Below are 57,671 nucleotides of genomic sequence, written 5' to 3' on the forward strand. Positions count from 1 at the left end.
ATGACTGAAAATGAACAAATTTTTTGGAATCGGGTCTTGGAATTAGCTCAGAGCCAATTAAAACAGGCAACGTATGAATTTTTTGTGCATGATGCACGCTTATTAAAAGTTGAGAATCATGTGGCAACGATTTACTTAGATCAAATGAAAGAACTCTTTTGGGAAAAAAACCTTAAAGATGTTATTCTGACAGCTGGTTTTGAAGTTTATAATGCTCAAATTGCCGTTGACTATGTTTTTGAAGAAGATCTGATAATTGACCAAAATCAAATCCCAAATAGCCAAAGCTACAATCAGCAAGTAATAACTCCTTTACCTGCTGTTACCTCAGACCTAAATCCCAAATATAGTTTTGAAAACTTTATTCAGGGTGATGAAAATCGTTGGGCTGTAGCTGCTTCTATAGCAGTAGCTAATACACCAGGAACAACCTATAACCCTTTGTTTATCTGGGGAGGGCCTGGACTAGGAAAAACCCATTTGTTAAATGCCATTGGAAACTCTGTGCTATTAGAAAATCCCAATGCCCGTATAAAGTACATCACCGCTGAAAATTTCATTAATGAATTTGTGATTCATATTCGTTTAGACACTATGGACGAATTAAAAGAAAAGTTCCGTAATCTCGATTTACTGCTTATTGATGATATCCAATCGCTGGCGAAGAAAACATTATCTGGAACACAAGAAGAGTTCTTTAATACTTTTAATGCTCTTCATAACAATAATAAACAAATCGTTCTAACCAGTGACCGCACACCAGATCACCTTAATGATTTAGAAGATCGATTGGTAACCCGTTTCAAATGGGGCTTAACCGTTAATATTACGCCTCCAGATTTTGAAACTCGAGTGGCTATCTTAACGAATAAAATTCAGGAATATAATTTTATTTTCCCTCAAGATACTATTGAATATCTAGCTGGCCAATTCGATTCCAATGTGAGAGATTTGGAAGGCGCCTTAAAAGACATTAGTTTGGTTGCTAATTTTAAGCAAATTGATACCATTACGGTTGACGTTGCTGCAGAAGCTATTCGTGCCAGAAAACAAGATGGACCTAAAATGACGGTCATTCCAATTGAAGAAATTCAAACGCAGGTTGGAAAATTCTATGACGTCACTGTCAAAGAAATTAAGGCAACTAAACGTACGCAAGATATTGTGTTAGCAAGACAAGTCGCTATGTTTTTAGCACGTGAAATGACAGATAATAGCCTTCCCAAAATTGGTAAGGAATTTGGTGGTAGGGATCATTCCACTGTACTTCATGCCTACAATAAAATCAAAAACATGATTAGCCAGGATGAAAGCCTCCGTATTGAAATTGAAACCATCAAAAATAAAATTAAGTAGCTTGTGGACAAGTTCTATTTTTAGTGACGAGTTATCCACAAGTTGTGAACAGTCTTCTTTCCTTATCCCTACTAGATAAATCAGACTTATCCACGTCATACACAAGACCTACTACTACTACTAATTATTATACTTATCAATAAAGGAGTCCTCATGATTCAATTTTCCATAAATCGTACCCTTTTCATTCAAGCTTTAAATGCCACTAAACGTGGTATTAGCAGTAAAAATGCCATTCCTGTTCTTTCTACCATTAAGATTGACGTTAGTTCATCTGATATCACTTTAACTGGTTCAAATGGACAAATTTCAATTGAAAATACCATTCCTGTAAGCAATGAAAATGCTGGACTATTAATCACATCTCCAGGGTCTATTCTTCTGGAAGCAAATTTCTTTATCAATATTATTTCTAGTTTGCCAGATGTTAGTTTGGATTTTAAAGAAATTGAACAACATCAAGTTGTTTTAACCAGTGGTAAATCAGAAATTACCTTAAAAGGAAAAGATGTTGATCAATACCCTCGGTTACAAGAAGTATCAACAGAAAATCCTTTGATCTTAAAAACAAAATTATTAAAGTCTATTATTGCTGAAACAGCTTTTGCAGCCAGTTTACAAGAAAGTCGTCCTATCTTAACAGGAGTTCATATTGTATTAAGTAACCATAAAGATTTTAAAGCCGTAGCAACTGACTCTCATCGTATGAGCCAACGTTTAATCACTTTGGATAATACTTCAGCAGATTTTGATGTGGTTATTCCAAGTAAATCTTTGAGAGAATTTTCAGCAGTATTTACAGATGATATTGAGACTGTTGAGGTATTTTTCTCACCAAGCCAAATCTTGTTCAGAAGTGAACATATTTCTTTCTATACACGTCTCTTAGAAGGAAATTATCCCGATACAGACCGTTTGTTAATGACACAATTTGAGACAGAGGTTGTTTTCAATACCCAATCTCTTCGCCACGCTATGGAACGTGCTTTCTTGATTTCGAACGCTACTCAAAATGGTACCGTTAAACTTGAAATTGCTCAAAATCATATTTCAGCTCATGTTAACTCACCGGAAGTTGGTAAAGTAAACGAAGATTTGGATATTGTTAGTCAATCTGGTAGTGATTTAACTATTAGTTTCAACCCAACTTACCTTATTGAATCTCTCAAGGCTATCAAGAGTGAAACAGTTAAAATTCATTTCTTGTCACCAGTACGACCATTTACCTTGACACCAGGTGATGATGAAGAAAGCTTTATCCAGTTAATCACACCAGTCCGTACCAACTAAAAAGAAAAGGCTCCCTTTTAGGAGCTTTTTTTGTTATCATAAATGATGAAGATAATAAGAGTGAGGAAAAAAGATGTATCAAATTGGATCACTTGTTGAAATGAAAAAACCGCACGCCTGTGTGATTAAAGAGACTGGTAAAAAATCTAATCAATGGAAAGTGCTTAGAGTAGGAGCTGATATTAAAATTCAATGCACTAACTGTCAGCATATCATTATGATGAGCCGTTACGACTTTGACCGAAAACTAAAAAAAGTCCTGCAACTTTAGAAATATTGATTTAGTAGGCTTTCTTATACATCTTGCAACCAATACTTGCCTAAATAATTGCTAGTATGCCTTTGGAAAATCAGGTATTCTAATGTTATCGAAAGAAGAAAGGTGGTCATAGAAAATGACAAAAGTTGCAGAACAATTAAAGCAATTATGAGTGAAACATCAATTATCTCAAGATGCTCTGGCAGAACAGTTATTTATTTCTCGGCAAGCCATATCAAAATGGGAAAATGGAGATACAATACCAGATTTGGATAATTTGGTCAGGTTAACTGAAATTTTTGACGTGAGCTTAGATGAGCTTGTTTTAGCTAAACCACATGAAGTTAAAGTTGAACGCATTTATGAAAACAAACCGCTTGATCTACAAAAATACAATAAGCTCTATTGGTTTATTTTTCGAAATATTATTCTGTCTCTACTAATTATTTTAGCTATATTAACTATCTTAGAAGTTTTAGGGATACCTTTTGTTTCTAATTGGTTAATTTAAAGAAAAGTTGAAGAGTGATATGATGCTAAGCGAACCTGAAATTTTCTTATCATCATACCGCTTTTTTCGTTTATTTTCTGTTATAATAGTTGTGATTGAAATTTTGAATGGAGACTTATTAAAATGGCTTTAACAGCAGGTATTGTGGGCTTACCTAATGTTGGTAAATCAACTTTATTTAATGCAATTACAAAAGCAGGGGCAGAAGCTGCTAATTATCCTTTTGCAACGATTGATCCTAATGTTGGGATGGTAGAGGTACCAGATGAACGTCTGCAAAAATTGACAGAGTTGATTACGCCTAAAAAAACCGTTCCAACAACCTTTGAGTTTACTGATATTGCGGGTATTGTTAAAGGAGCTTCTAAAGGAGAAGGGTTAGGTAATAAATTCTTGGCCAATATCCGTGAAGTAGATGCTATCGTACATGTCGTTCGTGCTTTTGATGATGAAAATGTTATGCGTGAACAAGGTCGTGAGGATGCTTTCGTGGATCCAATGGCTGATATTGATACTATCAACCTTGAATTGATTTTGGCTGATTTAGAGTCTATTAATAAGCGTTATGCGCGTGTGGAAAAAATGGCTCGTACCCAAAAAGATAAGGATTCCGTGGCAGAATTTGCCGTTCTTGAAAAAATCAAACCTGTCTTAGAAGATGGTAAATCTGCTCGGACAATTGAGTTTACTGAAGAAGAGCAACGTGTTGTCAAACAGTTATTCTTATTGACAACAAAACCTGTTCTTTATGTGGCGAATGTTGATGAAGATAAAGTTGCTGATCCAGATGATATTGACTATGTGAAACAAATTCGTGAGTTTGCAGCTACTGAAAATGCAGAAGTAGTGGTGATTTCAGCGCGTGCAGAGGAAGAAATTTCAGAGCTTGAGGATGAAGATAAAGCAGAATTCTTAGAAGCTATTGGTTTGACAGAGTCTGGTATTGATAAATTAACACGTGCTGCCTACCACTTACTTGGGCTAGGCACCTATTTTACAGCAGGTGAAAAAGAAGTTAGGGCGTGGACATTTAAACGTGGTATTAAAGCGCCGCAGGCTGCTGGTATTATTCATTCTGACTTCGAAAGAGGATTTATCCGTGCAGTAACCATGTCTTATGACGATTTAATGACCTACGGTTCAGAAAAAGCTGTCAAAGAAGCTGGGCGCTTGCGTGAAGAAGGAAAAGAGTACATCGTCCAAGATGGTGATATCATGGAGTTTCGATTTAACGTTTAAAAATAATAAGATAATGTCAGAAGGTTGGAATAACATTCCAGCCCTTTTGGCATTTTAGGAAAGAGAAAAGATGGTTAAAATGATTGTTGGTCTGGGAAATCCAGGCTCAAAATACGAAAAAACAAAGCATAATATTGGATTTATGGCAGTTGACAAACTTGTCAATAAACTTGACGTCACCTTTACAGAAGACAAAAATTTTAAAGCACAAATAGGCAGTGCATTTATTAATCATGAAAAAATTTATTTTGTGAAGCCAACAACCTTTATGAATAATAGTGGTGTTGCCGTAAAGGCGTTATTAACTTATTATAATATTGCCATAGAAGATTTGATTGTTATCTATGACGACTTGGATATGGAAGTTGGGAAATTGCGTTTACGTGCTAAAGGTTCGGCTGGTGGGCACAATGGCATTAAATCAATTATTGCTCAGCTTGGGACGCAGGAGTTTGACCGAATTAAAGTTGGTATTGGACGACCATTAAAAGGGATGACAGTGATTAACCATGTTATGGGACATTTTAGTACAGAAGATAATATTGCCATTGCGTTAACTCTTGACAAAGTTGTCAATGCTGTAAACTTCTATTTACAAGAAAATAACTTTGAAAAAACAATGCAGAAATTTAACGGGTAATCATGAATATTTTAGAATTATTTAGTCAGAATAAGAAAATCCAGGCCTGGCACTCCGGATTAGCGTCCTTAGACAGGCAGCTAGTTATGGGATTATCTGGGTCAAGTAAAGCATTAGCAATGGCTTCTGCTTTTTTGGACTCCCAAGAAAAAATAGTTGTGATGACATCAACTCAAAATGAAGTTGAAAAATTAGCCAGCGATTTATCAAGCCTACTTGGAGAAGAATTAGTCTATCAATTTTTTGCAGACGATGTGGCTGCAGCGGAATTTATCTTTGCGTCAATGGATAAAGCTCTATCAAGAATAGAAACCCTGCAATTTTTAAGGAATCCTAAATCTCAGGGCGTTTTAATTGTTAGTTTATCAGGCTTAAGAACTTTATTGCCAAACCCAGATGTTTTTACAAAGAGTCAGATTCAACTAACAGTTGGAGAAGATTATGATAGTGATACTCTTACTAAACAACTGATGACAATTGGCTATCAGAAGGTCTCACAGGTTATTAGTCCGGGAGAATTTAGCCGTCGAGGGGATATTTTAGATATCTATGAGATTACACAAGAATTGCCTTATCGATTGGAATTTTTTGGCGATGATATTGATAGTATTAGGCAATTTCATCCAGAAACTCAAAAATCTTTTGAACAACTAGAAGGTATTTTTATTAATCCAGCAAGTGATCTTATTTTTGAGGCTAGTGATTTTCAACGTGGCATTGAGCAATTAGAAAAGGCTCTACAAACAGCACAAGATGATAAAAAATCTTATTTAGAAGATGTAGTAGCTGTTTCAAAAAACGGTTTTAAACATAAGGATATCCGTAAATTTCAATCATTATTTTATGAAAAAGAGTGGTCATTATTAGATTATATTCCTAAGGGAACGCCAATCTTTTTTGATGATTTTCAAAAACTAGTTGATAAAAATGCAAGATTTGATTTAGAGATTGCTAATCTCTTGACAGAAGATTTACAGCAAGGAAAGGCTCTTTCCAATCTTAACTACTTTGCAGATAATTATCGAGAGCTTAGGCACTATAAGCCAGCGACATTCTTTTCAAATTTTCATAAGGGACTTGGAAATATCAAATTTGATCAGATGCATCAGCTAACTCAGTATGCCATGCAGGAATTTTTTAATCAATTTCCTTTGTTGATTGATGAGATTAAACGGTATCAAAAAAATCAAACAACGGTTATTGTACAGGTAGAGTCTCAGTATGCTTACGAACGACTTGAAAAATCTTTTCAAGATTACCAATTTCGCCTTCCTTTAGTGAGTGCTAATCAAATTGTTTCACGTGAATCACAAATTGTAATTGGAGCTATCTCCAGTGGTTTTTATTTTGCTGATGAAAAGTTAGCGTTAATCACAGAGCATGAAATTTATCATAAAAAGATCAAACGACGCGCTAGACGATCTAATATTAGCAATGCTGAGCGTTTGAAAGATTACAATGAGTTAGCAGTAGGTGATTACGTGGTTCATAATGTCCATGGTATCGGTCGCTTTCTTGGAATTGAAACGATTCAGATTCAGGGAATCCATCGAGATTACGTTACTATTCAATATCAAAATTCAGACCGTATTTCTCTTCCAATTGACCAAATTGGTAGCTTATCAAAGTACGTTTCTGCTGATGGAAAAGAACCTAAAATTAATAAACTCAATGATGGTCGTTTTCAAAAGACAAAGCAAAAGGTCGCTAGACAAGTAGAGGATATTGCTGATGACCTTCTAAAATTATATGCTGAAAGAAGTCAGCAAAAAGGATTTTCATTTTCACCAGATGATGACTTGCAGCGCGCTTTTGATGATGATTTTACTTTTGTAGAAACAGAAGATCAACTTAGGTCTATAAAGGAAATTAAAGCTGATATGGAGAGCATGCAACCTATGGATCGTCTTTTAGTAGGCGATGTAGGATTTGGTAAGACAGAAGTAGCTATGAGGGCAGCCTTTAAAGCGGTGAATGATCACAAACAAGTAGCTGTCTTAGTTCCAACCACAGTCTTGGCCCAGCAGCATTATGAAAACTTCAAAGCACGCTTTGAAAATTACCCTGTTGAGGTTGACGTCTTAAGTCGTTTCCGTAGTAAAAAAGAGCAAGCTGAAACACTAGAACGTGTACGAAAAGGTCAAATTGACATTATTATCGGAACCCATCGACTCCTATCAAAAGATGTGGTCTTTTCTGATTTAGGATTGATTGTGATTGATGAGGAACAACGGTTTGGTGTTAAGCATAAAGAAACTTTAAAGGAATTAAAAACTAAGGTTGACGTCTTAACCTTAACAGCTACTCCGATTCCTAGAACCTTACACATGTCTATGTTAGGTATCCGAGATTTATCGGTTATTGAGACCCCACCAACCAATCGTTATCCTGTTCAAACGTATGTTTTGGAAAATAATCCAGGTCTCGTTAGAGAAGCTATTATCCGAGAAATGGATCGTGGAGGACAAGTTTTTTATGTTTACAACAAAGTTGACACCATTGACAAGAAGGTGGCAGAACTACAAGAATTAGTTCCAGAAGCTTCTATTGGGTTTGTCCATGGGCAAATGAGTGAAATTCAACTTGAAAATACCTTGATTGACTTTATAAATGGTGATTATGATGTCCTTGTGGCTACAACAATCATCGAAACAGGAGTTGACATTTCTAATGTAAACACTTTGTTTATTGAGAATGCTGATCATATGGGATTGTCAACTTTATATCAACTGAGGGGGCGCGTCGGAAGAAGTAATCGTATTGCCTATGCTTACCTGATGTATCGTCCTGATAAGGTCCTAACAGAAGTCTCTGAAAAACGTTTAGAGGCTATTAAAGGCTTTACTGAATTAGGTTCAGGCTTCAAGATTGCTATGCGAGATTTGTCTATACGAGGAGCAGGTAATATTTTAGGGGCTTCTCAAAGTGGCTTTATTGATTCGGTCGGTTTTGAAATGTATTCTCAGTTATTGGAACAGGCTATTGCTAGCAAGCAGGGAAAAACGACTGTTCGTCAAAAAGGCAATACTGAAATCAATCTTCAGATTGACGCCTATTTGCCAGATGATTACATATCAGATGAGCGTCAAAAAATTGACATTTACAAGCGTATTCGAGAAATTCAATCAAGAGAAGATTATCTCAATTTGCAGGATGAGCTGATAGATCGTTTTGGAGAGTATCCTGATCAAGTTGCCTATTTGTTAGAGATAGCTCTGCTAAAACATTATATGGACAATGCCTTTGCGGAATTAGTTGAACGCAAAAATAATCAGGTCATTGTTCGATTTGAAGTAACTTCTTTAAGTTATTTCTTGACTCAGGATTATTTCGAAGCCTTATCGAAAACCCATCTTAAAGCTAAAATTAGTGAACATCAGGGGAAAATCGATATCGTCTTCGATGTTCGCCACCAAAAAGACTATACCATCTTAGAAGAATTGATGTTATTTGGAGAAAGCCTTAGTGAGATTAAATTCAGAAAAACAGCCTCAACCTCTTAAGCAAGCAAGTCTTTTGATAGTGGTTAGTGGCTTAGTATCAAAAATTTTAGCTGCTACCTACCGTATCCCATACCAAAATCTGGTAGGAGACAGAGGTTTTTATGCTTATCAGCAAATATATCCTTTTTTGGCCATTATTTCGGCCCTTAGCTTGAGTGCTTTGCCTAATCTTATCGCCAGTATGGCACAAAAGAAAGATGAAGATCAACTCACGGTTTTTATGACTTTGCAGTTTATGATGAGTTTTGGGTGTTTCCTCATTCTTTTTCTGGGGCATCAGCAACTTGCTGAATGGATGGGAGCACCCAAATTAGGAACAGCTATTTCTTTGACGAGTATTGCTCTATTAATGACTCCTTTTATCTCTTTTTATCGAGGGTTAGCACAAGCAGATCTAAATATGACACCAACTGCTATTAGTCAAATGCTTGAGCAAATTATTAGGGTAATTATTATTGTGGCATCGGCTGTTTGCTATCTCGTTTTTGATTGGACTATTTATACAACTGCTAACGTTGCTGCGAGTGGAAATGTGATTGCTAGCTTTACTGTTCTAGGGTATTTAGCAAAAAAGAGTTCTTTTTCAATTAAACCATACGTGAGAAAGTTTTCCTTGCCTTTAAGAGCATATCGTCAGCTAGGTTTATCTAGTTTGGTCTTTATTCTCTTTTCCATCTACTTATTGCTATTTCAATTAGTGGATGCTCTTTTTATTAAAAATAGTCTCGTTTCTGCGGGGTATTCTAACCAATTAGCTGAAATTACTAAGGGTATTTTTGATAGAGGGCAGCCACTTGTTCAATTTGGATTGATTTTTTCAACGGCTTTTTTCACAAGTTATTTGCCCAAATTAACTCATCTCCATCAACAAAAACAGCAGATGTATGATCAACTAAGTCAAGATTTTCTAGCTTTTATCTTTTACTTTAACGTAACATTAACGGCTGGCTTTATAAGCATTTTACATCTCATGAATCGTGTTTTATTTGAAGATAATAAGGGTTGGGAGGCACTAGTTTACTATATTATTACGATTAATCTTATAAGTTTGATTCAATTTTTTTATCAAAAATGTTTTATTGAAAATCGTGTGCGCCACTCCCTGATGATGTTATTAATTGGCTTGTCTTGCAAATTAGGATTAACGCCTGTATTAACTTATCATTATGGAATTTTAGGAAGTTCTCTGTCCACGGTAATTCCTTTAGGATTGGTGTTTATTTGTTATGCCTATACAATACCAATGAGTTGGAATTGTGCTAAAAATGGTAAATTTTGGCTCACATTAACATTAATGATTGGTTTCGTGTTGACATGTCAGGTCATGCTTCCTATAGAGGGAAGATTAGGTGGTTTTATCAGTATTGTTCTGTCATCAGCTGTTGGTGTCATCAGTTTTATAATGATTTGCTGGCGATACAAAGTATTCGATGAGAAAATATGGTCTTTTCTACCATTTAAGAAATAAAAATGATAGAATGGAAGAGATTGTGGGGTAAATAATGAGATTAGATAAATTTTTAAAAGTATCACGTATTATTAAACGTCGTCCTGTTGCTAAAGAAGTTGCTGATAAAGGACGGATTAAAGTTAATGGAGTTCTTGCTAAAAGTTCAACTGATTTAAAACTCAATGATCACATTGAAATCCGATTTGGAAATAAACTCTTAACCGTAAGAGTACTTGAGATGAAAGACAGCACCAAAAAAGAAGACGCTCTCAGTATGTATGAGATCATCAGTGAAACAAGGATAGAAGCTAATGAAGAAGCCTAGCATTGTTCAACTAAATAATCACTATATTAACGAGGAAAACCTAAAAAAACGGTTCGAAGAAGAAGAAATTCAAAAGCGCAATCGTTTTATGGGGTGGATTCTTGTAAGTATGATGTTTTTATTTATTTTGCCAACTTATAATCTTGTCAAAAGCTATGTAGATTTTGAAAAACAAAATCAGCAAGTGATTAAATTACAAAAAGAATATGAAGCATTGGAAAAGAACACAAAGAGTGAAAAAAAGTTAGCTGAGCAACTTAAAAATGACGATTTTGTTAAAAAGTATGCTAGAGCTAAGTATTACCTATCACGAGAAGGGGAAGTTATTTACCCCGTGCCAGGGTTATTACCGAAATAATGATGAATGATATTATTACCAAAATAGAAACATTTCTTGCTTACTCTGATGAGAAATTAGCAGAATTGGAAAAAGAAAATCAACGTCTTAAAGAAGACAACCAATATACAGAAACAGATTAGAAAGGAGCCAACATGAAAAAATTATTAGCAGCTATGTTAATGACCTTTTTCTTGACTCCTTTGACCGTTATTAGCACAGAAAAAACAGGACAATTTTCTAAAGCAACTATTTACCAATTGCGTCAAGATATTGTTCAATCAACCAGCTACTATAATCAGCTTCCTGTTAATCCTAACCTTTATCAAGAAACACAAACTTATAAAGACGCTGAACTAACTTTACCAGCGACAACCCTAGGACCTAATCATAAGTTAGATATCAAGTCACTTGTGATAAATGAACAAGCAAAACCAATTTTTGAACTTGCAGATGGTACTTACCTTGAAGCAAATCGCGAAGTAGTTTATGAGGATATAGTTCTGAGTCAAGTAGACGCCGATCTCTTTTTTTGGACACAAAAACAAGTGACTCTCTACTCTGAACCCTATGTGTTAGGCACTAAGGCAATTCCATCTCCATTTACCTTTGCCCAAAAAGTTCATGCTAGTCAAATGGCACAAACCGAACATGGGATTTATTATCTAATTGATCAGAAAGGTTGGGTATCACAAGAGGATCTATCTCGTTTTGATAATCGCATGCAAAAGGTCCAAGAGATGCTGTTACAAAAATACAATAGTGCAAATTATTCTATCTTTGTTAAACAACTTGATACGCAGGCAAGTGCTGGAATTAATGCAGATAAAGAAATGTATGCAGCTAGTATTGCAAAGTTAGCCCCTCTTTACAGTGTTCAAAAACAACTTCAAGAAAAGAAAGTGACAGAAAACAAACTTCTCAGATATATCGATGATGTGAATCATTTTTATGGGGATTACGATCCATCTGGAAGTGGTAAAATTAGTAAAAAAGCTGATAAAGAAGACTATAAAGTTAGTACCTTATTGAAAGCTGTTGCTCAAAATTCAGATAATGTTGCCACCAATATTTTAGGATATTATTTATGCCATCAGTATGACCAAACTTTTCAAACAGAAATAAAAGCCTTGTCAGGAAGTAACTGGGATATGGAAAAACGATTCTTATCTTCTCGTGCAGCAGCTAATGTGATGGAAGCTATTTACTATCAAAAGGGACACATTATTTCTTATCTTTCCAATACTGATTTTGATCAACAACGCATTTCAAAAAATATTGCTGTTCCTGTGGCCCATAAAATTGGTGATGCCTATGATTACAAGCATGATGTTGCTATCATTTATGGTGATACTCCTTTTGTCTTATCTATCTTTACAGATAAAGCAACCTATGATGACATCACAGCTATTGCAGATGATGTTTATGCTATTTTAAAATGACAACATATCAAGAAATTTATAACGAGATAAAAAAACAAGCCTATTTCGACAATCATCGGCGTGTTTTAATAGCTGTATCTGGTGGAGTAGATTCAATGAATTTGCTGCACTTTTTGCATTTATTTCAAGAAGATTTACAAATCAGTATTGGGATTGCTCACATTAATCATAAGCAGAGAATTGAGTCGGAAATAGAAGAGGATTATTTACGGCAGTGGGCAAACAATCATAGCGTTCCTATTTATATTTCCCATTTTGAAGGAATTTTTTCTGAAAAAGCTGCTCGTGATTGGCGTTATCATTTTTGTCGAAAAATCATGCAAAATGAACAATATTCTGCTCTAGTGACAGCACACCATCTAGATGATCAGGCAGAAACAATTCTAATGCGACTTATAAGAGGAAGTAGATTAAGGCACTTATCAGGTATAAAACCTGTTCAACCATTTGGAAATGGGCAACTGATACGACCATTTTTATCTTTTTCAAAAGGTGACTTGCCTAATATTTTTCATTTCGAAGATACTTCAAATGAAGAAACAACTGTTTTTAGGAACCGAGTGAGAAATCAGTACTTACCTTTACTGGAGAAAGAAAACCCGCAACTTGTACAAAGCCTTAGTCAATTAGCGATAGAAAATCAACTACTTTTTCAAGCGTTTACAGAGTTGACAACAAAAATAACGATCACTCATTTAGCAGAGTTTAGAGCACAAACTGCTTCGGTGCAGTATTTTTTATTACAAGATTATTTGGAAAACTTTCCAGATTTACAGTTGAAAAAATCTCAATTTAACCAACTATTACACTTACTTCAAAAAGCAAATCAAGGAAATTATCCCTTAAAAAACGGCTACTATCTTTTGATAAATCGGTCATCATTCAACATCACGAAAATCATTCCTGAGACTGAGTTTCTCAACGATCAAAAAGTGATAAAATACGGTAACGCTATCTGGTACCGTAACCATCATTTTTTATTCACGACAGAAGATTTGGCACATAAAGACCAAAAAAGTATTCCCATATATAGTTTGTCACCCATTATCCTACGACATCGTCAAGCCGGTGACCGTCTTTCTTTTGGTAATTTCTCAAAAAAACTAAGACGACTTTTTATAGATGATAAACTGAGCATAGCTGAACGGCAAAATGCTATTGTAGGAGAACAAGATGGAGAGATTATTTTTGTATTAGTCGGTGATAAAACTTATTTGAGAAAAGCTTGTAAACATGATATAATGTTGGCTAAACTGTATATTGATAAATTAGAAAAAAGGTGACAGCATGCTTGAGCAAGATATTCAAAAAATTCTTTACTCTGAAGAACAAATTATCCAAAAAACAAAAGAACTTGGCGAACAACTTACAAAAGATTACCAAGGTAAAAATCCTTTGATGGTCGGTGTCTTAAAAGGGTCCGTTCCTTTTATGGCTGAATTAATGAAACATATTGATACTCATGTCGAAATTGATTTTATGGTAGTTTCAAGTTACCATGGTGGCACCTCTAGTAGTGGGGAAGTGAAAATCTTAAAAGATGTGGATACCAATATTGAAGGAAGAGACATTATCTTTATCGAAGATATTATCGATACTGGGCGTACTCTAAAATATTTACGCGATATGTTTAAATATCGTAAAGCCAATACGATTAAAATTGCAACGCTCTTTGATAAACCTGAAGGACGTGTTGTTGACATTGAAGCAGACTATATTTGTTATAATGTCCCAAATGAATTTATTGTTGGTTTTGGCTTAGACTATGCTGAAAATTATCGTAACCTTCCTTATGTAGGTGTGTTAAAAGAAGAAGTCTATTCAAAATAGAAAAAGGTCAATGATTACTATATGAAAAATAATAAAAATAATGGTTTTGTCAAAAACTCCTTTATCTATATTTTAATGATTATTGTTGTTATCACAGGATTTCAATTTTATCTTAAAGGAACAAGCACACAAAGCCAACAGATTAGTTATTCAAAATTAATCAAACATCTTAAAGCTGGTGATATCAAATCTTTAAGTTACCAACCTAGTGGCAGCATTATCGAAGTAAAAGGAAAATATGAGAAAGCTCAAAAAGTTTCTGTTGACCCAGGTCTCTCTTTTTTAGGGGGCAATGCGTCAGCCCAAGTGACAGAGTTTTCGTCTTTGGTTCTCCCAAGTGATTCCATTTTAAAAGAAATGACTTCGGCTGCTGATAAAAACGGAACAGAAATCACAGTCAAACAAGAAAGTTCAAGCGGGACTTGGATTACCTTTTTGATGAGTTTTCTCCCAATTGTTATCTTTGCGGCTTTCATGATGATGATGATGAACCAAGGTGGTGGCGGAGCTCGAGGAGCCATGAGTTTTGGTAAAAACAAAGCTAAATCTCAATCAAAAGGTGATGTCAAAGTAAGATTTACAGACGTTGCAGGTGCTGAAGAGGAAAAACAAGAGTTAGTGGAAGTTGTTGACTTCTTGAAAAATCCTAAGAAATATAAAGCATTGGGAGCGCGTATTCCGGCAGGTGTCCTCTTAGAGGGCCCTCCAGGGACAGGTAAGACTTTACTCGCTAAAGCAGTTGCTGGTGAAGCGGGAGTTCCGTTCTTTAGCATTTCAGGTTCAGACTTTGTTGAAATGTTCGTCGGTGTCGGAGCTAGTCGTGTGCGTTCTTTGTTTGAAGATGCCAAAAAAGCTGAACGTGCTATTATCTTTATCGATGAAATTGATGCTGTCGGTCGTCGCCGTGGCGCTGGTATGGGCGGTGGTAACGATGAGAGAGAACAAACCCTCAACCAATTACTAATTGAAATGGACGGTTTTGAGGGCAATGAAAACATTATTGTTATTGCCGCAACTAACCGTAGTGATGTTTTAGATCCTGCTTTGTTAAGGCCAGGACGCTTTGATCGTAAAGTATTAGTTGGTAGACCTGATGTAAAAGGACGTGAAGCTATTTTACGCGTTCATGCTAAAAATAAACCTCTTGCAGATGATGTTAATTTAAAAGTGGTTGCTCAGCAAACACCAGGATTCGTTGGTGCTGATCTTGAAAATGTATTGAATGAGGCTGCTCTTGTAGCTGCTCGTCGAAACAAAGTGAAGATTGATGCCAGTGATATTGATGAAGCAGAAGACCGCGTTATTGCTGGACCTTCTAAGAAAGACCGCACGATTTCACAAAGAGAAAGAGAAATGGTGGCTTACCATGAAGCTGGGCACACTATCGTTGGTTTAGTACTATCTAATGCGCGTGTAGTCCATAAAGTAACCATTGTTCCTCGTGGACGAGCTGGTGGTTACATGATTGCCCTTCCTAAAGAAGATCAAATGCTCTTATCAAAAGATGATTTAAAAGAGCAATTAGCTGGTCTTATGGGTGGTCGTGTCGCTGAAGAAATTATTTTTAATGCGCAGACAACAGGTGCTTCAAATGACTTTGAACAAGCTACTCAAATGGCAAGAGCGATGGTTACAGAGTATGGAATGAGTGACAAACTTGGCCCGGTTCAATATGAGGGTAACCATGCTATGATGCCAGGCCAGTTGTCTCCTGAAAAATCTTACTCTGCTCAAACAGCACAAATGATTGATGATGAAGTACGTGAACTCTTAAATCAAGCGCGTAATCAAGCAGCAGACATCATTAAAGAAAATCGTGAAACTCACAAATTAATTGCAGAAGCACTCCTTAAATATGAAACTTTGGATGCTGCACAAATTAAATCCATTTATGAAACTGGTAAAATGCCAAATAATCCAGAAGATGATGATAAAGAAGTTCATGCTTTGTCTTATGATGAAATCAAAGATAAGATGACAGAGTCAGAAACAGAATCTGCCGATTAATAGGGTGAACTATCATAAAAAACTAAGTTCTAGATTTTCTAGACTTAGTTTTTTATTTAAGTGTGAGAGATTACCAGAAGTAAAATTTACAATCATTAGTAACTGTGATAAACTTAGTAGATAACTGTGTACTATATAGGAAGTGACAAGATGACTATTTTTCGAAAAAAACAGAAACATGCTAATAGAAACGAAATGCATAGACACCTTAAAGTAACTGATTTAGTCTTTTTAGGTCTAGGATCAATGGTTGGTACAGGGATTTTTACCATTACAGGTATTGGTGCTGCTAATTATGCAGGACCAGCTTTGACAATTTCGATTGTTATTTCAGCAATTGCAATCGGCATTCTAGCCTTATTTTATGCAGAATTTGCATCACGAATTCCGTCAAATGGCGGAGCTTATAGTTATGTTTATGCAACTTTAGGGGAATTTCCGGCTTGGATTGTAGGCTGGTACATTATTATGGAATTCCTAACGGCAGTATCCAGCGTTGCAGTTGGATGGGGAAGTTATTTAAAAGGCTTACTAGCTAACTATGGAATAGCTTTACCAACTCCTCTAAATGGAACATTTGATCCTAAAAATGGGACATATATAGACCTTCTTCCTGTATTAGTAATGATTTTTGTGACAGGCATCGTTTTAATGAACTCCAAAGCAGCGTTAAGATTCAATAGCTTTTTAGTGCTCTTGAAATTTTCAGCTCTTGCTTTATTTATTGTTGTAGGCCTCTTCTTTATAAATGGCGAAAATTGGAACAACTTTGCTCCATATGGCTTAGGTCAAATTTACGGAGGTCAATCAGGTATATTTGCAGGAGCTTCTGTCATGTTCTTTGCTTTCCTGGGGTTTGAATCTATTTCAATGACAGTTGATGAAGTGAAAGAACCACAAAAAACAATCCCAAAAGGAATTGTTTTATCCTTGACTATTGTTACAATATTGTATATTATTGTCACAATGATTCTGACTGGTATTGTCCATTATACCCGATTAAATGTACCAGATGCTGTCGCTTTTGCTTTACGTAGTATAGGCCTTTATTGGGCGGCAGATTATGTCTCTATCGTTGCCATTTTAACGCTTATTACGGTATGTATTTCGATGACCTATGCCTTAGCTAGAACGGTTTATAGTATAAGTAGAGATGGATTGTTACCAAAATATCTTTATTCCCTTACTGAAAAAAGTAAGGTTCCTAAAAATGCGACTATCTTAGTGGGAGTACTTGCGATGATTTGTGCTGGTTTATTTCCATTAGCGAGTCTCGCAGAATTTGTTAACATTTGTACCCTAGCATATTTGGTAATAATGTCGATAGCAATCATTAGACTTAGGAAAATTGAAGGAAAACCCAAAGCTGGGGAATTTAAAACGCCATTAATGCCATTTTTACCTCTCCTAGCCATTGTCATTTGTGTTTCTTTTATGAGTCAATATATGGCTTTTACTTGGATTGCTTTTACGTTAATGACTGTAGTAGGGACGCTTGTTTATATTTTTTATGGCTATAAACATTCCAAAGAAAATAGTTAAGTGTTAAAAAATAATCATTTAGACATATAGAATTCTAGAAGCATTCTATGAGAAAGGATGAATTGTCCCAACTTATAGGGTGCTTTTACCTTTTATTATTATTGTTGTACGATGTAATACCCAGAATAAAAAAACTTTCATGAGAAAATTACCTGTGTTATGTAACTTCAATAAAAATGTGCCAAATTTCAAGTTGAAGTTAGCCAGTTTTAACATTTCTACTGGCAACTTGTAGTTGAAGAGTCGTTTAGGATAATGATTGATCCAATGTTCAATAGCAGCGACTTTTTTAGGGGTCGTTGTTTTGGTACCTTTAGGGACATATTCTCTGAGGAGGCCATTGAAGTTCTCGTTTGTTCCTCTCTCATGTGAAGAATAGGGATGTGCAAAGTAAACGTCAACAGCTTCTAAGGTTGAGAGTAAACTAAACTCAGAACCATTATCCGCTGTGATGGATGCAATAGGATACTGACTGATGAGATGCGTGACAGCGCGGTTAATGGTTTGGGACTGCTTGTCTTCTAGCTTAACTCCTAGTGCATAGCGTGTCTGGCGCTCTACCAAAGTCAACATAACAGCTTCACCTTTGGTTTTCTTGCCGAGAATCAAATCAATCTCCCAATGCCCAAATTCAGAACGATCATTAATATATTCTGGACGTTCTTCGATAGATTTACCTAAAGTCTTCTTATTCGTCTTCATGACTTTCTTAGAACGTTTTCTGATACTAACCATCTTAGGCAAATCGATTGGTTTAATAGCTAACAACCCCTCTTTGATATAACGATAAATCGTTTTGGTATAGGGGACGACTTCTTCAGGATGGTTTACTTTGTAAGTCTGAACAAAACTATCCACACTATGGAGACGAATGTTAGCCGTCAAGGCAGATTCTAATTGTGCAATGAACCTAGTGGAGCAGCCATTCAATTTGAGGTAAGAACTCTTTTGACGATTGGTTTCATAGACACGTTATCCACTATCAGCAAAATAGGCGTTGAAGAAGGTTTGTTTTCCATTCTTATCCTTTACCTGTTCTACTGAACAACGTTTTATTTCTCGGCAGATTGTAGAACAGTGACAACCCAGGAGTCGAGCAATATCAACGGGTTGCTCTCTCATTTTAAGATAAGCAGCAATTTCACCCCGTTCTGTGGCTGAAAGATGAGAATAGGAGGATTTTCTGGTAGAATTAATATTAGACATGTTCATCTGCTTTCCATACTGAATTGGGGAATTCTAGTATATCAGACAAACATGTCTTTTTTGTTGCACTTCATTTTACAACGCGGGAGGTAAAAAAACGACATAAAAGTGCAAAAAAGAGTTGACATCAGGAGGTTAAATATCGTATACTAATAAAGCTGTCAGCTGAGCAGACGTTGGCGACTGAAGTATTCGAAAAAAAAGAGTAAAAAAGTTGTTGACAAAGTTAGTAAAAGTTGATAGAATAAAATAGTTGTCTCGAAAGAGGACAAGACCTTTGAGAACTGAATAAGACGAACCAAACGTGAGGGTGATATGGAGACATATTACCCGTCAAAAACGAGAAATAAATCTGTCAGCGACAGAAAGAACGAGTAAGTTCAAACACATCTTAATGAGAGTTTGATCCTGGCTCAGGACGAACGCTGGCGGCGTGCCTAATACATGCAAGTAGAACGCTGAGGACTGGTGCTTGCACCGGTCCAAGGAGTTGCGAACGGGTGAGTAACGCGTAGGTAACCTACCTCATAGCGGGGGATAACTATTGGAAACGATAGCTAATACCGCATAAAAGTGTTTAACCCATGTTAAACATTTAAAAGGTGCAACTGCATCACTATGAGATGGACCTGCGTTGTATTAGCTAGTTGGTGAGGTAACGGCTCACCAAGGCGACGATACATAGCCGACCTGAGAGGGTGATCGGCCACACTGGGACTGAGACACGGCCCAGACTCCTACGGGAGGCAGCAGTAGGGAATCTTCGGCAATGGACGGAAGTCTGACCGAGCAACGCCGCGTGAGTGAAGAAGGTTTTCGGATCGTAAAGCTCTGTTGTTAGAGAAGAATGATGGTGGGAGTGGAAAATCCACCATGTGACGGTAACTAACCAGAAAGGGACGGCTAACTACGTGCCAGCAGCCGCGGTAATACGTAGGTCCCGAGCGTTGTCCGGATTTATTGGGCGTAAAGCGAGCGCAGGCGGTTCTTTAAGTCTGAAGTTAAAGGCAGTGGCTCAACCATTGTACGCTTTGGAAACTGGAGAACTTGAGTGCAGAAGGGGAGAGTGGAATTCCATGTGTAGCGGTGAAATGCGTAGATATATGGAGGAACACCGGTGGCGAAAGCGGCTCTCTGGTCTGTAACTGACGCTGAGGCTCGAAAGCGTGGGGAGCAAACAGGATTAGATACCCTGGTAGTCCACGCCGTAAACGATGAGTGCTAGGTGTTAGGCCCTTTCCGGGGCTTAGTGCCGGAGCTAACGCATTAAGCACTCCGCCTGGGGAGTACGACCGCAAGGTTGAAACTCAAAGGAATTGACGGGGGCCCGCACAAGCGGTGGAGCATGTGGTTTAATTCGAAGCAACGCGAAGAACCTTACCAGGTCTTGACATCCTCCTGACCGGTCTAGAGATAGGCTTTCCCTTCGGGGCAGGAGTGACAGGTGGTGCATGGTTGTCGTCAGCTCGTGTCGTGAGATGTTGGGTTAAGTCCCGCAACGAGCGCAACCCCTATTGTTAGTTGCCATCATTAAGTTGGGCACTCTAGCGAGACTGCCGGTAATAAACCGGAGGAAGGTGGGGATGACGTCAAATCATCATGCCCCTTATGACCTGGGCTACACACGTGCTACAATGGTTGGTACAACGAGTCGCAAGCCGGTGACGGCAAGCTAATCTCTTAAAGCCAATCTCAGTTCGGATTGTAGGCTGCAACTCGCCTACATGAAGTCGGAATCGCTAGTAATCGCGGATCAGCACGCCGCGGTGAATACGTTCCCGGGCCTTGTACACACCGCCCGTCACACCACGAGAGTTTGTAACACCCGAAGTCGGTGAGGTAACCTATTAGGAGCCAGCCGCCTAAGGTGGGATAGATGATTGGGGTGAAGTCGTAACAAGGTAGCCGTATCGGAAGGTGCGGCTGGATCACCTCCTTTCTAAGGAAATGGAACACGTTAGGGTCGTCTTATTTAGTTTTGAGAGGTCTTGTGGGGCCTTAGCTCAGCTGGGAGAGCGCCTGCTTTGCACGCAGGAGGTCAGCGGTTCGATCCCGCTAGGCTCCATTAGGATAGAGATATCCTAGAAACTGTCCATTGAAAATTGAATATCTATATCAAATTCCACGATCAAGAAATTGATTGTACGAATAGTAACAAGAAAATAAACCGAAAACGCTGTGAATAATCAAGAGTTTTTCTAGTTAAGATATACTAGTAAAAGATAAGGTTAAGTTAATAAGGGCGCACGGTGGATGCCTTGGCACTAGAAGCCGAAGAAGGACGTGACTAACGACGAAATGCTTTGGGGAGCTGTAAGTAAGCGCTGATCCAGAGATGTCCGAATGGGGGAACCCACTAGCTACTGGCTAGTATCCATAACTGTTAAGGTTATGAGAAGGAAGACGCAGTGAACTGAAACATCTAAGTAGCTGCAGGAAGAGAAAGCAAACGCGATTGCCTTAGTAGCGGCGAGCGAAACGGCAGGAGGGCAAACCGAGAAGTTTACTTCTCGGGGTTGTAGGACTGCGACGTGGGACTTTAAAAGGATAGAAGAATTACCTGGGAAGGTAAGCCAAAGAGAGTAATAGCCTCGTATTTAAAATTCTTTTGAGCCCTAGCAGTATCCTGAGTACGGCGAGACACGCGAAATCTCGTTGGAATCTGGGAGGACCATCTCCCAACCCTAAATACTCTCTAGTGACCGATAGTGAACCAGTACCGTGAGGGAAAGGTGAAAAGCACCCCGTGAGGGGAGTGAAATAGAACCTGAAACCGTGTGCCTACAACAAGTTCGAGCCCGTTAATGGGTGAGAGCGTGCCTTTTGTAGAATGAACCGGCGAGTTACGATATGATGCGAGGTTAAGTTGAAGAGACGGAGCCGCAGGGAAACCGAGTCTTAATAGGGCGACTTAGTATCATGTTGTAGACCCGAAACCATGTGACCTACCCATGAGCAGGTTGAAGGTGCGGTAAGACGCACTGGAGGACCGAACCAGGGCACGTTGAAAAGTGCTTGGATGACTTGTGGGTAGCGGAGAAATTCCAAACGAACTTGGAGATAGCTGGTTCTCTCCGAAATAGCTTTAGGGCTAGCGTCGATGTTAAGTCTCTTGGAGGTAGAGCACTGTTTGGGTGAGGGGTCCATCTCGGATTACCAATCTCAGATAAACTCCGAATGCCAACGAGATATAATCGGCAGTCAGACTGCGAGTGCTAAGATCCGTAGTCGAAAGGGAAACAGCCCAGACCACCAGCTAAGGTCCCAAAATATATGTTAAGTGGAAAAGGATGTGGGGTTGCACAGACAACTAGGATGTTAGCTTAGAAGCAGCTATTCATTCAAAGAGTGCGTAATAGCTCACTAGTCGAGTGACCCTGCGCCGAAAATGTACCGGGGCTAAAACATATTACCGAAGCTGTGGATGACACGTTAGTGTCATGGTAGGAGAGCGTTCTATGTGTGAAGAAGGTGTACCGTGAGGAGCGCTGGAACGCATAGAAGTGAGAATGCCGGTATGAGTAGCGAAAGACAGGTGAGAATCCTGTCCACCGTAAGACTAAGGTTTCCAGGGGAAGGCTCGTCCGCCCTGGGTTAGTCGGGACCTAAGGAGAGACCGAAAGGTGTATCCGATGGCCAACAGGTTGATATTCCTGTACTAGAGTATAAAGTGATGGAGGGACGCAGTAGGCTAACTAAAGCAGGCGATTGGAAGAGCCTGTCTAAGCAGTGAGGTGTAAGATGAGTCAAATGCTTATCTTTATAACATTGAGCTGTGATGGGGAGCGAAGTTAAGTAGCGAAGTTAGTGACGTCACACTGCCAAGAAAAGCTTCTAGCGTTTAATTATACTCTACCCGTACCGCAAACCGACACAGGTAGTCGAGGCGAGTAGCCTCAGGTGATCGAGAGAACTCTCGTTAAGGAACTCGGCAAAATGACCCCGTAACTTCGGGAGAAGGGGTGCTGACTTAGGTCAGCCGCAGTGAATAGGCCCAAGCAACTGTTTATCAAAAACACAGCTCTCTGCTAAATCGTAAGATGATGTATAGGGGGTGACGCCTGCCCGGTGCTGGAAGGTTAAGAGGAGGGTTTAGCGTAAGCGAAGATCTGAATTGAAGCCCCAGTAAACGGCGGCCGTAACTATAACGGTCCTAAGGTAGCGAAATTCCTTGTCGGGTAAGTTCCGACCCGCACGAAAGGCGTAATGATTTGGGCACTGTCTCAACGAGAGACTCGGTGAAATTTTAGTACCTGTGAAGATGCAGGTTACCCGCGACAGGACGGAAAGACCCCATGGAGCTTTACTGCAGTTTGATATTGAGTATCTGTACCACATGTACAGGATAGGTAGGAGCCATTGAAGTCGGGACGCCAGTTTCGACGGAGGCGTTGTTGGGATACTACCCTTGTGTTATGGCTACTCTAACCCGGATAGGTTATCCCTATCGGAGACAGTGTCTGACGGGCAGTTTGACTGGGGCGGTCGCCTCCTAAAAGGTAACGGAGGCGCCCAAAGGTTCCCTCAGATTGGTTGGAAATCAATCGCAGAGTGTAAAGGTATAAGGGAGCTTGACTGCGAGAGCTACAACTCGAGCAGGGACGAAAGTCGGGCTTAGTGATCCGGTGGTTCCGTATGGAAGGGCCATCGCTCAACGGATAAAAGCTACCCTGGGGATAACAGGCTTATCTCCCCCAAGAGTTCACATCGACGGGGAGGTTTGGCACCTCGATGTCGGCTCGTCGCATCCTGGGGCTGTAGTCGGTCCCAAGGGTTGGGCTGTTCGCCCATTAAAGCGGCACGCGAGCTGGGTTCAGAACGTCGTGAGACAGTTCGGTCCCTATCCGTCGCGGGCGTAGGAAATTTGAGAGGATCTGCTCCTAGTACGAGAGGACCAGAGTGGACTTACCGCTGGTGTACCAGTTGTCTTGCCAAAGGCATCGCTGGGTAGCTATGTAGGGAAGGGATAAGCGCTGAAAGCATCTAAGTGCGAAGCCCCCCTCAAGATGAGATTTCCCATGATTTTATATCAGTAAGAGCCCTGAGAGATGATCAGGTAGATAGGTTAGAAGTGGAAGTGTAGTGATACATGAAGCGGACTAATACTAATAGCTCGAGGACTTATCCGAAGAAAGAGATTGACAAGCGTAGAAGGTTCTTGTTAGAATATAGGTATTCAATTTTGAGTGGACAGTCCTTATGAGAATAAGGAGGTTCAAAAGTTAAGTGACGATAGCCTAGGAGATACACCTGTACCCATGCCGAACACAGTAGTTAAGCCCTAGAACGCCTGAAGTAGTTGGGGGTTGCCCCCTGTTAGATACGGTAGTCGCTTAGCTTAGAGGCCACTCAATGGGAGTTTAGCTCAGCTGGGAGAGCATCTGCCTTACAAGCAGAGGGTCAGCGGTTCGATCCCGTTAACTCCCATAGTATTTGAAAAGATACAGGTCCCGTAGTGTAGCGGTTATCACGTCGCCCTGTCACGGCGAAGATCGCGGGTTCGATTCCCGTCGGGACCGTTCAAAGAGTAGTCATATTTTTTGAAGGAAAGACTCGTTAGCTCAGTTGGTAGAGCAATTGACTTTTAATCAATGGGTCACTGGTTCGAGCCCAGTACGGGTCATAGAAGCGGGTTTGGCGGAATTGGCAGACGCACCAGATTTAGGATCTGGCGCTTAACGGCGTGGGGGTTCAAGTCCCTTAACCCGCATAAAAGATTAGCCGGCTTAGCTCAGTTGGTAGAGCATCTGATTTGTAATCAGAGGGTCGCGTGTTCAAGTCATGTAGCCGGCATAAAAAAAGTTGCGAACGTAGTTCAGTGGTAGAACACCACCTTGCCAAGGTGGGGGTCGCGGGTTCGAATCCCGTCGTTCGCTTTTGAGGAGCCGGGGTGGCGGAACTGGCAGACGCACAGGACTTAAAATCCTGCGATGGTTTACATCGTACCGGTTCGATTCCGGTCCTCGGCATTAATTTAATATAGAGCACCCTTAGCTCAACTGGATAGAGTACCTGACTACGAATCAGGCGGTTAGAGGTTCGACTCCTCTAGGGTGCATCAGTTCGGGAAGTAGCTCAGCTTGGTAGAGTACTTGGTTTGGGACCAAGGTGTCGCAGGTTCGAATCCTGTCTTCCCGATTGAAAGACCTTTGAGAACTGAATAAGACGAACCAAATGTGAGGGTGATATGGAGACATATTACCCGTCAAAAACGAGAAATAAATCTGTCAGCGACAGAAAGAACGAGTAAGTTCAAACACATCTTAATGAGAGTTTGATCCTGGCTCAGGACGAACGCTGGCGGCGTGCCTAATACATGCAAGTAGAACGCTGAGGACTGGTGCTTGCACCGGTCCAAGGAGTTGCGAACGGGTGAGTAACGCGTAGGTAACCTACCTCATAGCGGGGGATAACTATTGGAAACGATAGCTAATACCGCATAAAAGTGTTTAACCCATGTTAAACATTTAAAAGGTGCAACTGCATCACTATGAGATGGACCTGCGTTGTATTAGCTAGTTGGTGAGGTAACGGCTCACCAAGGCGACGATACATAGCCGACCTGAGAGGGTGATCGGCCACACTGGGACTGAGACACGGCCCAGACTCCTACGGGAGGCAGCAGTAGGGAATCTTCGGCAATGGACGGAAGTCTGACCGAGCAACGCCGCGTGAGTGAAGAAGGTTTTCGGATCGTAAAGCTCTGTTGTTAGAGAAGAATGATGGTGGGAGTGGAAAATCCACCATGTGACGGTAACTAACCAGAAAGGGACGGCTAACTACGTGCCAGCAGCCGCGGTAATACGTAGGTCCCGAGCGTTGTCCGGATTTATTGGGCGTAAAGCGAGCGCAGGCGGTTCTTTAAGTCTGAAGTTAAAGGCAGTGGCTCAACCATTGTACGCTTTGGAAACTGGAGAACTTGAGTGCAGAAGGGGAGAGTGGAATTCCATGTGTAGCGGTGAAATGCGTAGATATATGGAGGAACACCGGTGGCGAAAGCGGCTCTCTGGTCTGTAACTGACGCTGAGGCTCGAAAGCGTGGGGAGCAAACAGGATTAGATACCCTGGTAGTCCACGCCGTAAACGATGAGTGCTAGGTGTTAGGCCCTTTCCGGGGCTTAGTGCCGGAGCTAACGCATTAAGCACTCCGCCTGGGGAGTACGACCGCAAGGTTGAAACTCAAAGGAATTGACGGGGGCCCGCACAAGCGGTGGAGCATGTGGTTTAATTCGAAGCAACGCGAAGAACCTTACCAGGTCTTGACATCCTCCTGACCGGTCTAGAGATAGGCTTTCCCTTCGGGGCAGGAGTGACAGGTGGTGCATGGTTGTCGTCAGCTCGTGTCGTGAGATGTTGGGTTAAGTCCCGCAACGAGCGCAACCCCTATTGTTAGTTGCCATCATTAAGTTGGGCACTCTAGCGAGACTGCCGGTAATAAACCGGAGGAAGGTGGGGATGACGTCAAATCATCATGCCCCTTATGACCTGGGCTACACACGTGCTACAATGGTTGGTACAACGAGTCGCAAGCCGGTGACGGCAAGCTAATCTCTTAAAGCCAATCTCAGTTCGGATTGTAGGCTGCAACTCGCCTACATGAAGTCGGAATCGCTAGTAATCGCGGATCAGCACGCCGCGGTGAATACGTTCCCGGGCCTTGTACACACCGCCCGTCACACCACGAGAGTTTGTAACACCCGAAGTCGGTGAGGTAACCTATTAGGAGCCAGCCGCCTAAGGTGGGATAGATGATTGGGGTGAAGTCGTAACAAGGTAGCCGTATCGGAAGGTGCGGCTGGATCACCTCCTTTCTAAGGAAATGGAACACGTTAGGGTCGTCTTATTTAGTTTTGAGAGGTCTTGTGGGGCCTTAGCTCAGCTGGGAGAGCGCCTGCTTTGCACGCAGGAGGTCAGCGGTTCGATCCCGCTAGGCTCCATTAGGATAGAGATATCCTAGAAACTGTCCATTGAAAATTGAATATCTATATCAAATTCCACGATCAAGAAATTGATTGTACGAATAGTAACAAGAAAATAAACCGAAAACGCTGTGAATAATCAAGAGTTTTTCTAGTTAAGATATACTAGTAAAAGATAAGGTTAAGTTAATAAGGGCGCACGGTGGATGCCTTGGCACTAGAAGCCGAAGAAGGACGTGACTAACGACGAAATGCTTTGGGGAGCTGTAAGTAAGCGCTGATCCAGAGATGTCCGAATGGGGGAACCCACTAGCTACTGGCTAGTATCCATAACTGTTAAGGTTATGAGAAGGAAGACGCAGTGAACTGAAACATCTAAGTAGCTGCAGGAAGAGAAAGCAAACGCGATTGCCTTAGTAGCGGCGAGCGAAACGGCAGGAGGGCAAACCGAGAAGTTTACTTCTCGGGGTTGTAGGACTGCGACGTGGGACTTTAAAAGGATAGAAGAATTACCTGGGAAGGTAAGCCAAAGAGAGTAATAGCCTCGTATTTAAAATTCTTTTGAGCCCTAGCAGTATCCTGAGTACGGCGAGACACGCGAAATCTCGTTGGAATCTGGGAGGACCATCTCCCAACCCTAAATACTCTCTAGTGACCGATAGTGAACCAGTACCGTGAGGGAAAGGTGAAAAGCACCCCGTGAGGGGAGTGAAATAGAACCTGAAACCGTGTGCCTACAACAAGTTCGAGCCCGTTAATGGGTGAGAGCGTGCCTTTTGTAGAATGAACCGGCGAGTTACGATATGATGCGAGGTTAAGTTGAAGAGACGGAGCCGCAGGGAAACCGAGTCTTAATAGGGCGACTTAGTATCATGTTGTAGACCCGAAACCATGTGACCTACCCATGAGCAGGTTGAAGGTGCGGTAAGACGCACTGGAGGACCGAACCAGGGCACGTTGAAAAGTGCTTGGATGACTTGTGGGTAGCGGAGAAATTCCAAACGAACTTGGAGATAGCTGGTTCTCTCCGAAATAGCTTTAGGGCTAGCGTCGATGTTAAGTCTCTTGGAGGTAGAGCACTGTTTGGGTGAGGGGTCCATCTCGGATTACCAATCTCAGATAAACTCCGAATGCCAACGAGATATAATCGGCAGTCAGACTGCGAGTGCTAAGATCCGTAGTCGAAAGGGAAACAGCCCAGACCACCAGCTAAGGTCCCAAAATATATGTTAAGTGGAAAAGGATGTGGGGTTGCACAGACAACTAGGATGTTAGCTTAGAAGCAGCTATTCATTCAAAGAGTGCGTAATAGCTCACTAGTCGAGTGACCCTGCGCCGAAAATGTACCGGGGCTAAAACATATTACCGAAGCTGTGGATGACACGTTAGTGTCATGGTAGGAGAGCGTTCTATGTGTGAAGAAGGTGTACCGTGAGGAGCGCTGGAACGCATAGAAGTGAGAATGCCGGTATGAGTAGCGAAAGACAGGTGAGAATCCTGTCCACCGTAAGACTAAGGTTTCCAGGGGAAGGCTCGTCCGCCCTGGGTTAGTCGGGACCTAAGGAGAGACCGAAAGGTGTATCCGATGGCCAACAGGTTGATATTCCTGTACTAGAGTATAAAGTGATGGAGGGACGCAGTAGGCTAACTAAAGCAGGCGATTGGAAGAGCCTGTCTAAGCAGTGAGGTGTAAGATGAGTCAAATGCTTATCTTTATAACATTGAGCTGTGATGGGGAGCGAAGTTAAGTAGCGAAGTTAGTGACGTCACACTGCCAAGAAAAGCTTCTAGCGTTTAATTATACTCTACCCGTACCGCAAACCGACACAGGTAGTCGAGGCGAGTAGCCTCAGGTGATCGAGAGAACTCTCGTTAAGGAACTCGGCAAAATGACCCCGTAACTTCGGGAGAAGGGGTGCTGACTTAGGTCAGCCGCAGTGAATAGGCCCAAGCAACTGTTTATCAAAAACACAGCTCTCTGCTAAATCGTAAGATGATGTATAGGGGGTGACGCCTGCCCGGTGCTGGAAGGTTAAGAGGAGGGTTTAGCGTAAGCGAAGATCTGAATTGAAGCCCCAGTAAACGGCGGCCGTAACTATAACGGTCCTAAGGTAGCGAAATTCCTTGTCGGGTAAGTTCCGACCCGCACGAAAGGCGTAATGATTTGGGCACTGTCTCAACGAGAGACTCGGTGAAATTTTAGTACCTGTGAAGATGCAGGTTACCCGCGACAGGACGGAAAGACCCCATGGAGCTTTACTGCAGTTTGATATTGAGTATCTGTACCACATGTACAGGATAGGTAGGAGCCATTGAAGTCGGGACGCCAGTTTCGACGGAGGCGTTGTTGGGATACTACCCTTGTGTTATGGCTACTCTAACCCGGATAGGTTATCCCTATCGGAGACAGTGTCTGACGGGCAGTTTGACTGGGGCGGTCGCCTCCTAAAAGGTAACGGAGGCGCCCAAAGGTTCCCTCAGATTGGTTGGAAATCAATCGCAGAGTGTAAAGGTATAAGGGAGCTTGACTGCGAGAGCTACAACTCGAGCAGGGACGAAAGTCGGGCTTAGTGATCCGGTGGTTCCGTATGGAAGGGCCATCGCTCAACGGATAAAAGCTACCCTGGGGATAACAGGCTTATCTCCCCCAAGAGTTCACATCGACGGGGAGGTTTGGCACCTCGATGTCGGCTCGTCGCATCCTGGGGCTGTAGTCGGTCCCAAGGGTTGGGCTGTTCGCCCATTAAAGCGGCACGCGAGCTGGGTTCAGAACGTCGTGAGACAGTTCGGTCCCTATCCGTCGCGGGCGTAGGAAATTTGAGAGGATCTGCTCCTAGTACGAGAGGACCAGAGTGGACTTACCGCTGGTGTACCAGTTGTCTTGCCAAAGGCATCGCTGGGTAGCTATGTAGGGAAGGGATAAGCGCTGAAAGCATCTAAGTGCGAAGCCCCCCTCAAGATGAGATTTCCCATGATTTTATATCAGTAAGAGCCCTGAGAGATGATCAGGTAGATAGGTTAGAAGTGGAAGTGTAGTGATACATGAAGCGGACTAATACTAATAGCTCGAGGACTTATCCGAAGAAAGAGATTGACAAGCGTAGAAGGTTCTTGTTAGAATATAGGTATTCAATTTTGAGTGGACAGTCCTTATGAGAATAAGGAGGTTCAAAAGTTAAGTGACGATAGCCTAGGAGATACACCTGTACCCATGCCGAACACAGTAGTTAAGCCCTAGAACGCCTGAAGTAGTTGGGGGTTGCCCCCTGTTAGATACGGTAGTCGCTTAGCTTAGAGGCCACTCAATGGGAGTTTAGCTCAGCTGGGAGAGCATCTGCCTTACAAGCAGAGGGTCAGCGGTTCGATCCCGTTAACTCCCATAGTATTTGAAAAGATACAGGTCCCGTAGTGTAGCGGTTATCACGTCGCCCTGTCACGGCGAAGATCGCGGGTTCGATTCCCGTCGGGACCGTTCAAAGAGTAGTCATATTTTTTGAAGGAAAGACTCGTTAGCTCAGTTGGTAGAGCAATTGACTTTTAATCAATGGGTCACTGGTTCGAGCCCAGTACGGGTCATAGAAGCGGGTTTGGCGGAATTGGCAGACGCACCAGATTTAGGATCTGGCGCTTAACGGCGTGGGGGTTCAAGTCCCTTAACCCGCATAAAAGATTAGCCGGCTTAGCTCAGTTGGTAGAGCATCTGATTTGTAATCAGAGGGTCGCGTGTTCAAGTCATGTAGCCGGCATAAAAAAAGTTGCGAACGTAGTTCAGTGGTAGAACACCACCTTGCCAAGGTGGGGGTCGCGGGTTCGAATCCCGTCGTTCGCTTTTGAGGAGCCGGGGTGGCGGAACTGGCAGACGCACAGGACTTAAAATCCTGCGATGGTTTACATCGTACCGGTTCGATTCCGGTCCTCGGCATTAATTTAATATAGAGCACCCTTAGCTCAACTGGATAGAGTACCTGACTACGAATCAGGCGGTTAGAGGTTCGACTCCTCTAGGGTGCATCAGTTCGGGAAGTAGCTCAGCTTGGTAGAGTACTTGGTTTGGGACCAAGGTGTCGCAGGTTCGAATCCTGTCTTCCCGATTGATGGCGGTGTAGCTCAGCTGGCTAGAGCGTCCGGTTCATACCCGGGAGGTCGGGGGTTCGATCCCCTTCGCCGCTATTGTTTTTATGGATGACTTGGGACCTTTAGCTCAACTGGTTAGAGCACTCGGCTCATAACCGAGCGGTCGTAGGTTCGAGTCCTACAAGGTCCATATATTATATTTGGAGGATTACCCAAGTCCGGCTGAAGGGAACGGTCTTGAAAACCGTCAGGCGTGTAAAAGCGTGCGTGGGTTCGAATCCCACATCCTCCTTATAACTATCGCGGGATGGAGCAGTTAGGTAGCTCGTCGGGCTCATAACCCGAAGGTCGTAGGTTCAAATCCTGCTCCCGCAATACATATAAATGTAGTTGGCTCGGTAGCTCAGTTGGTAGAGCAATGGATTGAAGCTCCATGTGTCGGCGGTTCGATTCCGTCTCGCGCCATATTATATCGCGGGTGTAGTTTAGTGGTAAAACTACAGCCTTCCAAGCTGTTGTCGCGAGTTCGATTCTCGTCACCCGCTTTATAGTTTTTCCCAAGCTATGGCTTGGGCGCGTAGCTCAGGTGGTTAGAGCGCACGCCTGATAAGCGTGAGGTCGGTGGTTCGAGTCCACTCGTGCCCATTTATTTGGAGAATTACTCAAGAGGCTGAAGAGGACGGTTTGCTAAATCGTTAGGTCGGGTAACTGGCGCAAGGGTTCGAATCCCTTATTCTCCGTTGGTTAGACAAGGTTATCTTTATGGTAACTTTGTTTTTTTATATAGAATTTTCCTAGCTCATTATCAGCTGTAGTGGGTTCTTATAGCTAAGTATTATGAGGAGCGAAAATGGTCTCCTCTTTTGCAATACTCAAAACGAGGAAGGTACAAAGTTTTCAAAATTTCGATATCCAGAAGACTCCTATTTGATGAGTTTATTCATTTCTATGAGCTAAGTTAGTTCTTTAATGATCTTAGTGGTAGAAATGTTGTAGGGAATAAGATACGATAGAACTTCGTGTGTTAGTCTAATGACATTGTTATGTATGGAAAAGTAAGGAGTAATCTTGAATATCTTATCAAGAGTCTCTCTAGGGGTTAGGATTTCTCTAAATATTCTAAAATAAAATCTGAAAGTTCTAGGGTAAAATGGATTAAGTGATAGTTACCTGTTCATTTTTGAATAAGTTTCGAGGAGTATATTTGAGATCCTGATTCATGTAATGAACAATTTGGAAATGATCAAAATGATTTGGAATATAGGAGGAGCGTTTGAATGATGGGGGTATCGGGTACAATTAGAGTGACTGTTTTGATTTTATAGTTCAGGTGTTCTTTATATGGATTTGTTTGTATGCTCCAAAAGGCTAATAATCACTACGATCGTTTTACCCAGTACAGAAATTAGAGAGATGGATTTCTTTGAGGAGTACATAAGTTACTTGTAAATGATTTCAACCATCTCTTTGTTGTGAGGGGGAATGAAGTAATCGGTTATACTACTAAAGGACTATAACCTTATTTTGTTATTAACATGTGGATAAGTTTACTAATTGTAGTTTCTATCTGTGGATAAGAAAAACATAACCTTAGTAAGTCTGATAAAGAGAGAATAATGCTTTACATACAATTGGTAATAGTTTGAATCTGATAACACTTCAGAAATACGCTTTATTAGTTGGGAGAGGTTTTTGACTTTCCATGTCTCCTAATAAATAAGAAGGGAATTTAGTAATTATTACATATAACTGTAACAATTGCGTAACATTAAATGCTTGTTTTTTTGGTAAAATATAAGATGTCTTATCGAAAAAGGAGTAATTTTTTAATTATGAAAAAAAGAATTTTATCAGCCGTTCTTGTAAGTGGTGTAACCCTTGGAACAGCTACTGTAGTTAGCGCGGATAATTTTGATGCCAAAATCTCTGATGCTAACTCAAGAATCTCAGCCTTAACTGCAGAACAGCAATCTGCTCAGAATCAAGTTAATGCATTACAGGCACAAGTTAGTTCATTACAATCTGAACAAGATAAATTAACAGCAAAAAATTCAGAACTTGAAGAACTTTCAAAAGGATTCGAACAAGAAATTCAATCTCTTACAAGCCAAATTATTGCTCGTAACGAAAAACTGAAAAATCAAGCGCGTAGCGCTTATAAGAATAATGAAACATCTAGTTACATCAATGCGCTTTTAAATTCTAATTCAATTTCTGACGTGGTTACTCGTTTAGTTGCTATTAACAAAGCAGTCTCTGCTAATGCTAAAATGCTAGAGCAACAAAAAGCTGATAAAGCTTTACTTGAAGAAAAACAAGCAGCTAACCAAGAAGCTATTAATACAATTGCTGCAAATATGACAGCCATTAAAGAAAATCAAAATGCTTTGCGTATACAACAAGCAGATTTAGAAGTTGCTAAAGTCAATTTAGCCATTCAATTGGCTTCTGCTGAAGATGAAAAAGCAAGTTTACTTAATCAACAGGCGGCAGCGCAACAAGCAGCAGTAGAAGCTTTAGCAGCACAACAAGTAGCACAAGCTAAAGCTCGAGAGGAAGCAGCGCAACAAGCAGCGTCTGTTGAGGAAGCAAAAGCGGCAATCGTTGCACCAGCAGCTATGGTAGCTGAAAGCCCAGTAACTCCTGCTCCAGCTTCAATTACAGCACCTTCTGCAACACCAGTAGCATCTGTAGCAAGACCACAAGTTTCATATAGTTCTGTTAATAATTACCCAGTAGGACAATGTACATGGGGTGCGAAATCATTAGCTCCATGGGCAGGAAACAATTGGGGTAACGGTGGACAATGGGCTGCAAGCGCTCAAGCAGCGGGGTACTCTGTAGGAACTACACCTATGGTAGGAGCTATTGCGGTTTGGAATGATGGCGGTTATGGTCACGTCGCAGTAGTTGTTGAAGTTCAAAGTTCATCAAATATTCGAGTGATGGAATCAAACTACAGTGGTAAACAGTATATTGCTGACCACCGTGGCTGGTTTAACCCATCTGGAGTCGTATTTATCTACCCACATTAATGATCGTTTAGGTTAGAATAGTTCTGTTCTAACCTTTTTTATTTCTTTTCAAAAATAAAGGGAAGAAGTTTTGTGAGTTGCCTTTTTAATTTCATTTGATAAATACCTTAAAAAACGTTAAAATAGTATAGGATTAAAACTTTGGAGGAAAAAATGTCTTATTCTGATTTAAAATTGTTTGCCTTATCGTCAAACAAGGAATTAGCAGAAAAAGTTGCGTCTGCAATGGGGATTCAACTTGGGAAGTCTACTGTACGTCAGTTTTCAGATGGTGAAATTCAAGTAAATATTGAAGAATCAATTCGTGGTCATCATGTCTTTATTTTGCAATCAACTAGTTCGCCAGTCAATGACAACTTGATGGAAATCTTGATTATGGTTGATGCATTGAAACGAGCTAGTGCAGAGAAAATTTCAGTTGTGATGCCTTACTACGGCTATGCACGCCAAGATCGTAAAGCACGTTCTCGTGAACCGATTACTTCTAAATTAGTTGCTAATATGTTAGAAGTTGCTGGTGTAGATCGCTTATTAACGGTTGATTTGCATGCTGCTCAAATTCAAGGGTTCTTTGATATTCCAGTTGACCACTTGATGGGTGCACCTTTAATTGCAGACTATTTTGATCGTCATGGTTTAGTGGGTGAAGATGTTGTCGTTGTCAGTCCTGACCATGGTGGTGTGACTCGTGCGCGTAAGTTAGCACAATTCCTCCAAACACCAATTGCAATTATTGATAAGCGTCGTAGTGTGGATAAGATGAACACCAGTGAAGTGATGAATATTATCGGTAATGTTGAAGGTAAGAAATGTATCTTGATTGATGATATGATTGATACCGCAGGGACTATTTGCCATGCAGCAGATGCCCTTGCTGAAGCGGGTGCAACAGCTGTGTATGCGTCATGTACGCATCCAGTTCTTTCTGGGCCAGCACTTGATAATATTCAACGTTCGGCTATCGAAAAACTAATTGTTCTTGATACTATTTATCTGCCAGAAGAACGTCTCATTGATAAAATTGAACAAATCTCGATTGCTGATTTGGTTGCGGAAGCTATTATTCGTATTCATGAAAAACGTCCATTATCACCTTTATTTGAAATGGGGAAATAATTTGATAAAGCTTGAGACCTTATGTCTCAGGCTTTTTAGGTCTCTTTCTTATTACTAGTTAAGTTTATTTGTTTTAAGGGGACTATTCTTCCTTGATATGAGAGGTTTTAAGCAAGACTAGTGAGGTAATGTTAGTCATGCAATTTTCTGAATTTTTGGGTATAATAAGAGCTGTATTTAATGCTCTGAGTGGGCTAAAGTTGAGAAAAGATGTGGCGAGGAATATGCAGTTAAACGAGTCATTGGGAATTGTTCTTTTTAATAGGAATTATCGAGAAGATGATAAATTGGTCAAGATATTCACAGAGACAGCAGGCAAACGTATGTTTTTCGTGAAACATATTAGTCGTTCTAAACTTTCTTCCGTCATTCAACCTTTAACGGCTGCTGACTTTATATTTAAGTTGAACGAATCAGGTCTTTCTTATATTGACGACTACAATCATGTGGATACTTATCAACAGATTAATCAGGACCTTTTTCGACTTTCCTATGCAAGTTATGTAGTGGCTTTGGCAGATGCCGCTATTTCAGATAATGAGCCAGATCCTCACCTCTTTGCCTTTCTGAAAAAGACACTTGATTTAATGGAAGAGGGGTTGGATTACGAGGTTTTGACCAACATTTTTGAAATCCAAGTTTTAGAGCGTTTTGGGATTAGAATAAACTTTCATGACTGTGTTTTTTGTCATCGTGTCGGTTTACCATTTGATTTTTCACATCACTATTCGGGTGTGCTGTGCCCTGAACATTATCATAAAGATGACTACCGGAATCATCTAGATCCTAATGTCATCTATTTACTAGACCGTTTTCAAACCATTCAGTTTGATGAATTGAGAACCATTTCTTTAAATGATGAGATGAAAAGAAAACTTCGTTATTTTATTGATGAATTGTATCATGACTATGTAGGAATCAAGTTAAAAAGTAAAACGTTTATTGATGATTTAGCTAAATGGGGCGATATTATGAAACCAAAGGACTAGCTAAGTCTTTTTTGGTCCTAAATGGGAAATGTCCTTAGATTGTGCTATAATAATGACGTTATGATAAGTGATATCAAAAAGATGAAATGAAATCAAAGGAGCAAAAATGAAGAAAATTGCAATAGATGCTATGGGCGGAGACAACGCTCCTAAAGCCATCATTGAAGGTGTGAATCAGGCAATAGAAACTTTTCCAGATATTGATATTCAACTTTATGGAGATCAAGCTCAAATTGAGGCTTACCTTGTTCCCTCTGATCGAGTCTCTATTATCCATACTGATGAGAAAATTTATTCAGAAGATGAGCCTGCAAAAGCCATTCGTCGAAAAAAGAATGCGTCAATGGTTTTAGCAGCTAAGGCTGTTAAAGAAGGAGAAGTAGATGCCATTCTTTCAGCAGGAAATACAGGTGCCCTTTTAGCCGCGGGTTTATTTATTGTGGGGCGTATCAAAGGTGTTGATCGTCCAGGGTTATTATCAACTATTCCCACCACAGATGGTAAAGGTTTTGATATGTTAGACCTTGGCGCCAATGCTGAAAATACAGCAGCACATTTGCATCAATATGCGATTTTGGGTTCTTTTTACGCGAAGAATGTTCGAGGTGTTCATAAGCCTCGTGTTGGTTTGTTAAACAATGGAACAGAGGCCACTAAGGGGGATTCGCTTCGGAAGGAAACTTATAACCTTTTGGCTGCAGATCCTAATTTAACCTTTGTAGGGAATGTGGAAGCGCGTGATTTGATGTCAGGTGTTGCAGATGTTGTAGTCGCAGATGGTTTCACAGGAAACGCAGTTTTGAAAGCCATAGAGGGAACTGCGATTAGTATTATGGGACAACTCAAAGAGGCTATTAAATCGGGTGGTCTGAAAGCAAAAATAGGAGCCCTTCTCTTGAAAGATAGCCTTTATGACATGAAGAATTCTTTAGATTATTCTAGTGCTGGTGGAGCGGTTTTATTTGGTTTAAAGGCACCTGTTGTGAAATCCCATGGTTCAAGCGATGCTAAGGCTATCTTTTCAACGATTAAACAAGTACGCACTATGCTAGAGACACAGGTTGTTGGGCAATTGGTGGAAGAATTTGCCAAGGAGATTGAAACAAATGACTAGAGAAGCTATTTTAGAGAGATTGATTGCATTAATCCAAAAACAAAGGAGTCATCTAGAACTCACTATTACAGAGCAAACAAGTCTAAAAGATGATTTAGCTGTTGACTCTATTGAATTGGTGGAATTTGTGATTAATATTGAAGATGGATTTCATATCGCTATTCCAGATGAAGATGTTGATGGGATGAAGTCTATGGGAGATATGTTAGATTATTTGGTCAACCGTTTGACCTAGGGTGATATTAGAGTAGACAAAGAGCGCAAGCTCTCAGATTGAAGACAAACATCGATTGGTGTTTGTCTTTTTTAGTGTTTTTAGATAAAAATGGCTGTTTCCGTGCTTAAACCACCTCATCTGAACAAAATAAAAAGGCTCTCCCGCCATCCTTTTGACCAGTTTTTTGAGATTTAAGCATGCCAAAGTCAGTCCAACCTTATCTTCCATTTTGGACTTGCCTTTCTCTCTCGTATAGCGGAGATTGTGGTATTCCTTGGCTGTGCCAAACAGTCGTTCAATCGTCTCTTTCCGATGCTGGTAGAGCTCCTTCATCCCCCTTTGATGACGAATGTCCTCGCACTGTTCCAAATAGTCTTTCCAAATATGCCGTGTGACAACTTTTTGGTGGTTCTTATTGGTCGTACATACAGATAACAGGGGACAATTGGCACAAATTGCAGGGTCACTTTTGTATTCTCGGTAGCCTTCTCTGGTCGTAGTGCGGTAGGTCAAGGCTTGATGTTCAGGGCAGATGACACAATCAAAGTGCTCATCATAAATCAATTCTTTCGGACGTAGAAGGTCTTTCTTTCCTCTTGGTCGTGTGTAAGGAAGGACAGGAGTGATCTCCTTATCAATCAGAAACTTGGCAATGCTAGGAATGTTATAGCCGGAATCCGCAATAATAAACTGTGGTTTCAAGGGTTCAAGCTTGGCAAAAAGTGCAGGAAAAGCCTGACTATCATGGATATTGCCAGCCTCAACACTATAAGCAAGCGCCCATCCATACTTGTCACAAGCCACCTGAGCAGAATAAGCGAAGACTTCCTTATGATCACCTTTGTGAAACCAGCCACTTTCTGGATCGGTTGTGGAGATTTTCTTAGCGACGGGCCCTAGCTCTTTGGCGGGCCCTAGCGGCTTTTTTCCATGCTTCTCCCTATCCCGATTGATTTCGATTTCTAGCTGTTCACTCATGAACTTGGCTTGTTTTTCCACCTCTCGGTTGATGAACTTGCGATTATTAGCCGCAGCCTTAATATGAGTCCCATCTATGAAAATCTCCGTCGGGTCAATCAAGCCTTTTTCTTGAAAGCGACGGGAATAATTTTTGCCATAGGTTGTGACATGTGGCACCTTGTCATCCAAAGTCAAACCTAAAAACCAGCGATAGGCAGTATTCACTTCAATATCCTTGATGGTCTGACGCATGGAACGAATGCCATAAAAGCACTGAATCAGAGGGATTTTAACCAACATGACAGGATCAAGGCTAGGGCGACCATTATCAGACGAATAGGTGTCTTCTACTAGGTCATAGATGAAGTCGAAGTCAATCACAGCTTCCACTTGGCGCAGGAAATGTTCATCAGGCACTAACTGGTCAAGGGTATAGAAACCGTACTGATTGCGGTTATAATCAGGTTTTTTCTTTGTGTAACATAGGAGAACCTCACAAGTCCTTTTTCTTATATTATACTCCTAAATATCATGAAAAGCCCCTAGAAAAGTGATTCTAAGGACTTTGTCTTCAGTCTGAAGAGCGCAAGCTCTTTTTTATTTTTACTTCTCTTTATAAAAAACGAACATTAAAAACAAGTTCACTTATAAACGTAAATAAATGCTTGAATAATATTTTTTGTTGTGTTATTCTTAAATAAAAAAATGACGAAAGACGAATATTATGGAAACTAACCAACTTATTTATTCAGGTAAAGCCAAAGACCTCTATGCTACGGAAGATGAGCACATGATTTTATCTGTTTATAAGGATCAGGCAACGATGCTAAATGGAGCCCGGAAGGAGACTATTAACGGAAAGGGACGCCTAAATAATGCTATTTCTTCTTTAATTTTTGAAAAGTTAAACACTGTTGGGATAAACACACATTTTGTGAAACGCTTGTCAGAAACCGAACAATTAGTCAAAAAAGTGACTATTATTCCTTTAGAAGTAGTGCTTCGCAATGTCGCTGCAGGCTCTTTTTCTAAGCGGTTTGGTATTGAAGAGGGAGTGGTTTTAGAGACACCTATTATTGAATTCTACTACAAAAAAGATGAGTTGGATGATCCTTTTCTTAATGAAGAGCATATTAGCTTGCTAAAAATTGCTAGTGAGGAAGATATCGCTGATATCAAACAAGAAACACGTCGTATTAATGCTTATCTTAAGACTTGGTTTGAACAAGTTGGTCTTCGATTAGTTGACTTTAAACTAGAGTTTGGCTTTGATAAGGATGGTCATATTCTGCTAGCTGATGAATTTTCACCAGATAATTGTCGTCTTTGGGATGAAGATGGGCATCATATGGACAAGGATGTCTTTCGAAGGGATTTAGGTAGTCTGACAGCTGTTTATGAGGTTGTTTTAGAGAAGTTAAAAGAGCTGGATTAAGACAAACGTAATGAGAAAATGAAAGGAAATTGAACCCGTCCGGCAAGCGATAGGGAAAACGCGTGAATAAGTCAGAGGCGTCGTCATAGACGTCTGAACGTTCTTTGAAAGTTCTAGTCGCCCTGACGGGGGTGCGTCAACGGAATCAAAGATTTCGGACTTACCACCATTTTTCAGACGCTTGCTGGTCGGACTTGGTATCATAATTATGGACAAACGTATTTTCGTTGAGAAGAAGGCTAATTTTCAGATTAAGGCTGAGTCGTTGGTAAAGGAACTGACGCATAATTTGCAGTTATCGACGTTGAAAACACTTCGTATGATTCAAGTTTATGATGTGTTTGGATTAACCGCTGCTTTGTTTCCACGTGCAGAGAAACACATCTTTTCTGAACAGGTTACCGATTGTATCTTGCCTGAGGAAACTATTAACACAGAGCTGACTAATGCCGCTTTTTTTGCAATTGAGAGTTTGCCAGGACAGTTTGATCAAAGAGCAGCATCTTCTCAAGAAGCTTTATTATTGTTAGGGGCTCCCAATGATGTGATGGTTAACACGGCTCAACTATATTTGGTCAATAAAGACATTTTAGAAACAGAGCTTGAAGCTATAAAACGTTATCTTCTCAATCCAGTTGATTCTCGATTTAAAGATATAACAAGAGGCATTGAGCGACATGACTTTTCTGAGTCGGACAAGGTTATCCCAACCTTGGATTTCTTTGAGACTTACACGTCAAATGAGTTTAAGATTTATAAGGCAGAGCAGGGCTTGGCAATGGAGGTTGATGACCTTGTTTTCATTCAAGAGTACTTTAAATCAATTGGCCGTGTACCGACAGAAACAGAGTTAAGAGTTTTGGACACTTATTGGTCCGATCACTGTCGTCATACCACTTTTGAAACAGAATTAAAACATATTGATTTTTCCGCTTCTAAATTTCAAAAACAACTACAAGCGACTTACGATAAATATATCGCTATGCGTGAAGAATTGGGACGTTCTGATAAGCCACAGACGCTTATGGATATGGCGACAATTTTCGGTCGCTATGAGCGTGCGAATGGGCGTTTGGATGATATGGAAGTGTCTGATGAAATCAATGCTTGTTCCGTTGAGATTGACGTGGATGTTGATGGTGTTAAAGAGCCATGGCTCTTGATGTTTAAAAATGAGACACACAATCATCCAACAGAAATCGAACCTTTTGGTGGAGCAGCGACTTGTATTGGTGGAGCCATTCGTGATCCATTATCAGGGCGATCATACGTTTATCAAGCGATGCGTATTTCAGGTGCTGGAGACATTACAACACCTATTTCTGATACTCGCGCTGGAAAACTCCCTCAGCAAGTCATTTCAAAAACAGCAGCGCACGGCTATTCTTCATACGGAAACCAAATTGGTCTTGCTACAACTTATGTTAAGGAATACTTCCACCCAGGATTTGTCGCAAAACGTATGGAATTGGGAGCCGTTGTTGGTGCAGCACCTAAAGGAAATGTGATTCGTGAAAAACCAGAAGCTGGTGATGTTGTTATTCTTCTAGGTGGGAAAACAGGTCGTGATGGTATCGGTGGAGCAACGGGTTCCTCTAAAGTACAGACCGTTGAGTCTGTGGAAACGGCTGGTGCTGAAGTCCAAAAAGGGAATGCTATCGAAGAACGGAAAATTCAGCGTCTCTTCCGTAATGGTGAAGTAACACGCCTGATTAAGAAATCAAATGACTTTGGCGCAGGTGGTGTTTGTGTAGCTATTGGGGAATTGGCTGATGGTTTAGTAATTGATTTAAACAAAGTACCACTCAAATACCAAGGGTTAAATGGAACAGAGATTGCTATTTCAGAGTCCCAAGAGCGGATGGCGGTTGTCGTTCGTTCTAAAGATGCTGAGGAGTTTATTACTAAGTGTTCCAAAGAAAATATTAAGGCTGTTACTGTAGCAACGGTTACTGAAAAGCCAAATCTAGTCATGACTTGGAATGGCCAAACTATCGTTGACATTGAACGTTCTTTCTTAGATACCAATGGTGTTCGTGTCGTTGTTGATGCAAAGGTAGTTGACAAGGCTGTCAACTTGCCTGAAAGTCGCATAACATCGGTAGAAACGCTTGAAAAAGATACACTTACTGTGCTTTCAAATCTTAATCATGCTTCTCAGAAAGGTCTTCAAACCCTTTTTGATTCTTCTGTTGGTCGTTCAACAGTTAATCATCCCATCGGGGGTCGTTACCAACTTACCCCAAGCGAGGCTTCTGTCCAAAAACTACCTGTTCAAAATGGTGTCACCACAACAGCCTCAGTTATCGCTCAAGGGTACAATCCCTACATTGCTGAGTGGTCACCATATCATGGTGCAGCTTATGCTGTAATTGAGGCCACAGCACGATTGGTGGCATCTGGTGCTAACTGGTCTAAAGCACGTTTCTCTTATCAAGAGTATTTCGAGCGCATGGATAAACAGGCAGAGCGCTTTGGCCAACCCGTTTCAGCACTACTTGGTTCTATTGAAACCCAAATTCAACTTGGTCTACCATCCATTGGTGGCAAGGATTCCATGTCTGGAACATTTGAGGAATTGACAGTACCACCAACCTTGGTTGCTTTTGGTGTTACAACTGCACACACACAAGACGTTTTATCTCCGGAATTTAAAGTCGCAGGTGAGACTATTTACTATCTTCCTGGTCAAACTATTTCTGAAGAGATTGATTTTGACCTCATAAAAGCCAATTTTAGTAACTTTGAAAGTATTCAAGCTAACCATACGATTAGTTCTGCATCAGCTATAAAATATGGGGGTATTATAGAGAGTTTGGCTCTAGCTAGTTTTGGTAATCATATTGGAGCATCTGTAACCTTGACAGAGCTTGACAATAGCTTGACAGGACAACTTGGTGGCTTTATATTTACTTCAGCTGAAGAAATCTCAGGTGTAACCAAAATTGGAAAAACACATGCGGACTTTACAGTTACTGTCAACGGAGTTATTCTTTCGGGTGCCAAGTTGCTGACAGCTTTTGAAGGCAAATTGGAAGATATTTATCCATCTACTTTTAGTCAAAGTCAAGATATAGAAGACGTTCCTGTTGTCGTTTCTGATGCAGTTATCACGACTCAAAAAATAATTGACAAACCATTGGTTTATATTCCGGTGTTTCCTGGTACAAACTCTGAATATGACTCAGCTAAGGCTTTTGAACAGGCGGGAGCAGAGGTTCATTTGGTCCCGTTTGTGACCTTGAATGAAGTGGCTATTGCACAGTCGGTTGACACAATGGTTGACAATATCAGTAAGGCCAATATTATCTTCTTTGCTGGTGGATTTTCAGCAGCGGATGAGCCAGATGGTTCTGCCAAATTCATCGTCAACATCCTACTCAATCAAAAGGTCCGCTCTGCTATTGATAATTTTATTGAAAAAGGTGGACTTATCATAGGTATCTGTAATGGTTTTCAAGCTCTTGTTAAATCTGGACTCTTACCTTATGGCAATTTTGAAAATGTCAAGGAGAGTTCTCCAACTCTCTTCTACAATGATGCTAACCAGCATGTGGCTAAGATGGTCGAGACGCGCATTGCAAATACTAATTCACCATGGCTTTCGGGTGTGGAAGTTGGCGATGTGCATGTGATTCCAGTTTCACATGGTGAAGGGAAGTTTGTTGTCTCTGCAGAGGAATTCGCAGAGTTGCGCGATAATGGTCAAATTTTTAGTCAATACGTAGATTTTGATAGTCATCCAAGTATGGATAGTCGCTACAATCCAAATGGATCGGTTAATGCTATCGAAGGAATTACCAGCAAAAATGGTCAAATTATTGGTAAGATGGGGCACTCAGAACGTTGGGAAGAAGGCCTTTTCCAAAATATTCCAGGGAATAAAGACCAAAAACTCTTTGAATCCGCAGTCCGTTATTTTACTGGTAAGTAAGGTTGCGAACAAGGAGAGCGCGATTCACGGGTGTCATTCTCAAATCATGGTGTTTTAAAAAAGAGTAATAGTGACTTTGGATTTAAAGAGCATTGCTAAAAGAAATTAGGAAAAACAAATGTACGAAGTAAAATCTCTTAATGAAGAATGTGGTGTCTTCGGAATATGGGGACATCCTCAAGCAGCTCAGGTAACCTATTTTGGGCTTCATAGTCTTCAGCATCGAGGTCAAGAAGGTGCCGGTATTATCTCAAATGATGAAGGTAACCTACATCAACACCGAGCCACTGGCCTTTTATCGGATGTTTTTAAAAATCAGAATGACTTGACTAAGTTGACAGGTCATGCAGCAATTGGGCATGTTCGTTATGCCACGGCAGGATCTGCTTCTATTAATAATATTCAACCCTTCTTGTACCAGTTTACAGATGCTCAATTTGGGTTATGTCACAATGGTAATTTAACCAATGCGATTTCCTTAAAGAAAGAACTAGAGAGAGAAGGAGCTATTTTCAATGCTTCGTCAGACACTGAAATTCTGATGCATTTGGTCCGCCGTAGCCACCAGTCTGACTTTATTGGAAAAGTTAAAGAAGCTCTTAATACGGTAAAAGGTGGTTTTGCCTACCTACTTATGACAGAAAAGCAATTAATTGCTGCCCTCGATCCAAATGGTTTTAGACCGCTGTCTATTGGTAAAATGAAAAATGGGGCTTGGGTAGTTTCCTCGGAAACCTGTGCTTTTGAAGTGATTGGAGCTGAATGGATTCGAGATGTGAAGCCGGGAGAATTGATTGTCATTGATGATTCGGGCATTACCTACCATCAGTATACGACGGATACTCAACTAGCCATTTGTTCCATGGAATATGTTTATTTTGCACGTCCAGATTCTACTATTTATGGTGTCAATGTTCATACGGCGCGTAAGGAGATGGGAAAAAGGCTAGCGCAGGAATTTCAACATGAAGCTGATATAGTGGTTGGAGTGCCCAACTCATCACTATCAGCGGCTATGGGCTTTGCTGAAGAATCTGGGTTGCCAAATGAAATGGGTTTGGTCAAAAATCAATACACCCAACGAACCTTCATTCAACCGACACAGGACTTGCGAGAACAGGGTGTTCGCATGAAGTTATCAGCAGTGTCAGGTGTGGTAAAAGGAAAACGTGTGGTAATGGTGGATGATTCTATTGTCAGAGGAACAACGTCACGCCGTATTGTTAGTTTGCTCCGTGAAGCGGGAGCCACTGAAGTTCATGTGGCAATTGGTAGTCCCGAACTGAAATATCCTTGTTTTTATGGTATTGACATCCAAACAAGAAGGGAATTAATTTCTGCTAATCATACAGGCGAAGAAGTATGTGACATTATTGGAGCAGATAGTTTAACCTATCTTTCTCTAGATGCCATGATTGACGCTATAGGCCTTGAAACGGATGCTCCAAAAGGTGGGCTCTGTGTGGCTTATTTTGACGGGGAATACCCAACACCTTTGTATGATTATGAAGACGAGTATTTACGAAGTTTAGAAGAACAAACTAGTTTTTATATTGAGAAAGTGAAATAACTGCATACAGGAGCAGATTTCAACAGTTAATCAGTAAATTTGTTAATGACAATAGTTGCTTCCTAAGCCATATAAGAAATGACGATGAGTAGCAGGACCTGCCTAGGACTGTACCACTTTAGTTGAGTTTTGATTAAAAAAAGGAAAAAATGATGATAGAAAAAAACGCTTATGCCCAATCTGGAGTAGATGTTGAGGCGGGATATGAAGTTGTGGAACGTATAAAAAAACACGTAGCTCGTACAGAGCGATTAGGAGTTATGGGAGCTCTAGGTGGTTTTGGTGGTATGTTTGATTTATCCCAGACAGCTATTAAAGAACCAGTTCTTATTTCTGGAACAGACGGTGTGGGTACCAAACTCATGCTGGCGATCCAGTATGATAAACATGATACGATTGGTCAGGATTGTGTAGCCATGTGCGTTAATGATATTATTGCCGCAGGTGCGGAGCCTCTCTATTTCCTTGATTATATTGCAACTGGTAAAAATGAACCTGCTAAGTTGGAACAAGTTGTTGCAGGTGTGGCAGAAGGTTGTGTACAGGCTGGCTGTGCCCTTATCGGAGGTGAAACAGCAGAAATGCCAGGCATGTACGGCGAAGAGGATTATGATTTGGCTGGTTTTACAGTTGGTATTGCTGAAAAGTCTCAGATTTTGGATGGGTCAAAAGTTGCCGAAGGTGATATTCTCCTAGGCCTTGCTTCAAGTGGCATCCACTCGAATGGTTATTCACTTGTTCGTCGTGTCTTTGCTGATTATACGGGAGATGAGGTTTTGCCTGAACTGGAGGGTCAAAAACTTAAAGATGTTCTTCTTGAACCAACTCGTATTTATGTGAAAGCTGTGCTTCCTCTTATCAAGGAAGGGTTGGTTAACGGCATTGCCCATATCACTGGTGGTGGTTTTACAGAGAATATTCCTCGTATGTTTGCAGATGATTTAGCTGCTGAAATTGACGAAAATAAGGTGCCTGTTCTTCCAATTTTTAAAGCTCTTGAGAAGTATGGGCAGATTAAGCATGAGGAAATGTTTGATATTTTCAATATGGGGATTGGCCTGGTTCTAGCAGTTACACCGGAAAATGTGGATCGTGTCAAGAAACTCCTTAACGAACCAGTCTATGATATCGGTCATATCGTGACCAAAAGGGATGCTAGTGTGGTGATTTCAAATGGCTAAAAAAATAGCCGTCTTTGCATCTGGCAATGGATCAAATTTTCAAGTGATTGCAGAGCAATTCAAGGTTGAACTGGTCTTTTCAGATCGACGAGATGCTTATGTTTTAGAACGTGCCCAAAAACTTGGGGTTAGGGCAGTTACATTTGAACTCAAGGAATTTGAAACTAAGGCTGCCTATGAAAAAGAAATTGTCCAGTTTCTTGACAAACATGACATTGATTTGATTTGTTTAGCAGGCTACATGAAAATTGTAGGGCCTACTCTTCTGGATGCTTATGAGGGCCGAATGATTAATATTCATCCAGCTTATTTACCAGAATTTCCTGGAGCTCATGGGATTTCAGATGCCTGGCAAGCAGGCGTAGATCAGTCAGGCGTAACTGTGCATTGGGTTGACAGCGGAGTTGATACGGGTGACATCATTCAGCAGGTGCGCGTGTCACGTTTGGCTAGTGATACCATTGAAGATTTTGAAACAAGGATTCATAAAGCGGAGTACCAGCTTTATCCAGAAGTATTGGATCGTTTAGGCGTTGATAGGAAATAGCCAACTTGTAAATGAGAAAAAATGGTATATTGACACTTATGATTTAAAGTTTTAGACTTGAGATAAATTGAACCTATGTCAAAAAGCTTTTTAGGGGGTGTTGATATTGCTAAAGTCTAAAAAATTAACATTTATACTATTTTATTTATACTTATTCTTACTGTCTTGGTGTATATTATTTAAGTTTGAGACTCAGTTACAATTTATTAATTGTTTTCAACAAGAACGTGTTGTTAATTGGGTACCATTTACTCAACCAGTGATTGTTAATGGAGATATTGTTTTTGCAGAAATGGGATTTAATTTATTATTTTTTATTCCATTTGGTGTATGTCTTCCAATACTTGCTCCAAATTGGACTTATAAAAAAATAGTTTCTTTAGGCTTATTACTTAGTTTACTTTATGAAACTTTGCAATTTATATTAGCAATAGGTATATCCGATGTAACAGATTTACTATTTAATACATTAGGTGTTTGTTGTGGGATATTACTCTATCAACTAATAAATAATTTATTTAATAATAGAATTACGGTATTGATAAATACTATTGGAATACTATTTGTGGCAATCCCGACAATTGGACTTCTGGCCTTAGTAATTTTAGGGCTAAAATAATAACTTAAGGAGAATAGAATGAAACGTGCACTGATTTCAGTTTCAGATAAAGCGGGCATTGTAGATTTTGCCAAAGAATTAAAAAATCTTGGTTGGGACATTATTTCAACTGGTGGGACTAAGACGGCACTTGATGCAGCAGGTCTTGAGACTATTGCTATTGATGATGTGACAGGATTTCCAGAAATGATGGATGGTCGTGTTAAGACCCTTCACCCTAATATTCACGGGGGACTTTTAGCTCGTCGTGATAGAGATAGTCACTTGCAGTCTGCTCGCGAGAATAATATAGAGCTCATTGATCTTGTAGTGGTCAATCTTTACCCTTTTAAGGAAACTATTTTGCGTCCAGATGTGACATACGATTTGGCAGTGGAGAATGTTGATATTGGTGGTCCATCAATGCTGCGCTCTGCAGCAAAAAATCATGCCAGTGTGACTATTATAGTTGATCCGAGTGATTACCCTCTTGTCTTGGCAGAATTGACTGAAACTGGGAATACAACATATGAGATGCGTCAGCGTCTGGCTGCTAAAGTTTTTCGTCATACGGCTGCCTATGACGCTTTGATTGCAGATTATTTCACGACTCAAGTTGGTGAAAATAAGCCAGAAAAACTGACTTTGACTTATGATTTGAAACAAGCTATGTGTTACGGAGAAAATCCCCAACAAGCTGCTGATTTTTATCAAAATGCTATTCCAACGGAATATGCCATTGCTTCTGCCAAACAACTTAATGGAAAGGAATTGTCTTTTAACAACGTTCGAGATGCAGATGCGGCAATCCGAATTATTCGAGATTTTAAAGATCAACCAACGGTTGTGGCTCTTAAGCATATGAATCCATGTGGCATTGGACAGGCAGATACTATTGAAACAGCGTGGGATTACTGCTATGAGGCCGATCCGGTATCTATATTTGGTGGGATTGTGGTTCTCAACCGTGAAGTCGATGCCATGACAGCTCAGAAGATGCATCCTGTTTTTCTTGAAATCATTATTGCGCCATCTTACACGGAAGAAGCGCTAGCCATTCTAACCCATAAAAAGAAAAATTTGCGTCTCCTTGAATTACCTTTTGGTGCTCAAGATGCCAGCGAACTGGAAAAGGAGTATACCGGTGTAGTTGGTGGGATGCTCGTCCAAAATCAGGATGTTGTCTCAGAGAGTCCGGCGGATTGGCAAATAGTTACGGAACGACAACCATCAGAGCAAGAAATGACTGCTTTGGAGTTTGCTTGGAAAGCCATCAAATATGTTAAATCAAATGGGATTCTTATCGCGAATGACCATATGACTTTAGGTGTAGGTCCAGGACAAACCAATCGTGTGGCTTCTGTTCGTATTGCTGTTGAGCAAGCTAAAAAGCATCTTGATGGAGCAGTATTAGCTTCCGATGCTTTCTTTCCTTTTGCTGATAATATTGAAGAAATTGCGGCTTCAGGGATTAAAGCCATTATTCAGCCAGGTGGTTCAGTTAGAGATCAAGATTCTATTGACGCTGCCAATAAACATGGCCTGACTATGGTATTTACAGGTGTCAGACATTTTAGACATTAAAAACTAAAAGAGATGTGGTCGTCTAGGACACATCTCTTTTAGTATAATATTTAGAGAAAACGAAGAAGAGGAAAAGGGATTATGGCAATTTAGAGGCTTTATCAGCAGTTAACCATGTTCCACGTGATCCAATCTTGACATAAATCCCATTGCTTGGTCGGTCGACTTTCAGTACCCTATAGTTACCTGGGATAACAAAAAACTCACCAGCCTGTAAAATTTGATTTCCTGCTTTTACTCCTTTACGATCTGTTTCATCCAAAGGTGAGGGATCAATCCAGTTAAGAGAAGTAGCGCCCCCACCAGCTAGTTCCTCGCTAACTAATAGATTGTTTACAATACGATCCACACGGAAAACGCCAGGGAAAGTCACTCTATCGCCAATATTGATAGGCGATGTTGTCTCAGAGACTTGTTGTGTTTTTTGCTCTATCTTTTTAATTGGGATATAACGTCGATTTCCTGAAAAACTGAGATAGCTAATCCATTCATGACCGTCAACGGTCATAGCTTGATCGTAATGAACAGATTGTCCAGGATTATAATAAGCTAAGTCAGGGCTAGTGAGTTGAGCCTGTGCTTTAACAGGAGTACGCTCAGTAAAATGGTAAGTTCCTCCTTGTTTTACTGCTTCTTTAGAAACCTGTTGTTCTTTTGTTTGAGACTTACTTGCTTCACCACTAGGCAAATCTTTAAAATGAATATAACCGCTCACATGGTTTTTGGGGATTTGACGCTTATGGTATTTCTCAGGTCCTTGACCAGCATTGTAATTATATTCCTCAATCACAACAGAATCTCCACGTACTTCGGCTACCCAGGCCACATGGCCATACGTTGCATGAGATTGGAAAGCGTTAGTATCAAACCACGCTACTGCCCCGACTTTAGGGGTCTTATTGACAGTATAACCTTGTTTTTTTGCAATATGTCCCCAAGTGCAGGCATTCCCATAGCCTTTGGGCAACTGAAAACCATTTGCTGAACTCAGACGGAAAGCGACAAATGACGTGCACTGACGAACATACATATTCCAAGAATCAATTCCAGATCCCTTTTTCCATTTGCTAGGATAATTATCCCCAAGGACAGCTGCATGAACAACTCCTGTATGTTCTGCATTCAAAGTGGATGCAACTGAAGATACAGCACCATTAACACTCAAAAGGATTGCTCCGGACACTAACAATTGATGAATTTTTTTCATTCATTACCTCCTGTAACTAATTATTCGAAAGAGGAGGACAAAAATGACAGAAGTTGATTAATATTTTTTAAAAAAATAGTTACTGTGGACACAGTAGTAGAAGGGTAATCAAGGCTGGAGGCTGGGAAACTTCGGACAATGTGAAAGTAACTTTAAAACAAGATACATTTAATCAATTAACGAACGTTATATAAATAAATCCTATAAATAGACAGAAAACAAAAAAATAAACGAACAAATGTGTTATAATGTTTTAAGATAATACGTAGACGAGGTATTTGTTTTGAAGTTATTAGTTGTTGGTTCTGGTGGCCGTGAGCATGCTATCGCTAAAAAATTGTTAGAGTCTGATGGGGTTGAGGCCATTTTTGTTGCTCCTGGTAATGATGGCATGACCTTAGATGGTTTGCAATTGGTCGACATTGCTATTTCCGAACATTCAAGATTGATTGCCTTTGCGCAAGAAAATGATATCGCTTGGACGTTTATTGGTCCAGATGATGCATTGGCAGCTGGGATTGTTGATGATTTTAACACAGCTGGTCTGCAAGCTTTTGGTCCAAGCCGTTTAGCAGCAGAGCTTGAGTGGTCTAAGGATTTTGCTAAGGAAATCATGGTTAAGTACCAAGTTCCGACAGCAGCCTATGGCACATTCTCCGACTTCGAAGAAGCTAAGGCTTATATCCTAGAAAAAGGTGCGCCAATCGTTGTTAAGGCTGACGGTTTAGCTCTTGGTAAGGGTGTTGTTGTGGCTGAAACGGTTGATCAGGCGGTAGAAGCTGCTCATGAGATGCTTTTGGATAATAAATTTGGCGATTCTGGTGCCCGAGTGGTCATTGAGGAGTTTCTTGAGGGTGAGGAATTTTCACTCTTTGCTTTCGTTAATGGCGACAAGTTCTATATGATGCCGACAGCCCAAGACCACAAGCGGGCCTATGATGGTGACAAGGGCCCTAATACAGGCGGTATGGGAGCTTATGCACCAGTTCCGCACATTTCACAAGATGTGGTTGATCAAGCTGTAGAAAGCATTGTTAAACCGGTTCTTGACGGTATGATTAAGGAAGGGCGTCCATACCTTGGAATCCTTTATGCGGGTCTGATTTTGACGGCTGAGGGTCCAAAAGTTATTGAGTTCAATGCTCGCTTCGGTGATCCGGAAACGCAGATTATTCTTCCGCGCCTCACCTCAAACTTTGCCCAAAACATTACAGACATTCTTGATCAAAAGGACACCACAATCACTTGGTTAGAAGAAGGGCTTACTCTGGGTGTCGTGGTTGCCTCAGAAGGTTACCCATTAGCTTATGAAAAAGGAGTCGTTTTGTCAGCTAAAAGCGAGGGCGAGATTGTGACTTACTATGCCGGCGCTAAGTTTTCGGCGGATGGCCAAGCGCTGCTGTCCAATGGCGGTCGGGTCTACATGTTGGTCACCACAGCTGACGACGTCTCAGCTGCGCAAACCAGAATTTACCAAGAACTGGACAAACAAAAACGGCCAGGCCTCTTTTACCGTAACGATATCGGCAGCAAGGCATTGAAATAAGCTTGAGAGTCGTTTCGTTAATTTATTTGAATTTATCATCAAATTAAAAAAGCGCAAGCAAGAAGCGAACGTAGTGAGCCAACTTGCAGTGACATAGTGGTGAAAGTCATAGCCTGTTAAGGCTATGACAGGGAAAATGGGAGACCTCAGGCTCACATTTTAACAATGAAACGCCCTAAATTGAGAAAGGCAGTTGCTTGTGTCCCTCACCACAATGTCACTGCAAAAAAAGAATCAATGATTTATATGGATGTTTTAATCATATGGAAAATAAGCTTGGGACACTTTATTAATATATTTACCCGTGGTGCTAGTTGATTTCAAAATACTTCAAATTATAAGCTAGTATGAATTGTTCAAGTCTCAATTGTAATCCAGATAGTCCCCTAGCCAATGTCTGCTCAATATCAAATAGAGAACAAAGTTCCGAAAAGCGAGTTTCAATTGTCCGTCTCCATGCTAGCAACTGCCTGTTGTTATGTTGCTTTGCGCCGACCATGTTTTGACGCAAGGGCGTCCACAAATGATAACCTTTATGTCCCAACTTATCTTTTAGCTCTTGACTGAGATATCCTAAGTCCGCAAGGACAACAGTTTGTTTACAGCCTTCTAGCAGTTCATCAACGACTTTAATATCATGGACAGAAGCTGGTGTCACAACATAGTTCAACATAACACCCGATAATGTGACCAGCATATGAACTTTAAACCCATAGAACCATAAGTGTTTAGAGGCATTGTAGCCAATATCAGCTAAACCTTTAAAAACCTTCGCTTTGTGATTGCGAATAGGTTGGCACAAAGGCATAGGAAAACTGTCCATGATCACAATGGTATCTGATGAGATTGGCTTATTCAACGCTTGACGAATGAGTTGAACCACCCCAATAAGCTGTCGTGTCCGTCTATTAAAGCGACTTCTCTCCAGTAAGTTTCCACAAAAGAAAAGGTGACAGATTCTATAGAAACGGCGTTGAGAGGTTATTCCTAACTCAGCTTGAAGTAACAATAAAACAAGAAGTGACACATCAGAAACCTTAGATAAGCCAACCTTTTTACGATGTTTTATTGATTTGGGACAATAATCACGATAACATTGAGAACATATTTGAGTTAATTGTGCTATACTCCATTGTAAATGATGGGATTTTGCAGTATACTGTAAGTGGCTCAAAAGAACTACCTCCTGTCTGTTTCGTCACTTACAGTATAGCTCTTTTGGGCTTTTTAGTATACTTTGACATCAACTAGCACCACGGGTATATATTTATATTTATCATCTGATAGACATCGTAAAAAGCGAACGTAGTGAGCTTAACGATACTTTTCGCCGTAGTGAGAAGAGTGACAGTGAGATGTCACTCGGGGGAAATAAAGATTGTTTATGTATTTATTTGGTAAAAGAGGTTCTTAGTGTTTGCGACACGAAGAAGTGATTTCGATAATAAATCACTGATGAGTTAGTGCAGTATTTAGGGTATATCTAATAGGAATAGCCGTATTCGGTTGAGCGAAGTAATCGCCAACCAGACTTAATACTGCCTGACGACCCCACTACCTAAGAAAAGTATCAAAAAGAAAAGTTATTTTAAAAAGGAGAGAAAATGGAAGCAATTGTATCCATCATCATGGGCTCCAGTTCTGACTGGACAACCATGCAAAAAGCAGCAGAGGTTTTGGATAAATTTGGCATTGCCTATGAGAAAAAAGTGGTTTCTGCCCATCGGACACCTGATTTGATGTTCAAACATGCCGAAGAAGCGCGTGGTCGCGGCATTAAGATTATTATTGCGGGTGCTGGCGGAGCAGCTCATCTGCCTGGTATGGTGGCTGCAAAAACAACCTTGCCGGTTATTGGTGTGCCTGTTAAATCGCGTACTTTGAGTGGACTTGATTCCCTTTATTCCATTGTCCAAATGCCAGGTGGCGTTCCTGTTGCAACTATGGCTATTGGTGAGGCTGGGGCTACTAATGCAGCCCTGACAGCATTGCGAATCCTTTCTATTGAAGATCAAAAGATTGCGGATGCCTTGGCTGATTTCCAAGTGGAACAAGGTAAAATTGCGGAGGCCATGACAGATGAACTCAAGTAAAACCATTGGTATTATTGGTGGCGGACAACTGGGTCAGATGATGGCTATTTCCGCTATTTATCTGGGACATCAAGTGATTACGCTAGACCCTTCAGCTGACTGTCCAGCAGGGCGTGTGAGCCAGCTGATTGTGGCACCTTATGACGATGTGGCAGCTCTGACTGAGCTTGCAGAGCGCTGCGATGTCCTAACCTATGAATTTGAAAATGTGGACGCTGATGGTTTGGATGCTGTCATCAAGGAGGGTCAACTGCCCCAAGGGACAGACCTGCTTCGGATTTCTCAGAATCGGATTTTTGAGAAAGAGTTTTTGGCCAATAAAGCCAAAGTCACTGTCGCACCTTACAAGGTGGTTAAGAGTGCTGCCGACTTGGATTCTATTGATCTCAGCAAAAAATACGTTTTAAAAACGGCGACAGGTGGTTACGATGGGCATGGACAAGTGGTCATTGCATCAGACGCCGACCTCGCTGCCGCTAGAGAATTAGCGGACTCTGCCGACTGTGTCTTGGAAGAATTTGTGGCCTTTGACTTGGAAGTGTCGGTCATCGTTTCAGGGAACCAAAAAGAGTTTACCGTCTTCCCCGTTCAAGAAAATATTCACCGCAACAATATCTTGTCAAAAACCATTGTGCCGGCCCGCATTTCGGAAGAGCTAGCAGAAAAAGCTAAGGCCATGGCCTTGGAGATTGCTAAGCAGTTGAACCTAGCAGGAACCCTTTGTGTGGAAATGTTTGCCAGCAAAGATGACATTATTGTCAACGAGATTGCCCCAAGACCGCATAATTCTGGTCACTATTCTATCGAAGCCTGTGATTTCTCACAGTTCGACACGCATATTCTGGGTGTGCTCGGTTTGCCGCTGCCAGCCATTACTTTGCACGCTCCAGCGGTCATGCTCAATGTCTTAGGTCAACATATGGATAAAGCGCAAGCCTATGTCCAAGAAAACCCTAGCGCCCACCTTCATCTTTATGGTAAACTAGAAGCGAAACAAAACCGCAAGATGGGACATGTGACGCTGTTTAGTGATGAGGCTGATAATGTGGAGGAGTTTTAATATTTTAAAGGAGAATTTATGGCATTCACAACTGAAACAAGAGCAATCACTGATATTTTTCAAAGATCGGTCCAATATAGTATTCCAAGATATCAAAGGAATTATGTTTGGAGACAAGTAAACTGGAGAGAGTTGATTGTAGATATTCGTTTTTCTATGGATAATGGGGATGAAATTCCATGGTCTCATTTTTTAGGAACAATTGTACTTAATAAAATGGTAAGTGACAAGGGAATTGATAGATACGAAATTATTGATGGACAGCAAAGATTAACTACTATATATATTTTAATCATTTCGATATTCGGGAGGTTGAAACAAATTAATGAAGAATCTGCAAAAAATAGAGCTAACTATATTTATGATTCCTTTATAACAAGTTTAAATAATGAATCGAAACGTTGTCCTGTAATAAAAAACGAAGATTTTGATGATGATATAAAAGAAATAATAGATCATACTCAAAATAGTAAAAAAAATAAACTTTCTAAATCAAATAATTATTATAAATTGTATTCATATTTTGAAAGTGAATTTCGTGATAAATCATATACAGACATCTCAAATTTTATTGATAAATTATTAAGTGCTAATATTGTTGAGATCATTTCTGGCCAAGAAGAAGAGATTTACAATATTTTTGAAGTTCTTAATGCGAGGGGTCAAAAGCTTAAGCAGATAGAATTATTAAAAAACCATATTATGAAATACGTACAGCCACGAGATGATGAATTTATAGATCAGGCTAGAAAAACGTGGAGGTCAATTGAGGAAGCTGCAAACAACCTTAGCAATTCAGATTCTTTAATTCAAAGTTTTGCTAAATGTTACATAAAGAGACAAGCAGAAAATATAGAAGGTGTATATAGACTTATAAAAGAAGAAGTTTCTGTAGATTCTTTATCAGAGTTTTTATCAAATTTAAAAGAGTATACAGATGTTTATGTAAGTATATCAAATAAGGATGCAAGTGATGCAACAATTGAGTATTTTAATATTAAGAGAAATCAGCAGATTAGACCTCTACTTACTGCCATTTCTTTGTTAGAAAAAAGGGGAACTATTACTTGTGAACTAAAGAATGAAGCATTTAAGATCTTGAGAAATTATTTTTTTACATTTAACACATTTAGATTATCAAGTAATAAAATGGAGAGTTTGATCACTACGTTATCGTTTGATATATACCATGTTCAATATGCTCAAGAGTTTAAGATGTATCTATCCCGATTTTTATATGATGCGCAAAAAGTCTTACCTGATGGAGATGTAAAGAATACTTTTATAGAAAATAAGACTTTTAGATTTTCTAACAAGGATGATACATTATCTAAAAATAGAAGTATTGTTAGATACATATTAGCTTCAATATACAAATTAGACCAATACGATACTGATTTCTCTACAAATTCATTAACTATTGAGCATTTGATTGGTGATGATGGATACACTGATAATTCATTGATTCAAAATCTTACCTTAACCACTTCTAATATAAACTTGGATGAATTACAAAATAAAGATATAAGACAGAAGTTAGATATTTTAAAGAAACAATCTACAATAAAGAAAAATCAACAATTAGAAGAATATTGGATAGATAATAATGGCTTTGATTTTTTAAAGAGAAAATCAGATCTTCTAGATTTAATTTTTGACAATGTCTTTCGCTTTGATACGAATATTTTTAATTTGACTAAAAATGATGTAGATGAATACTTTAATCGATATGAAAAAATATTAAAAATAGATAACAAAGAGTTGTTAGAAATTCTTAGACAACAGGGAAAAAATTTCTATCAGAATATTAGTAATGATCCCAAATTAAGCAATTTAAGACGAATTTATGATTCTATTGACAACTTATCTAAAGAATAAAAAATTTTATACAATAGTTAACAAAATTTCAAGACACAATAGAAAGGAACAAGGGCACCTTATTCATTGAATTGAATTCGGGCTACGGACTTTACAAAAAAGATAGTTTTTCCTAGAACTTTTGGTTCTTCGTCAAAACTCCTATTTTTGCGGTGTCCGCTTAACGCCCTTAATATCTTAAATTATGTTAGAACGTTATTCACGCCCTGAGATGGCGAACATTTGGAGTGAAGAAAATAAGTACCGTGCTTGGTTAGAGGTGGAAATCTTAGCCGATGAGGCTTGGGCTGAGCTTGGGGAGATTCCTAAAGAGGATGTGGCTAAGATTCGTGCTAATGCCGACTTTGATGTGGATCGGATTCTTGAGATTGAAAAAGAGACTCGTCATGATGTGGTGGCTTTCACTCGTGCGGTTTCCGAAACACTTGGTGATGAGCGTAAGTGGGTTCACTATGGTTTAACGTCAACGGATGTTGTTGATACGGCTTATGGTTACCTTTACAAACAGGCTAACGATATTATTCGTCGCGACCTTGAGAACTTTACGCAAATCGTGGCTGATAAGGCGCGTGAGCACAAAATGACCATTATGATGGGGCGTACGCACGGTGTTCATGCGGAACCAACGACTTTTGGTCTTAAACTGGCAACTTGGTACAGCGAGATGAAACGGAATC

At 40.4% G+C, this 57,671-nt stretch carries 36 protein-coding genes, 28 tRNA genes, 6 rRNA genes and 1 pseudogene (1 of these 71 running past the window's edge); 67 read left to right on the plus strand and 4 right to left on the minus strand.

What is annotated here, in order from left to right:
• The 16 genes from dnaA (at window position 1) to FQT67_RS00075 (ending at window position 17,731) form a co-directional block, all read left to right on the plus strand.
• Window positions 1-1,356 (plus strand): chromosomal replication initiator protein DnaA, encoded by a 1,356-nt coding sequence (gene dnaA / locus FQT67_RS00005; protein WP_003054481.1) that lies wholly within the window; start codon window positions 1-3, stop codon window positions 1,354-1,356.
• Window positions 1,357-1,509: 153 nt separating this feature from the next.
• Window positions 1,510-2,646 carry a DNA polymerase III subunit beta gene (gene dnaN / locus FQT67_RS00010; RefSeq protein WP_003060971.1) on the plus strand — a complete coding sequence of 379 codons (1,137 nt, stop codon included), beginning with the start codon at window positions 1,510-1,512 and terminating at the stop codon, window positions 2,644-2,646.
• 73 nt (window positions 2,647-2,719) lie between these two features.
• On the plus strand, window positions 2,720-2,917 hold the full coding sequence (locus FQT67_RS00015) for a DUF951 family protein (protein WP_003054469.1): 198 nt from the start codon (window positions 2,720-2,722) through the stop codon (window positions 2,915-2,917).
• A 160-nt stretch (window positions 2,918-3,077) separates the two neighbouring features.
• Entirely contained in the window at window positions 3,078-3,416 is a 339-nt protein-coding gene (locus tag FQT67_RS00020; RefSeq protein WP_080937744.1) for a helix-turn-helix transcriptional regulator, read from the plus strand.
• A gap of 123 nt (window positions 3,417-3,539) precedes the next feature.
• A complete protein-coding gene (gene ychF / locus FQT67_RS00025) occupies window positions 3,540-4,655 on the plus strand; it encodes a redox-regulated ATPase YchF (protein WP_003054446.1) in 1,116 nt (371 codons plus the stop codon).
• 70 nt (window positions 4,656-4,725) lie between these two features.
• On the plus strand, window positions 4,726-5,295 hold the full coding sequence (gene pth / locus FQT67_RS00030) for an aminoacyl-tRNA hydrolase (RefSeq protein WP_003054455.1): 570 nt from the start codon (window positions 4,726-4,728) through the stop codon (window positions 5,293-5,295).
• Window positions 5,296-5,297: 2 nt separating this feature from the next.
• Complete coding sequence (mfd, locus tag FQT67_RS00035; RefSeq protein WP_046177497.1) at window positions 5,298-8,798, plus strand: transcription-repair coupling factor; 3,501 nt, start codon at window positions 5,298-5,300, stop codon at window positions 8,796-8,798.
• Window positions 8,761-10,266: an oligosaccharide flippase family protein gene (locus FQT67_RS00040; RefSeq protein WP_046177496.1), complete on the plus strand. Its 1,506-nt coding sequence runs from the start codon at window positions 8,761-8,763 to the stop codon at window positions 10,264-10,266. Before mfd ends, FQT67_RS00040 begins: the two co-directional genes overlap by 38 nt.
• Before the next feature lie 34 nt (window positions 10,267-10,300).
• The gene (locus tag FQT67_RS00045; protein WP_003048986.1) at window positions 10,301-10,573 is read left to right on the plus strand and encodes an RNA-binding S4 domain-containing protein; all 273 of its coding nucleotides are present in this window, start codon (window positions 10,301-10,303) and stop codon (window positions 10,571-10,573) included.
• A complete protein-coding gene (locus FQT67_RS00050) occupies window positions 10,560-10,931 on the plus strand; it encodes a septum formation initiator family protein (protein ID WP_003048988.1) in 372 nt (123 codons plus the stop codon). The genes FQT67_RS00045 and FQT67_RS00050 overlap by 14 nt, the downstream gene beginning before the upstream one ends.
• On the plus strand, window positions 10,931-11,053 hold the full coding sequence (locus tag FQT67_RS10875; RefSeq protein WP_003054478.1) for an SP_0009 family protein: 123 nt from the start codon (window positions 10,931-10,933) through the stop codon (window positions 11,051-11,053). Before FQT67_RS00050 ends, FQT67_RS10875 begins: the two co-directional genes overlap by 1 nt.
• A gap of 12 nt (window positions 11,054-11,065) precedes the next feature.
• Entirely contained in the window at window positions 11,066-12,352 is a 1,287-nt protein-coding gene (locus tag FQT67_RS00055; RefSeq protein ID WP_046177495.1) for a serine hydrolase, read from the plus strand.
• On the plus strand, window positions 12,349-13,635 hold the full coding sequence (tilS, locus tag FQT67_RS00060) for a tRNA lysidine(34) synthetase TilS (protein ID WP_046177494.1): 1,287 nt from the start codon (window positions 12,349-12,351) through the stop codon (window positions 13,633-13,635). The genes FQT67_RS00055 and tilS overlap by 4 nt, the downstream gene beginning before the upstream one ends.
• A 4-nt stretch (window positions 13,636-13,639) precedes the next feature.
• The gene (gene hpt, locus FQT67_RS00065; protein ID WP_003049003.1) at window positions 13,640-14,182 is read left to right on the plus strand and encodes a hypoxanthine phosphoribosyltransferase; all 543 of its coding nucleotides are present in this window, start codon (window positions 13,640-13,642) and stop codon (window positions 14,180-14,182) included.
• Between the two features lie 21 nt (window positions 14,183-14,203).
• A complete protein-coding gene (ftsH, locus tag FQT67_RS00070; protein WP_012766405.1) occupies window positions 14,204-16,189 on the plus strand; it encodes an ATP-dependent zinc metalloprotease FtsH in 1,986 nt (661 codons plus the stop codon).
• A gap of 150 nt (window positions 16,190-16,339) precedes the next feature.
• A complete protein-coding gene (locus FQT67_RS00075) occupies window positions 16,340-17,731 on the plus strand; it encodes an amino acid permease (protein WP_046177493.1) in 1,392 nt (463 codons plus the stop codon).
• A gap of 72 nt (window positions 17,732-17,803) precedes the next feature.
• Here the strand turns inward: FQT67_RS00075 and FQT67_RS00080 are convergent.
• Window positions 17,804-18,937, minus strand: a pseudogene (locus FQT67_RS00080) (IS30 family transposase).
• Between the two features lie 390 nt (window positions 18,938-19,327).
• Here FQT67_RS00080 and FQT67_RS00085 point away from each other — a divergent pair.
• The 39 genes from FQT67_RS00085 (at window position 19,328) to FQT67_RS00275 (ending at window position 37,419) form a co-directional block, all read left to right on the plus strand.
• Window positions 19,328-20,876 (plus strand): 16S ribosomal RNA (locus tag FQT67_RS00085).
• A 53-nt stretch (window positions 20,877-20,929) separates the two neighbouring features.
• Window positions 20,930-21,002: transfer RNA gene (locus FQT67_RS00090), tRNA-Ala, on the plus strand.
• A 161-nt stretch (window positions 21,003-21,163) separates the two neighbouring features.
• Window positions 21,164-24,066: ribosomal RNA gene (locus tag FQT67_RS00095) — 23S ribosomal RNA — on the plus strand.
• A gap of 93 nt (window positions 24,067-24,159) precedes the next feature.
• Window positions 24,160-24,275 (plus strand): 5S ribosomal RNA (rrf, locus tag FQT67_RS00100).
• A 16-nt stretch (window positions 24,276-24,291) separates the two neighbouring features.
• Window positions 24,292-24,364 (plus strand) — tRNA-Val (locus FQT67_RS00105).
• A 19-nt stretch (window positions 24,365-24,383) separates the two neighbouring features.
• Window positions 24,384-24,456, plus strand: a tRNA-Asp gene (locus tag FQT67_RS00110).
• A 31-nt stretch (window positions 24,457-24,487) separates the two neighbouring features.
• Window positions 24,488-24,560, plus strand: a tRNA-Lys gene (locus tag FQT67_RS00115).
• Between the two features lie 5 nt (window positions 24,561-24,565).
• A tRNA-Leu gene (locus tag FQT67_RS00120) sits at window positions 24,566-24,647 on the plus strand.
• Between the two features lie 10 nt (window positions 24,648-24,657).
• Window positions 24,658-24,730, plus strand: a tRNA-Thr gene (locus FQT67_RS00125).
• An 11-nt stretch (window positions 24,731-24,741) separates the two neighbouring features.
• Window positions 24,742-24,813 (plus strand) — tRNA-Gly (locus FQT67_RS00130).
• Between the two features lie 8 nt (window positions 24,814-24,821).
• Window positions 24,822-24,906: transfer RNA gene (locus FQT67_RS00135), tRNA-Leu, on the plus strand.
• 15 nt (window positions 24,907-24,921) lie between these two features.
• Window positions 24,922-24,995: transfer RNA gene (locus tag FQT67_RS00140), tRNA-Arg, on the plus strand.
• A 6-nt stretch (window positions 24,996-25,001) separates the two neighbouring features.
• Window positions 25,002-25,075, plus strand: a tRNA-Pro gene (locus tag FQT67_RS00145).
• Between the two features lie 124 nt (window positions 25,076-25,199).
• A 16S ribosomal RNA gene (locus FQT67_RS00150) occupies window positions 25,200-26,748 on the plus strand.
• Window positions 26,749-26,801: 53 nt separating this feature from the next.
• Window positions 26,802-26,874 (plus strand) — tRNA-Ala (locus tag FQT67_RS00155).
• 161 nt (window positions 26,875-27,035) lie between these two features.
• Window positions 27,036-29,938, plus strand: a 23S ribosomal RNA gene (locus tag FQT67_RS00160).
• Between the two features lie 93 nt (window positions 29,939-30,031).
• Window positions 30,032-30,147, plus strand: a 5S ribosomal RNA gene (gene rrf, locus FQT67_RS00165).
• The 16S, 23S and 5S rRNA genes sit together here with 28 tRNA genes alongside, the layout of an rRNA operon.
• Before the next feature lie 16 nt (window positions 30,148-30,163).
• Window positions 30,164-30,236 (plus strand) — tRNA-Val (locus tag FQT67_RS00170).
• A 19-nt stretch (window positions 30,237-30,255) separates the two neighbouring features.
• A tRNA-Asp gene (locus FQT67_RS00175) sits at window positions 30,256-30,328 on the plus strand.
• 31 nt (window positions 30,329-30,359) lie between these two features.
• Window positions 30,360-30,432: transfer RNA gene (locus FQT67_RS00180), tRNA-Lys, on the plus strand.
• Between the two features lie 5 nt (window positions 30,433-30,437).
• Window positions 30,438-30,519: transfer RNA gene (locus FQT67_RS00185), tRNA-Leu, on the plus strand.
• Between the two features lie 10 nt (window positions 30,520-30,529).
• Window positions 30,530-30,602: transfer RNA gene (locus FQT67_RS00190), tRNA-Thr, on the plus strand.
• 11 nt (window positions 30,603-30,613) lie between these two features.
• A tRNA-Gly gene (locus tag FQT67_RS00195) sits at window positions 30,614-30,685 on the plus strand.
• 8 nt (window positions 30,686-30,693) lie between these two features.
• Window positions 30,694-30,778: transfer RNA gene (locus tag FQT67_RS00200), tRNA-Leu, on the plus strand.
• 15 nt (window positions 30,779-30,793) lie between these two features.
• A tRNA-Arg gene (locus FQT67_RS00205) sits at window positions 30,794-30,867 on the plus strand.
• A 6-nt stretch (window positions 30,868-30,873) separates the two neighbouring features.
• Window positions 30,874-30,947: transfer RNA gene (locus FQT67_RS00210), tRNA-Pro, on the plus strand.
• Window positions 30,948-30,952: 5 nt separating this feature from the next.
• A tRNA-Met gene (locus FQT67_RS00215) sits at window positions 30,953-31,026 on the plus strand.
• 20 nt (window positions 31,027-31,046) lie between these two features.
• Window positions 31,047-31,120: transfer RNA gene (locus tag FQT67_RS00220), tRNA-Ile, on the plus strand.
• A gap of 12 nt (window positions 31,121-31,132) precedes the next feature.
• Window positions 31,133-31,222: transfer RNA gene (locus FQT67_RS00225), tRNA-Ser, on the plus strand.
• A gap of 9 nt (window positions 31,223-31,231) precedes the next feature.
• Window positions 31,232-31,305 (plus strand) — tRNA-Met (locus FQT67_RS00230).
• Window positions 31,306-31,322: 17 nt separating this feature from the next.
• Window positions 31,323-31,395: transfer RNA gene (locus FQT67_RS00235), tRNA-Phe, on the plus strand.
• A gap of 9 nt (window positions 31,396-31,404) precedes the next feature.
• Window positions 31,405-31,475 (plus strand) — tRNA-Gly (locus FQT67_RS00240).
• 26 nt (window positions 31,476-31,501) lie between these two features.
• Window positions 31,502-31,575: transfer RNA gene (locus FQT67_RS00245), tRNA-Ile, on the plus strand.
• A 7-nt stretch (window positions 31,576-31,582) separates the two neighbouring features.
• Window positions 31,583-31,670: transfer RNA gene (locus FQT67_RS00250), tRNA-Ser, on the plus strand.
• A 1,092-nt stretch (window positions 31,671-32,762) separates the two neighbouring features.
• Window positions 32,763-33,965 carry a CHAP domain-containing protein gene (locus FQT67_RS00255; RefSeq protein WP_046177573.1) on the plus strand — a complete coding sequence of 401 codons (1,203 nt, stop codon included), beginning with the start codon at window positions 32,763-32,765 and terminating at the stop codon, window positions 33,963-33,965.
• Window positions 33,966-34,118: 153 nt separating this feature from the next.
• Window positions 34,119-35,081, plus strand: a complete 963-nt coding sequence (locus FQT67_RS00260; protein ID WP_003049033.1) for a ribose-phosphate diphosphokinase — start codon at window positions 34,119-34,121, stop codon at window positions 35,079-35,081.
• Window positions 35,082-35,305: 224 nt separating this feature from the next.
• Window positions 35,306-36,070, plus strand: coding sequence for a DNA repair protein RecO (recO, locus tag FQT67_RS00265; RefSeq protein WP_012766408.1), 765 nt, complete (start codon window positions 35,306-35,308; stop codon window positions 36,068-36,070).
• Window positions 36,071-36,176: 106 nt separating this feature from the next.
• A complete protein-coding gene (gene plsX / locus FQT67_RS00270) occupies window positions 36,177-37,184 on the plus strand; it encodes a phosphate acyltransferase PlsX (RefSeq protein WP_015016512.1) in 1,008 nt (335 codons plus the stop codon).
• A complete protein-coding gene (locus FQT67_RS00275) occupies window positions 37,177-37,419 on the plus strand; it encodes a phosphopantetheine-binding protein (protein ID WP_003062587.1) in 243 nt (80 codons plus the stop codon). Before plsX ends, FQT67_RS00275 begins: the two co-directional genes overlap by 8 nt.
• Window positions 37,420-37,452: 33 nt before the next feature.
• Here the strand turns inward: FQT67_RS00275 and FQT67_RS00280 are convergent, their stop codons facing one another.
• Window positions 37,453-38,874, minus strand: coding sequence for an IS1182 family transposase (locus FQT67_RS00280; RefSeq protein ID WP_143936352.1), 1,422 nt, complete (start codon window positions 38,872-38,874; stop codon window positions 37,453-37,455).
• 211 nt (window positions 38,875-39,085) lie between these two features.
• On the opposite strand from FQT67_RS00280, the gene purC reads away from it, so the two are divergent.
• From purC to purH, 7 genes are all read left to right on the plus strand, one after another.
• Complete coding sequence (purC, locus tag FQT67_RS00285) at window positions 39,086-39,796, plus strand: phosphoribosylaminoimidazolesuccinocarboxamide synthase (RefSeq protein ID WP_012766410.1); 711 nt, start codon at window positions 39,086-39,088, stop codon at window positions 39,794-39,796.
• Window positions 39,797-40,004: 208 nt separating this feature from the next.
• Window positions 40,005-43,730 (plus strand): phosphoribosylformylglycinamidine synthase, encoded by a 3,726-nt coding sequence (locus FQT67_RS00290; RefSeq protein WP_143936353.1) that lies wholly within the window; start codon window positions 40,005-40,007, stop codon window positions 43,728-43,730.
• A 118-nt stretch (window positions 43,731-43,848) separates the two neighbouring features.
• Window positions 43,849-45,300: an amidophosphoribosyltransferase gene (gene purF, locus FQT67_RS00295; protein WP_046177524.1), complete on the plus strand. Its 1,452-nt coding sequence runs from the start codon at window positions 43,849-43,851 to the stop codon at window positions 45,298-45,300.
• Window positions 45,301-45,452: 152 nt separating this feature from the next.
• On the plus strand, window positions 45,453-46,481 hold the full coding sequence (gene purM, locus FQT67_RS00300) for a phosphoribosylformylglycinamidine cyclo-ligase (RefSeq protein ID WP_003062570.1): 1,029 nt from the start codon (window positions 45,453-45,455) through the stop codon (window positions 46,479-46,481).
• Window positions 46,474-47,028 (plus strand): phosphoribosylglycinamide formyltransferase, encoded by a 555-nt coding sequence (gene purN, locus FQT67_RS00305; RefSeq protein ID WP_003056410.1) that lies wholly within the window; start codon window positions 46,474-46,476, stop codon window positions 47,026-47,028. Before purM ends, purN begins: the two co-directional genes overlap by 8 nt.
• A gap of 106 nt (window positions 47,029-47,134) precedes the next feature.
• Window positions 47,135-47,647, plus strand: a complete 513-nt coding sequence (locus FQT67_RS00310; protein WP_015057184.1) for a VanZ family protein — start codon at window positions 47,135-47,137, stop codon at window positions 47,645-47,647.
• Between the two features lie 18 nt (window positions 47,648-47,665).
• Entirely contained in the window at window positions 47,666-49,210 is a 1,545-nt protein-coding gene (purH, locus tag FQT67_RS00315; RefSeq protein ID WP_046177523.1) for a bifunctional phosphoribosylaminoimidazolecarboxamide formyltransferase/IMP cyclohydrolase, read from the plus strand.
• A 79-nt stretch (window positions 49,211-49,289) separates the two neighbouring features.
• Here purH and FQT67_RS00320 read toward each other — a convergent pair whose 3' ends face one another.
• Window positions 49,290-50,417, minus strand: a complete 1,128-nt coding sequence (locus FQT67_RS00320) for an SH3 domain-containing protein (protein WP_003055557.1) — start codon at window positions 50,415-50,417, stop codon at window positions 49,290-49,292.
• A gap of 283 nt (window positions 50,418-50,700) precedes the next feature.
• Here FQT67_RS00320 and purD point away from each other — a divergent pair, with 283 nt between their 5' ends.
• Entirely contained in the window at window positions 50,701-51,963 is a 1,263-nt protein-coding gene (purD, locus tag FQT67_RS00325) for a phosphoribosylamine--glycine ligase (protein WP_046177522.1), read from the plus strand.
• Window positions 51,964-52,273: 310 nt separating this feature from the next.
• On the opposite strand, the gene FQT67_RS00330 is transcribed toward purD, so the two are convergent.
• A complete protein-coding gene (locus tag FQT67_RS00330) occupies window positions 52,274-53,137 on the minus strand; it encodes an IS982 family transposase (RefSeq protein WP_046177583.1) in 864 nt (287 codons plus the stop codon).
• A 430-nt stretch (window positions 53,138-53,567) separates the two neighbouring features.
• Between FQT67_RS00330 and purE the strand changes: the two genes are divergently transcribed.
• From purE to purB, 4 genes are all read left to right on the plus strand, one after another.
• A complete protein-coding gene (gene purE, locus FQT67_RS00335) occupies window positions 53,568-54,056 on the plus strand; it encodes a 5-(carboxyamino)imidazole ribonucleotide mutase (RefSeq protein ID WP_046177508.1) in 489 nt (162 codons plus the stop codon).
• The gene (gene purK / locus FQT67_RS00340) at window positions 54,043-55,116 is read left to right on the plus strand and encodes a 5-(carboxyamino)imidazole ribonucleotide synthase (RefSeq protein ID WP_015016519.1); all 1,074 of its coding nucleotides are present in this window, start codon (window positions 54,043-54,045) and stop codon (window positions 55,114-55,116) included. Before purE ends, purK begins: the two co-directional genes overlap by 14 nt.
• An 18-nt stretch (window positions 55,117-55,134) precedes the next feature.
• Window positions 55,135-56,994: a DUF262 domain-containing protein gene (locus FQT67_RS00345; protein ID WP_143936354.1), complete on the plus strand. Its 1,860-nt coding sequence runs from the start codon at window positions 55,135-55,137 to the stop codon at window positions 56,992-56,994.
• A 184-nt stretch (window positions 56,995-57,178) separates the two neighbouring features.
• Window positions 57,179-57,671: the 5' portion of an adenylosuccinate lyase gene (gene purB, locus FQT67_RS00350; protein ID WP_022554088.1), read on the plus strand. Its footprint extends 800 nt past the window's final position; only the first 493 of its 1,293 coding nucleotides appear in the window; the start codon lies at window positions 57,179-57,181; the stop codon falls past the right edge of the window.

The sequence above is a fragment of the Streptococcus sp. NCTC 11567 genome (assembly GCF_902141215.1).
GTDB lineage: Bacteria > Bacillota > Bacilli > Lactobacillales > Streptococcaceae > Streptococcus > Streptococcus dysgalactiae.

What these genes read in the sequence shown, in the direction of transcription:
- dnaA (WP_003054481.1), top strand. Translation starts at nt 1, where the DNA reads ATGACTGAAAATGAACAAATTTTTTGGAATCGGGTCTTGGAATTAGCT.
- dnaN (WP_003060971.1), top strand. Translation starts at nt 1,510, where the DNA reads ATGATTCAATTTTCCATAAATCGTACCCTTTTCATTCAAGCTTTAAAT.
- FQT67_RS00015 (WP_003054469.1), top strand. Translation starts at nt 2,720, where the DNA reads ATGTATCAAATTGGATCACTTGTTGAAATGAAAAAACCGCACGCCTGT.
- ychF (WP_003054446.1), top strand. Translation starts at nt 3,540, where the DNA reads ATGGCTTTAACAGCAGGTATTGTGGGCTTACCTAATGTTGGTAAATCA.
- pth (WP_003054455.1), top strand. Translation starts at nt 4,726, where the DNA reads ATGGTTAAAATGATTGTTGGTCTGGGAAATCCAGGCTCAAAATACGAA.
- mfd (WP_046177497.1), top strand. Translation starts at nt 5,298, where the DNA reads ATGAATATTTTAGAATTATTTAGTCAGAATAAGAAAATCCAGGCCTGG.
- FQT67_RS00045 (WP_003048986.1), top strand. Translation starts at nt 10,301, where the DNA reads ATGAGATTAGATAAATTTTTAAAAGTATCACGTATTATTAAACGTCGT.
- FQT67_RS00050 (WP_003048988.1), top strand. Translation starts at nt 10,560, where the DNA reads ATGAAGAAGCCTAGCATTGTTCAACTAAATAATCACTATATTAACGAG.
- FQT67_RS10875 (WP_003054478.1), top strand. Translation starts at nt 10,931, where the DNA reads ATGATGAATGATATTATTACCAAAATAGAAACATTTCTTGCTTACTCT.
- FQT67_RS00055 (WP_046177495.1), top strand. Translation starts at nt 11,066, where the DNA reads ATGAAAAAATTATTAGCAGCTATGTTAATGACCTTTTTCTTGACTCCT.
- tilS (WP_046177494.1), top strand. Translation starts at nt 12,349, where the DNA reads ATGACAACATATCAAGAAATTTATAACGAGATAAAAAAACAAGCCTAT.
- hpt (WP_003049003.1), top strand. Translation starts at nt 13,640, where the DNA reads ATGCTTGAGCAAGATATTCAAAAAATTCTTTACTCTGAAGAACAAATT.
- ftsH (WP_012766405.1), top strand. Translation starts at nt 14,204, where the DNA reads ATGAAAAATAATAAAAATAATGGTTTTGTCAAAAACTCCTTTATCTAT.
- FQT67_RS00075 (WP_046177493.1), top strand. Translation starts at nt 16,340, where the DNA reads ATGACTATTTTTCGAAAAAAACAGAAACATGCTAATAGAAACGAAATG.
- FQT67_RS00255 (WP_046177573.1), top strand. Translation starts at nt 32,763, where the DNA reads ATGAAAAAAAGAATTTTATCAGCCGTTCTTGTAAGTGGTGTAACCCTT.
- FQT67_RS00260 (WP_003049033.1), top strand. Translation starts at nt 34,119, where the DNA reads ATGTCTTATTCTGATTTAAAATTGTTTGCCTTATCGTCAAACAAGGAA.
- recO (WP_012766408.1), top strand. Translation starts at nt 35,306, where the DNA reads ATGCAGTTAAACGAGTCATTGGGAATTGTTCTTTTTAATAGGAATTAT.
- plsX (WP_015016512.1), top strand. Translation starts at nt 36,177, where the DNA reads ATGAAGAAAATTGCAATAGATGCTATGGGCGGAGACAACGCTCCTAAA.
- FQT67_RS00275 (WP_003062587.1), top strand. Translation starts at nt 37,177, where the DNA reads ATGACTAGAGAAGCTATTTTAGAGAGATTGATTGCATTAATCCAAAAA.
- purC (WP_012766410.1), top strand. Translation starts at nt 39,086, where the DNA reads ATGGAAACTAACCAACTTATTTATTCAGGTAAAGCCAAAGACCTCTAT.
- FQT67_RS00290 (WP_143936353.1), top strand. Translation starts at nt 40,005, where the DNA reads ATGGACAAACGTATTTTCGTTGAGAAGAAGGCTAATTTTCAGATTAAG.
- purF (WP_046177524.1), top strand. Translation starts at nt 43,849, where the DNA reads ATGTACGAAGTAAAATCTCTTAATGAAGAATGTGGTGTCTTCGGAATA.
- purM (WP_003062570.1), top strand. Translation starts at nt 45,453, where the DNA reads ATGATAGAAAAAAACGCTTATGCCCAATCTGGAGTAGATGTTGAGGCG.
- purN (WP_003056410.1), top strand. Translation starts at nt 46,474, where the DNA reads ATGGCTAAAAAAATAGCCGTCTTTGCATCTGGCAATGGATCAAATTTT.
- purH (WP_046177523.1), top strand. Translation starts at nt 47,666, where the DNA reads ATGAAACGTGCACTGATTTCAGTTTCAGATAAAGCGGGCATTGTAGAT.
- FQT67_RS00320 (WP_003055557.1), bottom strand. Translation starts at nt 50,417, where the DNA reads ATGAAAAAAATTCATCAATTGTTAGTGTCCGGAGCAATCCTTTTGAGT.
- purE (WP_046177508.1), top strand. Translation starts at nt 53,568, where the DNA reads ATGGAAGCAATTGTATCCATCATCATGGGCTCCAGTTCTGACTGGACA.
- purK (WP_015016519.1), top strand. Translation starts at nt 54,043, where the DNA reads ATGAACTCAAGTAAAACCATTGGTATTATTGGTGGCGGACAACTGGGT.
- FQT67_RS00345 (WP_143936354.1), top strand. Translation starts at nt 55,135, where the DNA reads ATGGCATTCACAACTGAAACAAGAGCAATCACTGATATTTTTCAAAGA.